65 protein-coding genes and 1 pseudogene (1 of these 66 only partly in view) are annotated in these 56334 nt (G+C 43.0%); 50 read left to right on the top strand and 16 right to left on the bottom strand.

Annotated elements, in window-relative coordinates; all coding sequences use genetic code 11:
• Together FTV52_RS03395 and FTV52_RS03400 are read left to right on the top strand one after the other, a co-directional pair.
• A pseudogene (locus tag FTV52_RS03395) lies at positions 1-127 on the top strand (IS982 family transposase); the annotation flags it as partial.
• Between the two features lie 67 nt (positions 128-194).
• Positions 195-713: a DinB family protein gene (locus tag FTV52_RS03400; RefSeq protein WP_179989894.1), complete on the top strand. Its 519-nt coding sequence runs from the start codon at positions 195-197 to the stop codon at positions 711-713.
• A 194-nt stretch (positions 714-907) separates the two neighbouring features.
• Here the strand turns inward: FTV52_RS03400 and FTV52_RS03405 are convergent, their stop codons facing one another.
• Entirely contained in the window at positions 908-2731 is a 1824-nt protein-coding gene (locus tag FTV52_RS03405; protein WP_154320290.1) for an acyl-CoA dehydrogenase C-terminal domain-containing protein, read from the bottom strand.
• Positions 2732-2956: 225 nt separating this feature from the next.
• On the opposite strand from FTV52_RS03405, the gene FTV52_RS03410 reads away from it, so the two are divergent.
• A complete protein-coding gene (locus FTV52_RS03410) occupies positions 2957-5350 on the top strand; it encodes a hypothetical protein (protein WP_179989896.1) in 2394 nt (797 codons plus the stop codon).
• 102 nt (positions 5351-5452) lie between these two features.
• On the opposite strand, the gene aroE is transcribed toward FTV52_RS03410, so the two are convergent.
• The 3 genes from aroE to hemF form a co-directional block, all read right to left on the bottom strand.
• Complete coding sequence (gene aroE / locus FTV52_RS03415; protein ID WP_104852603.1) at positions 5453-6241, bottom strand: shikimate dehydrogenase; 789 nt, start codon at positions 6239-6241, stop codon at positions 5453-5455.
• Positions 6242-6337: 96 nt separating this feature from the next.
• On the bottom strand, positions 6338-6544 hold the full coding sequence (locus FTV52_RS03420; RefSeq protein ID WP_004974627.1) for a hypothetical protein: 207 nt from the start codon (positions 6542-6544) through the stop codon (positions 6338-6340).
• A 317-nt stretch (positions 6545-6861) separates the two neighbouring features.
• A complete protein-coding gene (gene hemF, locus FTV52_RS03425) occupies positions 6862-7806 on the bottom strand; it encodes an oxygen-dependent coproporphyrinogen oxidase (RefSeq protein ID WP_179989898.1) in 945 nt (314 codons plus the stop codon).
• Positions 7807-8037: 231 nt separating this feature from the next.
• Here hemF and hemN point away from each other — a divergent pair, with 231 nt between their 5' ends.
• Positions 8038-9411 (top strand): oxygen-independent coproporphyrinogen III oxidase, encoded by a 1374-nt coding sequence (gene hemN, locus FTV52_RS03430; RefSeq protein WP_179989900.1) that lies wholly within the window; start codon positions 8038-8040, stop codon positions 9409-9411.
• A gap of 44 nt (positions 9412-9455) precedes the next feature.
• Here the strand turns inward: hemN and ribA are convergent, their stop codons facing one another.
• Positions 9456-10058, bottom strand: coding sequence for a GTP cyclohydrolase II (ribA, locus tag FTV52_RS03435; RefSeq protein ID WP_004974633.1), 603 nt, complete (start codon positions 10056-10058; stop codon positions 9456-9458).
• 308 nt (positions 10059-10366) lie between these two features.
• On the opposite strand from ribA, the gene dxs reads away from it, so the two are divergent.
• The 8 genes from dxs (at position 10367) to FTV52_RS03475 (ending at position 19157) form a co-directional block, all read left to right on the top strand.
• Complete coding sequence (dxs, locus tag FTV52_RS03440; protein ID WP_179989902.1) at positions 10367-12277, top strand: 1-deoxy-D-xylulose-5-phosphate synthase; 1911 nt, start codon at positions 10367-10369, stop codon at positions 12275-12277.
• A 103-nt stretch (positions 12278-12380) separates the two neighbouring features.
• The gene (locus tag FTV52_RS03445; protein WP_179989904.1) at positions 12381-13211 is read left to right on the top strand and encodes an inositol monophosphatase family protein; all 831 of its coding nucleotides are present in this window, start codon (positions 12381-12383) and stop codon (positions 13209-13211) included.
• A 483-nt stretch (positions 13212-13694) separates the two neighbouring features.
• On the top strand, positions 13695-15545 hold the full coding sequence (locus FTV52_RS03450; RefSeq protein ID WP_179989905.1) for a DEAD/DEAH box helicase: 1851 nt from the start codon (positions 13695-13697) through the stop codon (positions 15543-15545).
• A 389-nt stretch (positions 15546-15934) separates the two neighbouring features.
• A complete protein-coding gene (locus FTV52_RS03455; RefSeq protein ID WP_004974642.1) occupies positions 15935-16753 on the top strand; it encodes an ABC transporter ATP-binding protein in 819 nt (272 codons plus the stop codon).
• Entirely contained in the window at positions 16750-17529 is a 780-nt protein-coding gene (gene mlaE, locus FTV52_RS03460; protein ID WP_004974646.1) for a lipid asymmetry maintenance ABC transporter permease subunit MlaE, read from the top strand. The genes FTV52_RS03455 and mlaE overlap by 4 nt, the downstream gene beginning before the upstream one ends.
• A complete protein-coding gene (locus FTV52_RS03465) occupies positions 17529-18206 on the top strand; it encodes an outer membrane lipid asymmetry maintenance protein MlaD (protein WP_131260598.1) in 678 nt (225 codons plus the stop codon). The genes mlaE and FTV52_RS03465 overlap by 1 nt, the downstream gene beginning before the upstream one ends.
• Before the next feature lie 15 nt (positions 18207-18221).
• On the top strand, positions 18222-18857 hold the full coding sequence (locus FTV52_RS03470; protein WP_004974651.1) for a phospholipid-binding protein MlaC: 636 nt from the start codon (positions 18222-18224) through the stop codon (positions 18855-18857).
• A 12-nt stretch (positions 18858-18869) separates the two neighbouring features.
• Positions 18870-19157, top strand: coding sequence for a lipid asymmetry maintenance protein MlaB (locus FTV52_RS03475; protein ID WP_004974653.1), 288 nt, complete (start codon positions 18870-18872; stop codon positions 19155-19157).
• A gap of 134 nt (positions 19158-19291) precedes the next feature.
• Here the strand turns inward: FTV52_RS03475 and FTV52_RS03480 are convergent, their stop codons facing one another.
• On the bottom strand, positions 19292-20305 hold the full coding sequence (locus FTV52_RS03480) for a magnesium and cobalt transport protein CorA (RefSeq protein ID WP_004974662.1): 1014 nt from the start codon (positions 20303-20305) through the stop codon (positions 19292-19294).
• 154 nt (positions 20306-20459) lie between these two features.
• Between FTV52_RS03480 and FTV52_RS03485 the strand changes: the two genes are divergently transcribed.
• Together FTV52_RS03485 and FTV52_RS03490 are read left to right on the top strand one after the other, a co-directional pair.
• Complete coding sequence (locus FTV52_RS03485; RefSeq protein ID WP_096901050.1) at positions 20460-21062, top strand: TIGR00730 family Rossman fold protein; 603 nt, start codon at positions 20460-20462, stop codon at positions 21060-21062.
• Position 21063: 1 nt separating this feature from the next.
• A complete protein-coding gene (locus FTV52_RS03490; RefSeq protein WP_004974664.1) occupies positions 21064-21474 on the top strand; it encodes an NUDIX domain-containing protein in 411 nt (136 codons plus the stop codon).
• A gap of 74 nt (positions 21475-21548) precedes the next feature.
• Here the strand turns inward: FTV52_RS03490 and FTV52_RS03495 are convergent, their stop codons facing one another.
• Positions 21549-22184, bottom strand: a complete 636-nt coding sequence (locus FTV52_RS03495; protein ID WP_179989907.1) for a ComF family protein — start codon at positions 22182-22184, stop codon at positions 21549-21551.
• A gap of 18 nt (positions 22185-22202) precedes the next feature.
• The gene (recG, locus tag FTV52_RS03500; RefSeq protein ID WP_179989909.1) at positions 22203-24248 is read right to left on the bottom strand and encodes an ATP-dependent DNA helicase RecG; all 2046 of its coding nucleotides are present in this window, start codon (positions 24246-24248) and stop codon (positions 22203-22205) included.
• A gap of 36 nt (positions 24249-24284) precedes the next feature.
• Between recG and FTV52_RS03505 the strand changes: the two genes are divergently transcribed.
• Positions 24285-25118 carry an NAD(P)H-binding protein gene (locus FTV52_RS03505; RefSeq protein WP_179989911.1) on the top strand — a complete coding sequence of 278 codons (834 nt, stop codon included), beginning with the start codon at positions 24285-24287 and terminating at the stop codon, positions 25116-25118.
• Positions 25119-25245: 127 nt separating this feature from the next.
• On the opposite strand, the gene plsB is transcribed toward FTV52_RS03505, so the two are convergent.
• Positions 25246-27810, bottom strand: coding sequence for a glycerol-3-phosphate 1-O-acyltransferase PlsB (gene plsB, locus FTV52_RS03510; RefSeq protein WP_004974675.1), 2565 nt, complete (start codon positions 27808-27810; stop codon positions 25246-25248).
• A gap of 304 nt (positions 27811-28114) precedes the next feature.
• On the opposite strand from plsB, the gene FTV52_RS03515 reads away from it, so the two are divergent.
• Together FTV52_RS03515 and FTV52_RS03520 are read left to right on the top strand one after the other, a co-directional pair.
• Positions 28115-28987 carry an acyl-CoA thioesterase II gene (locus tag FTV52_RS03515; RefSeq protein WP_004974677.1) on the top strand — a complete coding sequence of 291 codons (873 nt, stop codon included), beginning with the start codon at positions 28115-28117 and terminating at the stop codon, positions 28985-28987.
• 165 nt (positions 28988-29152) lie between these two features.
• A complete protein-coding gene (locus tag FTV52_RS03520; RefSeq protein WP_179989913.1) occupies positions 29153-30394 on the top strand; it encodes a dicarboxylate/amino acid:cation symporter in 1242 nt (413 codons plus the stop codon).
• Positions 30395-30472: 78 nt separating this feature from the next.
• Here the strand turns inward: FTV52_RS03520 and FTV52_RS03525 are convergent, their stop codons facing one another.
• The 6 genes from FTV52_RS03525 to FTV52_RS03550 form a co-directional block, all read right to left on the bottom strand.
• Positions 30473-30886: a VOC family protein gene (locus FTV52_RS03525; RefSeq protein ID WP_019836869.1), complete on the bottom strand. Its 414-nt coding sequence runs from the start codon at positions 30884-30886 to the stop codon at positions 30473-30475.
• 216 nt (positions 30887-31102) lie between these two features.
• Positions 31103-31957 carry a ribosome biogenesis GTP-binding protein YihA/YsxC gene (gene yihA / locus FTV52_RS03530; protein ID WP_179989915.1) on the bottom strand — a complete coding sequence of 285 codons (855 nt, stop codon included), beginning with the start codon at positions 31955-31957 and terminating at the stop codon, positions 31103-31105.
• A 130-nt stretch (positions 31958-32087) separates the two neighbouring features.
• Positions 32088-32531: an Rrf2 family transcriptional regulator gene (locus tag FTV52_RS03535; RefSeq protein ID WP_004974689.1), complete on the bottom strand. Its 444-nt coding sequence runs from the start codon at positions 32529-32531 to the stop codon at positions 32088-32090.
• Positions 32532-32623: 92 nt separating this feature from the next.
• Positions 32624-33835, bottom strand: coding sequence for an NO-inducible flavohemoprotein (gene hmpA, locus FTV52_RS03540; RefSeq protein WP_004974691.1), 1212 nt, complete (start codon positions 33833-33835; stop codon positions 32624-32626).
• Between the two features lie 239 nt (positions 33836-34074).
• Complete coding sequence (locus FTV52_RS03545; protein WP_179989917.1) at positions 34075-35658, bottom strand: helicase HerA-like domain-containing protein; 1584 nt, start codon at positions 35656-35658, stop codon at positions 34075-34077.
• 51 nt (positions 35659-35709) lie between these two features.
• Complete coding sequence (locus tag FTV52_RS03550; RefSeq protein ID WP_179989919.1) at positions 35710-36900, bottom strand: PLP-dependent transferase; 1191 nt, start codon at positions 36898-36900, stop codon at positions 35710-35712.
• A gap of 148 nt (positions 36901-37048) precedes the next feature.
• On the opposite strand from FTV52_RS03550, the gene FTV52_RS03555 reads away from it, so the two are divergent.
• From FTV52_RS03555 to FTV52_RS03700, 30 genes are all read left to right on the top strand, one after another.
• Positions 37049-37792 (top strand): type 1 glutamine amidotransferase, encoded by a 744-nt coding sequence (locus FTV52_RS03555; protein ID WP_179989922.1) that lies wholly within the window; start codon positions 37049-37051, stop codon positions 37790-37792.
• 426 nt (positions 37793-38218) lie between these two features.
• Positions 38219-38530, top strand: a complete 312-nt coding sequence (gene rpsJ / locus FTV52_RS03560; RefSeq protein WP_000070912.1) for a 30S ribosomal protein S10 — start codon at positions 38219-38221, stop codon at positions 38528-38530.
• A 59-nt stretch (positions 38531-38589) separates the two neighbouring features.
• A complete protein-coding gene (gene rplC / locus FTV52_RS03565; RefSeq protein WP_026438075.1) occupies positions 38590-39228 on the top strand; it encodes a 50S ribosomal protein L3 in 639 nt (212 codons plus the stop codon).
• An 11-nt stretch (positions 39229-39239) separates the two neighbouring features.
• On the top strand, positions 39240-39842 hold the full coding sequence (gene rplD / locus FTV52_RS03570; RefSeq protein ID WP_004974702.1) for a 50S ribosomal protein L4: 603 nt from the start codon (positions 39240-39242) through the stop codon (positions 39840-39842).
• Entirely contained in the window at positions 39839-40159 is a 321-nt protein-coding gene (gene rplW / locus FTV52_RS03575; RefSeq protein ID WP_004974703.1) for a 50S ribosomal protein L23, read from the top strand. Before rplD ends, rplW begins: the two co-directional genes overlap by 4 nt.
• Before the next feature lie 11 nt (positions 40160-40170).
• The gene (rplB, locus tag FTV52_RS03580; protein ID WP_004974706.1) at positions 40171-40995 is read left to right on the top strand and encodes a 50S ribosomal protein L2; all 825 of its coding nucleotides are present in this window, start codon (positions 40171-40173) and stop codon (positions 40993-40995) included.
• A 19-nt stretch (positions 40996-41014) separates the two neighbouring features.
• The gene (rpsS, locus tag FTV52_RS03585; RefSeq protein ID WP_004673001.1) at positions 41015-41290 is read left to right on the top strand and encodes a 30S ribosomal protein S19; all 276 of its coding nucleotides are present in this window, start codon (positions 41015-41017) and stop codon (positions 41288-41290) included.
• Positions 41291-41301: 11 nt separating this feature from the next.
• Positions 41302-41631: a 50S ribosomal protein L22 gene (gene rplV, locus FTV52_RS03590; protein ID WP_001982638.1), complete on the top strand. Its 330-nt coding sequence runs from the start codon at positions 41302-41304 to the stop codon at positions 41629-41631.
• Position 41632: 1 nt separating this feature from the next.
• Entirely contained in the window at positions 41633-42385 is a 753-nt protein-coding gene (gene rpsC / locus FTV52_RS03595; protein WP_004974711.1) for a 30S ribosomal protein S3, read from the top strand.
• 3 nt (positions 42386-42388) lie between these two features.
• The gene (rplP, locus tag FTV52_RS03600; protein WP_004691317.1) at positions 42389-42802 is read left to right on the top strand and encodes a 50S ribosomal protein L16; all 414 of its coding nucleotides are present in this window, start codon (positions 42389-42391) and stop codon (positions 42800-42802) included.
• The gene (rpmC, locus tag FTV52_RS03605; protein ID WP_004650482.1) at positions 42802-42999 is read left to right on the top strand and encodes a 50S ribosomal protein L29; all 198 of its coding nucleotides are present in this window, start codon (positions 42802-42804) and stop codon (positions 42997-42999) included. The genes rplP and rpmC overlap by 1 nt, the downstream gene beginning before the upstream one ends.
• The gene (gene rpsQ / locus FTV52_RS03610) at positions 42996-43253 is read left to right on the top strand and encodes a 30S ribosomal protein S17 (protein ID WP_004974714.1); all 258 of its coding nucleotides are present in this window, start codon (positions 42996-42998) and stop codon (positions 43251-43253) included. Before rpmC ends, rpsQ begins: the two co-directional genes overlap by 4 nt.
• Positions 43254-43344: 91 nt before the next feature.
• Positions 43345-43713, top strand: coding sequence for a 50S ribosomal protein L14 (rplN, locus tag FTV52_RS03615; protein WP_001982634.1), 369 nt, complete (start codon positions 43345-43347; stop codon positions 43711-43713).
• Between the two features lie 9 nt (positions 43714-43722).
• A complete protein-coding gene (rplX, locus tag FTV52_RS03620) occupies positions 43723-44040 on the top strand; it encodes a 50S ribosomal protein L24 (RefSeq protein WP_004974717.1) in 318 nt (105 codons plus the stop codon).
• 16 nt (positions 44041-44056) lie between these two features.
• Entirely contained in the window at positions 44057-44593 is a 537-nt protein-coding gene (gene rplE, locus FTV52_RS03625) for a 50S ribosomal protein L5 (RefSeq protein ID WP_004974719.1), read from the top strand.
• Between the two features lie 9 nt (positions 44594-44602).
• Positions 44603-44908 carry a 30S ribosomal protein S14 gene (gene rpsN / locus FTV52_RS03630; protein ID WP_004825185.1) on the top strand — a complete coding sequence of 102 codons (306 nt, stop codon included), beginning with the start codon at positions 44603-44605 and terminating at the stop codon, positions 44906-44908.
• Positions 44909-44920: 12 nt separating this feature from the next.
• The gene (gene rpsH, locus FTV52_RS03635; protein WP_004974720.1) at positions 44921-45316 is read left to right on the top strand and encodes a 30S ribosomal protein S8; all 396 of its coding nucleotides are present in this window, start codon (positions 44921-44923) and stop codon (positions 45314-45316) included.
• A 16-nt stretch (positions 45317-45332) separates the two neighbouring features.
• The gene (gene rplF, locus FTV52_RS03640; protein ID WP_004974722.1) at positions 45333-45866 is read left to right on the top strand and encodes a 50S ribosomal protein L6; all 534 of its coding nucleotides are present in this window, start codon (positions 45333-45335) and stop codon (positions 45864-45866) included.
• Positions 45867-45880: 14 nt separating this feature from the next.
• Entirely contained in the window at positions 45881-46231 is a 351-nt protein-coding gene (gene rplR / locus FTV52_RS03645) for a 50S ribosomal protein L18 (protein WP_004281497.1), read from the top strand.
• Between the two features lie 2 nt (positions 46232-46233).
• Positions 46234-46731 (top strand): 30S ribosomal protein S5, encoded by a 498-nt coding sequence (gene rpsE, locus FTV52_RS03650; protein ID WP_004974725.1) that lies wholly within the window; start codon positions 46234-46236, stop codon positions 46729-46731.
• 6 nt (positions 46732-46737) lie between these two features.
• A complete protein-coding gene (rpmD, locus tag FTV52_RS03655; RefSeq protein WP_004786899.1) occupies positions 46738-46914 on the top strand; it encodes a 50S ribosomal protein L30 in 177 nt (58 codons plus the stop codon).
• A gap of 3 nt (positions 46915-46917) precedes the next feature.
• Complete coding sequence (rplO, locus tag FTV52_RS03660) at positions 46918-47358, top strand: 50S ribosomal protein L15 (protein ID WP_004974728.1); 441 nt, start codon at positions 46918-46920, stop codon at positions 47356-47358.
• A gap of 45 nt (positions 47359-47403) precedes the next feature.
• Positions 47404-48723 (top strand): preprotein translocase subunit SecY, encoded by a 1320-nt coding sequence (gene secY / locus FTV52_RS03665; RefSeq protein WP_171062591.1) that lies wholly within the window; start codon positions 47404-47406, stop codon positions 48721-48723.
• Between the two features lie 20 nt (positions 48724-48743).
• The gene (gene rpmJ, locus FTV52_RS03670; RefSeq protein ID WP_000867907.1) at positions 48744-48860 is read left to right on the top strand and encodes a 50S ribosomal protein L36; all 117 of its coding nucleotides are present in this window, start codon (positions 48744-48746) and stop codon (positions 48858-48860) included.
• A gap of 107 nt (positions 48861-48967) precedes the next feature.
• A complete protein-coding gene (rpsM, locus tag FTV52_RS03675) occupies positions 48968-49324 on the top strand; it encodes a 30S ribosomal protein S13 (protein ID WP_004974734.1) in 357 nt (118 codons plus the stop codon).
• Between the two features lie 19 nt (positions 49325-49343).
• Positions 49344-49730: a 30S ribosomal protein S11 gene (gene rpsK, locus FTV52_RS03680; protein ID WP_179989923.1), complete on the top strand. Its 387-nt coding sequence runs from the start codon at positions 49344-49346 to the stop codon at positions 49728-49730.
• A gap of 12 nt (positions 49731-49742) precedes the next feature.
• Entirely contained in the window at positions 49743-50369 is a 627-nt protein-coding gene (gene rpsD / locus FTV52_RS03685; RefSeq protein ID WP_004974744.1) for a 30S ribosomal protein S4, read from the top strand.
• Positions 50370-50386: 17 nt separating this feature from the next.
• A complete protein-coding gene (locus FTV52_RS03690; protein ID WP_004974745.1) occupies positions 50387-51394 on the top strand; it encodes a DNA-directed RNA polymerase subunit alpha in 1008 nt (335 codons plus the stop codon).
• Positions 51395-51412: 18 nt separating this feature from the next.
• Positions 51413-51778 carry a 50S ribosomal protein L17 gene (gene rplQ, locus FTV52_RS03695; protein WP_004974746.1) on the top strand — a complete coding sequence of 122 codons (366 nt, stop codon included), beginning with the start codon at positions 51413-51415 and terminating at the stop codon, positions 51776-51778.
• Positions 51779-51979: 201 nt separating this feature from the next.
• Entirely contained in the window at positions 51980-53470 is a 1491-nt protein-coding gene (locus FTV52_RS03700) for an NAD(P)/FAD-dependent oxidoreductase (protein WP_179989925.1), read from the top strand.
• 75 nt (positions 53471-53545) lie between these two features.
• Here FTV52_RS03700 and FTV52_RS03705 read toward each other — a convergent pair whose 3' ends face one another.
• Entirely contained in the window at positions 53546-54718 is a 1173-nt protein-coding gene (locus tag FTV52_RS03705) for an acyl-CoA dehydrogenase family protein (protein WP_179989927.1), read from the bottom strand.
• A gap of 185 nt (positions 54719-54903) precedes the next feature.
• Here FTV52_RS03705 and FTV52_RS03710 point away from each other — a divergent pair, with 185 nt between their 5' ends.
• The 3 genes from FTV52_RS03710 to FTV52_RS03720 form a co-directional block, all read left to right on the top strand.
• Complete coding sequence (locus FTV52_RS03710) at positions 54904-55161, top strand: succinate dehydrogenase assembly factor 2 (protein WP_004974752.1); 258 nt, start codon at positions 54904-54906, stop codon at positions 55159-55161.
• Positions 55154-55576, top strand: coding sequence for a protein YgfX (locus tag FTV52_RS03715; protein WP_096901367.1), 423 nt, complete (start codon positions 55154-55156; stop codon positions 55574-55576). Before FTV52_RS03710 ends, FTV52_RS03715 begins: the two co-directional genes overlap by 8 nt.
• A gap of 445 nt (positions 55577-56021) precedes the next feature.
• A protein-coding gene (locus FTV52_RS03720; protein ID WP_179989878.1) for a hypothetical protein crosses the window boundary here: on the top strand, positions 56022-56334 show its beginning. It continues 734 nt past the right edge of the window; the window shows 313 of its 1047 coding nt (coding positions 1-313); it begins with the start codon at positions 56022-56024; its stop codon lies beyond the right edge, outside the window.

Below are 56334 nucleotides of genomic sequence, written 5' to 3' on the forward strand. Positions count from 1 at the left end.
AGTTACGAGTAAACATCGTTCGATTGCTGGTTTTTTAGCAGGCGTATTTTCTTCACTATGTGCGTATCAACTTTGCCAAAAGAATAAGCCTAAAATTCATGTGATTAAATCTTTGGCTTATCCGTAATTGGGGTTAATATAGTTTGAACTTTTGATTCAATTTTCATAATAAAACTCAAATAGGATAATTTTAAATGGATTTAAAAACGTTTGAGTTACTTGCCCGCTATAATCTTTGGGCAACTCAAAAACTAAATCAGACTTTGCTATTGGTTTCAGATGATGATTTTTTCTTGGATCAGGGCTTATATTTTAAAAGTATTTTTGGCACTCTGAATCACTTGTTGGTCGGTGAGCATCATTTGTGGTTTCCACGTTTTGCTTTGCACCACTCACCAATTTTGCCATTAGATAGTATTGTGGAAACCAACAGAACACAGCTTGTTGAGCAACTTGAAAAGAAGGCTGAAAACTGGATTTATTTTTTAAATCAGGTGGATGAGAAAGTTTTTCATCAAGAGCTGCACTATAAAACATCAACTGGCGTGGAGATGCACTTACCCTATGCTGCAACCCTAATGCATGTGTTCAATCATGCAACTCATCATCGTGGGCAAATTACCGCGGCTTTAACCGCAATGGGATATGTCTGTCTTGAGCTTGATTTAATTTATATGTTGCTAGAAGACAAGGCTAAGAAGCGAATTGAATGAAACGACTAGAAATTTTATGTCTAGTGATTTTAATTTTTCTGATTTTATATCTGATTCAGTGGGTATTTCATGGTTTTCCAACAGCACATTAAAAGTAATTTTAATTGATGTGTAGATTCGAGTACTGACTTTCTGAAGTAAACACCAAAAGAGCGCATTACGCGCTCTTTTGATTTACATCTGCTTAGAATATTTTAGTAGTCAAAACTAAAATGTTCTGGTGCTAATGCAGTCATGGTTTTAGATGGATTGACCATTGCTTCTGCATGACCTTGGGTACGTGGCAATAAACGCTCAAAGTAGAAATCTGCAACTTTGATTTTGGCTTTATAGAACTCAGGTGTTTCCTGACCATTGCCTTCAGCCAATTTGGTCGAAGCCACAGCCGCTTGTTGCGCCCAGAAATAAGCCATCATGACATAACCAGAGAACATCAAGAAGTCTACTGAAGCACTGGATACGATGTCACGGTCTTTACGTGCTGCCAACATAATGCGCACGGTTAATGCGTTCCATTGAGCACATAGCTTGGTTAAGTCCCATGCAAAACGACGCATGTATTTGTTACGTGCATGCTGACCACAGAATTTCAAAATTTCAGCGGTGTAGTCACGAATCACTTTACCTTTAGAGCTTAACAACACTTTACGACCAATCAAGTCGAGCGCCTGAACGCCAGTTGTACCTTCATATAAGGTAGAAATACGTGAATCACGTACAATTTGCTCCATGCCCCATTCTTTAATATAGCCGTGACCGCCGTACACTTGCATGCCGTGGTTGGCAGCTTCATAACCCATTTCAGTTAAGAAACCTTTTAAGATTGGCGTATAGAAACCTAAATGGTCATCATGCGCTTCAAAAGCAGCAGTATCACCACGCATTAAAGCGTCGTTCATTTTATCTGCCAATTGTGCAGCATGATAAATCATGGCACGACCACCTTCTGCTACGGCTTTTTGCGTTAAGAGCATACGACGTACATCGGCATGGTGAATGATTGCATCAGCTACTTTTTCAGGGTCTTTTTTACCTGAAAGGGCACGCATCGACATACGTTCTTTAGCATACGGCAATGCACCTTGGAATGCCAATTCTGCATGGCAAATCCCCTGAATTGCTGTACCAATACGCGCAGTATTCATAAAGGTAAACATGGCATGTAAGCCTTTGTGTGGTTCACCAATCAAATAACCCACGGCATTGTCAAAGTTTAGGACTGCAGTTGCAGACGCGCGAATCCCCATTTTGTGTTCAATTGAGCCACAAGTTACAGGATTGCGTTCACCCACCGTACCTTCTGCTGTTGGCAAGAATTTCGGTACGATAAATAATGAAATACCTTTCGTGCCTGCAGGTGCATCTGGGAGGCGCGCTAACACAATATGAATGATGTTTTCAGTCAGGTCATGTTCGCCTGCAGAAATAAAGATTTTGGTGCCTGAAATTGCATAAGTACCATCAGCTTGTGGTTCTGCTTTGGTTTTTACCTGACCTAAGTCGGTACCACATTGTGGTTCAGTCAAACACATGGTGCCTGACCAAGTACCTGCAACCAAGTGCGGTAAATAGGTATCTTTTTGCGCGTCTGTACCAAATTGCATAATGGTGTTGATACAACCCACGCTTAAACCTGGATACATTTGGAATGACCAGTTTGCTGTACCCATCATTTCAGATTTGATGAGGTTTAGCGACATTGGCAGGTTTTGACCGCCGTATTGTTCAGGGTAAGACAGACCTTGCCAGCCACCTTGCACAAATTGGTCATAGGCTTCTTTAAAGCCTTTCGGTGTGGTCACATTGCCATTTTCAAAATGACAGCCTTCTTCATCGCCTGATTGATTAAGAGGAGAAAGTACATTTTCACAGAAATCTGCTGCACCTTCCAAAATCATATCGACTGTATCTGCGTCCGCAAGTTCACCGTTAGAAAGATTTTTGTAGTGGGTCGGGTAATCAAGCACTTCGTTCATTAAGAAACGAATATCGTGTAATGGGGCTTTATATGCTGGCATAGTCTTAATCCTAATTTAGAAATAGTTTTGGATTATCTGTATCGATATGTTGATTATTCACACTCATGATCAAAAAACATTGATAAGAATAGCGAATAAAAATGTCAGAAATGCGAATAGTGAAAATTATTCACCTTACAAAAACGAATGAAGTGTTATGTTACAATGTATCATAATCTATATGTTTGAACAGACCAATCTATAATGAATATAAGGTGTTTAGCAATGAAGATACAATTAAAATATTTATCTTTATGTCTTTTTAGTTTAGCTGCTACAGGTTGTTCGCAGCATGTCATTAAGACCAATTCCAATCAGACGGCAAGTATAGAACAAAAGGCAATTACAGGGTTAAATGCCATCTTTGAAACGCCAAGTTATGACTTTCAGGGCAAATTACGGGTACAGAGCAATTTAGTTGAAGCAATACCAAAAGTAGCGGATGCTGCTCCTGCTACACTCGATCCTGTACTTAAAAAGCAATTAGATCAGTATTTAAAACAGCAAAAAGTCCGTTTAAGTACACAAGAAAAACAAAACTTATATACGGCAATGGCTAAGGAACAAAACTCTGCTTCCTATGCTGCAGGGGCAATCGAAAAATCGAGTCCTTTTAATTTTGTGTTGAATGTATTGAATGACACTCAGTTTAGCTACGATGGCTCGGTGCATTATCGGCAAAAAATTGCTGCTTTGAATGTGGCAGCACGCTATGAAAAACCGACACTTTTGGTGCAAATGAAAGTACCGATGGTGGTCGATTTTAATGAATATAAGTTCTATACCAACTATTTTTCTTTGTTGCCTTATTTGGTGAATAAAGACAGTCAAAATGACTTTGCCTATATCGACTTTTCTAAATACAAAGCCGATTTTGAGCGGATTAAAGTGGCACAATTTGCCGAATACTTAAAAGCCATGAATGCGGTGCCGTATGTATTGGCAGATTCTAAACATATTCAAAAGTTATCTTTAACTGCACAAGACCGTCAGCAAAAAATTAGTGAAAAAATTCGTTTGAACAGTAGTTTGGAAGATATGTTGCTGCAGCTTGCCATGTTTGATCAGGTCAATGCACCGTATTTGCAACAGACTGTATTGGGGCAGGCGACCACAACCGAAGATGCTGCTGAACAAGCTGAAATTACGCAAGATACATCGGCCAAAGAAAGTGTTGAAGACTACTTGAAACACAATGAAACTGCTGAAGATTATGGCATGAGCCAAGAGGCTTTTGTGGCGTATCAAGCCACCCTTGCTTTACGTGATTTGGTCAGTCAGAAATTTTATGCAACTGAAACGACAGTGAGTAATGTGGCAGATTATTCAGCAGATGCCAGTGAAGATGCCATGATCGCAGCTGAACAAGCCGTTCAGGCAGCGGCTGCTGAGCAGGCAGAAGATTCAGCAAGCACCGCAAGTATGCTAAGCGAACAAGACTGTCAGCGTTTGATCGAAACAGCAAAAACAGCCAAAGTTGGAGATTTAACCTACTGTGCTTATGCCTATGAATTAGAAGCATTTAGCCCAAGTCGTGCTGAGCAGGCACAATCGGTTTTAGATGAGCACTTTGCTTCACCGCAAGAAAAGCTAGCTAAAGTTTTTGAACCATACCGTTCGGAACAATTGGTCGATGCCGCTGCTTTCGCAGCTTTGTGGCAAAAACATCAGGCTGAAATTCAACAGATTATGAATGCTACACCTAAAGATAAAAAAACACCGATGCAAATTGATGTGGCTTTAGATGATCAGGGGCGTGCTGCAAAAATTGATTATGCACTGCAATTTAAACGCGAAAATTACGGCACAATTCATGTGTATAACGATGTCAGCATTGCGAATTATGGGCAAGCCAGCAAAATTGACCGTAGTGCGCTGCGTCAAGCCAAATCCATTCAAGAAGTCAGTAAAGACTCAATTTTAGAAAAATGGGTGACAAATTTAGGGCGTACCTTGGAGCAGGAAACTGCAGAAAATAAAGATAAGACCACTGCAAAACCCGCCTTAAGTTATGATGAAGAATTAGCGCAGTTGGCACAAAAAACCTATCAACAAACAGAATCTTTTAGTCAGACTTATCAGACTTTATTTTTAGTGCACATGGCAGCAGAGCAAAGTACGTGGGTAAAAAATCTTAGTCCACAAACCTTGCAGGAAATGGCAGAAGTGTATGCCTATTGGTTCAGTGATGAGCGCTACTATGACCCGAAAGGTGCCGCGCTAAAACGGATTGAAGCTTTACAAGCCAAGCATCATTTAGAAGAAGATGAGCAATTTAATAATGCAATTGGTCGTCGTATCAATAATTTGACTGAAGATGCAGTCGATGAAAATAAAGTCGCACTTGAATGGCGTAAGCTGAAACAGCAATACAAGCAACCACAACAGATATTTGCTCAGCAATATTTAAAAGCCTATGAAGCAGCTTATGATTGGGATGTGCCTGACTTGGAGAATTTAAAGAAAACGGCACACATTTTGGGGCAGACGTATGTTGATCGTCAGCAGGGCAAATTGAGCCAAAATTCAATTCGCACTTTAACTGAAGATCAGGCTGAACAGATTGATTATGAGTTATATATGGATGTGTATGAAGATATGCAGAAATTTGTAAAATAAACCGTGGGTGAAAAATGGGCAATCAGCGTTCAACAAGATTGCCCAGTTTAAATAAAAAAATAGCCCTTTGCTGCTCAAGGGCTATTTTTATTTGGTGATGATTTAGAGGAAATCTTTTAATTCAGGTTTCACGCCATTCCAAATATAAAAAGATTCAATCGCCTGTCCGACCAGCATGCCAAAACCTTCCGATGTCGGTACGCCACGCGCTTTGGCTTGTTCTAAAAAGCTCGAAGGTTTGCCATAAGCCATTTCATAAGCAAAATTAAACTGCAAACACTCAGGCAAGGTGAGGGCATCTCCCGTTAAGCTGGCAGACGTCGCATTAATGGCTAAATCAAATTGACCTGTTAAATCGGTAAGTGCCATGGCTTGTAATTCTGCTTGCGGTACGGCAGCTTGTAGGTCAGCAACCAGTTGTTCAGCACGGGCAAGGGTGCGGTTGGCAATCACAATTTTTTTTGCGCCTGCTTGTACCAACGGATAAATTACCCCGCGGGTTGCACCACCAGCGCCAATAATCAAAATATCACTGTGCTCTAAATTCCAGCCCAAAGCACGAATGGCATCAACCAAACCCTGACCATCGGTATTGTCGCCATGCAAAACACCATCTTGCATCCACAAGGTATTGACTGCTTTGGCAATTTTGGCACGTTCGGTTAATACGCCACATTGGGCAAATGCTTGCTCTTTAAAAGGCACGGTTACATTCATGCCTACACCGCCCTGATTAAAAAAGTCTGCAACACTGTCTCTAAAACCATCAAGAGGGGCAAGGCGTTTGCTGTATTGCAGGTCAATGCCTGTTTTTTCTGCAAAGGCATGATGCAGTTCAGGAGAACGTGATTGTTCAATTGGGTTGCCAATCACGGCAAATTGTTTGCGCATTTGCCAAAATCCATGTGCTGAAATGTGCATCAATATACGTCAAATTCAGCGCGGACTAAAGCCTATGGCGGTATAAAACGGTGGGAGTCTTTGGACTTAAGGATTACAAATCTCTAAAACGGTTTCTAATACCAAAATAGTGGCAATCACGAACATGGCAATGCCCGCTAAAATGCTGCTACTAATGGCTAAGCCATCTGAAAGATGACTTTCAAAAATAAAGGTCATGCAAATTGAGCCAAGTAACATGGCAAAGGTTGCCCAAAATAAAAAGATTTTGTGTTTGAACAGCGGGCTAAACATGCGGATCTCCTGACAGATGTGGCGCAGTGTGACATAAGGCTTTGACAGTTTGATGAATTCGCCTTTGACTCATGGTTTGATGTATGGATAGTTAAATCCTATTTGTGCATGGTCGAATAGGGTGCGCGGTCACATCATCTATTAAAATCCATCCGCACTATCATGACAGTTAATTCATGCTGTGCATATTTATTGATTTGAAAATAAGCAATAAAGTTTGTAAGTAAAAAAGCGATTCGTGGAAGAATCGCTTTTTTGAACCTTGAATGTGATCTTTTTTACACTGCGATGTAGCAAGGTTTCACCAGTCGCGAGCTTTAACTCGTCTTGAGATTTAACCAATCGCGTGGTTTTAAATAATAGTCAGTGAGTTTTTTCTCTGCGGAATCTTCTGCCCATTCAGGACGGTACGACCATCCCGCCAAGTTCGGTAAGCTGACTAAAATGGACTCAATCCGTCCACCTGTCTGCAAGCCAAATAAAGTGCCACGGTCATAGACCAGATTGTATTCCACATAACGTCCACGACGGTAAAGCTGGAACTCACGTTGTGCTTCGGTATAGGCTTTGTCACGATTACGCTCAAAAATAGGCAGAATTGCAGCCAAATAACCGTTACCCACCGCCTGAATATAGTTGAAACAGGTGTCAAAGTCCCATTGATTCAGATCATCAAAAAATAAACCACCCACGCCACGCTGTTCATCGCGGTGCTTTAAATAAAAATAGTCATCACACCATTGTTTATGTTCTGCATAGACTTGATTGCCAAAAGGGGCACATAAGTCATGTGCTGTTTGGTGCCATGCCACTACATCTTCATCATTTGGATAAAATGGTGTCAGGTCAAAACCACCACCAAACCACCAAATTGGCGGCTGTCCTTCAGGTTCAGCGACAAATAAACGCACATTGGCATGTGAGGTGGGTACATTTGGGTTTTTCGGGTGAATCACCAATGACACGCCCATCGCCTGCGCAGGTGCGCCTGCAATATTTGGATGACGTTCAGTTGCAGAAGCAGGCAGTTTGGAAATATTGATGTGCGAAAACATCACTCCGCCTTTTTCAATGACCGTACCGTTTTGTAAGACGCGGGAACGACCACCGCCACCTTCATGACGTTGCCAGTCATCAATTTCAAACTGTGCGCTTCCACCACCTGCCTGTTCTTGTTGTTCTAAAGCCGCACAAATTCGCGCCTGCAAATCGAGAAGAAATTCACGTACACGTTGAATATCCGCGTGAGTAGGATGCGACATGGCCACCTCAGCATAAAAATAAAATGGCTTACATCAAAACATAAAACTGTCTAAAAATTAAGGGGTTTATCCAGTTTGCTGCAAATCGCTCATGCAATTGCGCAAGGTGCTTTGTATTTCAGCATGTATTCCGAGCAAAAGACTAGGTTGATTTCCATGCACAAGCTCAGCACAATAGTTTTTACAATCTAAATTTTAGTCAGCAGCAATTAACTGAATGGGGCAGAGTGGATGACACAGCAGGCAAATTCTTTAATTCAAAAATACAATGTGCCTGGACCACGTTATACCAGTTATCCAACCGTACCTTATTGGGATGATGCTACCTTTTCTGCCGAGGCGTGGCAGCAAACGCTGAAGCGTTCGTTTGATGAATCTAATGCCAGCGAAGGCATCAGTCTGTATATTCATTTGCCATTTTGCGAAAGCCTATGCACTTTTTGTGGCTGTCATAAACGCGTCACCAAACGCCATGAAGTCGAGCAACCGTACATTCAGGCGTTATTAAAAGAATGGGACTTATATTGTCAGTTGCTCGAAAGCACTCCCATCATTAAAGAAATTCATTTGGGCGGTGGCACACCAACTTTCTTTTCTGTCGAACATTTGACGCAGCTTATTCAAGGCATTTTGGCAAAAGCCAAAGTGGCAGAACAGCACGAATTTAGTTTTGAAGGTCATCCCAATAACACCACCCGTGAACATTTACAGGCTTTATATGACTTGGGTTTTCGTCGGGTTAGTTATGGCGTGCAGGATTATAATGAAAAAGTGCAGCGCGCCATTCATCGGATTCAGCCTTTTGAACATGTGCAACGTGTGACCGAGTGGGCGCGTGAAATTGGCTATGATTCTATTTCACATGATCTGGTTTTTGGTTTGCCCTTTCAAAATCTGGAAGATGTACTGAATACCATTGAGCAGACCCAGCGTTTAATGCCAGACCGTTTGGCGTTTTACAGTTATGCGCATGTGCCATGGATTAAAGGCAATGGGCAGCGTGGCTTTAAAGATGAAGATGTGCCTAAAGATGAATTAAAACGTCAGTGCTATGAAGAAGGCAAACAGCGTCTTTTGGCCTATGGTTATCATGAAATTGGGATGGATCACTTTGCCTTAGAACGCGATGGTATGTATCAGTCGTTTAAAAATGGTACCTTGCACCGTAATTTTATGGGCTATACCGCATCTAAAACGCAGCTTATGATTGGCTTGGGTGTTTCATCTATTAGCGACAGTTGGTATAGCTTTGCGCAAAATGAAAAAAGCATTGAAGATTATTATGCCCGTTTAGCCTGCAATGAAATTCCTGTGTTTAAAGGGCATGTGCTGGATCGGGAAGATTTGGTAATACGTCAGCATATTTTAAATTTAATGTGCAGCTTTGAAACGTCGTGGGCCAGTCCAGAATTGGCATTTCCTGAAATTGAGCAAGTGCTGCAACAGTTACAGGAAATGCAGGAAGATGAATTACTGCTCATTCAAGATCAGCACATTCAGATTTTGGAAAAAGGTAAACCTTTTGTGCGCAATATTTGTATGGCCTTTGATTTGCGTTTAAAACGCCGTATGCCGAATAATCGTATTTTTTCGATGACGATTTAAGTAAGTTGAGTAGAAATTATTTAATTCAAAAATTAAAAGGTGACTCAGAAGTCACCTTTATCATACATGTGCGCCATGCGTTCGTGTTTGGTTTGCAAATATTCTTCATTGAATGGATTTAGACCCACAGTTAAAGGCACACGGTCTACCACCGTAATCCCTTGTTCCTGTAATGCTTGAATTTTCAAAGGGTTGTTGGTGATTAAGCGCACAGCTTTAACCTGCAAATGATCTAGCATAATGCTGCACATATCATAGCGACGTGCATCGGCAGGTAAATTCAGCATTAAATTGGCATCCACCGTGTCATGTCCTTGATCTTGCAGGGCATAAGCACGAATTTTATTGGTCAAGCCAATCCCGCGACCTTCTTGGCGTAAATATAAAATCACACCTTGTCCTGCGTCATTAATCAGACGTTGAGTGGCTTGAAGCTGTGGGCCACAGTCGCATTTTAAAGACGCGAAAGCATCGCCAGTTAAACATTCTGAGTGAATCCGTACCAGAACGGGCTGGGTTGGCGCAGTGTCCAAACCTTTGGATAATGCCACGTGTTCTTCGCCAGTTTCAGGATCTTGAAATACCGTAATGTTGAATTCACCAAATGCGGTCGGTAATCGTGAGGTTGCGACAAACTTAATCGGCACTGTTTAACTCGTGAAATAGTCGATAAATTGTTTAAAGTATAGCGTAATGCTCAGACATTAGTAGAATAGCGAACACGAATTTATACAGAAGATTTTCTTTTTTGTATAAAGCGCACGATAATGGTTGATAAATAGTTAGATTATTCAGGATAATCTACCCACCCAACGTGTGCCCAACTGAAATCACTGCTCAAAACTACATCGCTAGAAATGTGGCTGATTGAAGGTAATACCATTCGGTTATATGATCGAGTAATTCCCATTGACCTCGCTTAGGATTTGCCAGGCTTTAGAAGGCTTTGCCACATATGCTGTATACAGAAATTCCAACTCAACGCCCTGTAACACCATTGCTCGATGAGATTGACCATCCGCAGCAATTACGTTTACTCGCGCAAAGCCAGCTTCCACAGGTGGCAGATGAGTTACGTCAATTCATTTTGTATGCCGCAGGTCAAAGTGGAGGACACTTTGGCGCAAACTTAGGCGTGATCGAACTGACCGTTGCGCTGCATTATTGCTTTAATACCCCACACGATCGCTTAATTTGGGATGTCGGTCATCAGGCTTATCCGCATAAAGCCCTAACAGGACGCCGCGAGCAACTCACCACCATTCGCGCCAAAGATGGTTTGGCTGCATTCCCTGCGCGTGAAGAATCTATTTTTGATACCTTTGGCGTTGGTCACTCCTCAACAGCAATTTCTGCAGGATTGGGGATGGCGTTGGCACGACGTTATCAACAAAACCCGTGTGAAGTTGTTGCCATTATTGGCGATGGTGCTATGACGGCAGGTATGGCTTTTGAAGCCATGAATGATGCAGTGGCCCACCAAGCCGATATGATGGTGGTGCTGAATGACAACGATATGTCAATTTCATGTAGCACAGGCGGCTTTGCCAAACATCTTGCTGCCATTTGGGAGCGTGGTGAATCGGTTTATGTCAGTGAAACAGGTGAGGCTTACGTGCAGCCGCATCCAAAATGGACATACAACTCACGTTTGCACTGTGCTGCCACTGAAGCTGCAGACAACTTATTTAAAGCGATTGGGTTTGATTATTTCGGCCCTTTCGATGGACATGATGTTGAACAACTCACACACGTGTTTAATGCGCTGAAAAAACGTAAAGGCCCACGTTTAATTCACGTTTACACTAAAAAAGGCAAAGGCTTTGCGCCTGCCGAAGCTGATCAAATTAAATATCATGCCATTGGTAAAATTCATGCCAAAGCTGCACCAGTTAGCGCACCTAAATATTCTGATGTATTTGGGCAGTGGTTATGTGATCAGGCAGAACAAGATTCACGATTATTGGCAATTACGCCAGCCATGTGCGAAGGTTCGGGCATGGTGCAATTTGCCAAACAATTCCCAGAACGCTATTTTGATGTCGCGATTGCCGAACAGCATGCGGTGACTTTGGCTGCGGGTATGGCCTGTGAAGGTTTGAAGCCTGTGGTGGCGATTTACTCTACCTTCTTGCAGCGTGGTTATGACCAACTGATTCATGATGTCGCTTTGCAAAATCTGGATGTGACCTTTGGTATTGACCGTGCAGGTTTGGTCGGTGAAGACGGTCCAACCCATGCGGGGGCATACGATTATGCCTATATGCGTACCGTACCGAACATCGTCATTATGGCGCCAAAAGACGAAAATGAATGTCGTCAGATGCTGCATACAGCCTATTTGTACAACGGTCCTGCAGCGGTGCGTTACCCACGTGGTAATGGCTTAGGTGTTGAAATTCAACAACAAATGACCGCAATTCCATTAGGGCAGGCGGAAATTGTTTCACAGTTCAATACACAGTATGAAGACTATGTTTCTGTTTTAGCCTTTGGTAGTCGTGTACAAGCGGCTGTAGAAGCAGCTGAAGCCTTTGCCAAGCAGAATGAGGTGGCAGTACGTGTGGTGAACATGCGTTTTGTTAAGCCGCTAGATGAAAAACTACTGTCTGATATTGCTGAAAGTACTGCTTTATTCGTGACCGTAGAAGAACATGCGATTATGGGTGGCGCAGGCAGCGCAGTAAGTGAATACTTGGCGAAAGCACAGATTGTCAAGCCGATTATTCATTTAGGTTTAGAAGACAGCTTTATGCAACAAGCGACGCATGCTCAAATGTTGCAGCAAGCAGGTCTAGACGCCCAAGGCATTGAAAAATCGATGCAAAAAACTTGGCAGCACGTGCAGCAGTCTGTACTGAATTAAATTTAGCAACACTTCTTCCCCAAAAGCCTCAATATTTGTTAAAATGTTGGGGCTTTCATGCATTATTCTTTATCAATCTCTTCAAATTTGTAGTGGGTGTTCAATGGAACCTATGGTGGTGATGGCTGCGCGTGCGGCTCAAACAGTTGGTCAAGAGCTTTTAAAAGCGCATCAGAATCGTCATAAACTCGATCTACAAGTCGAAGAAAAAGGGATTGATGGTCCTGTAACGCGTGTAGACCGTTACCTTGAGCAATTGACCATTGATACTTTGCGTAAAAGTTATAAAAATCACAGCTTTCTGGGCGAAGAATTTGGCATGCAGGAAGGCAAAGGCCATGATGCCGACTGGTGCTGGGTAATTGATCCTTTAGATGGCACTTTAAACTTCGTTCACGGTTTCCCTCATTTCTGTATTTCTATTGCGGTACAACACAAAGGCGTAACGCAGCACGGTGTAATTTACGATCCAGTTAAAGATGAATTGTTCTCTGCGAGCCGTGGCCGTGGTGCGATGATGAATCAGCGTCGTATTCGTGTAAATGTAAAAGACAGCCTAGAAAACACCTTCTTAGCCGTTGGGCATGCTTATCGTGCCAAGCGTGATGGTGAAATCATCTCTTATGCCAAAAACCATTTTGAAAGTTTATTGAATGTAACCGAAGCTGGCGCACAATACCGCCGCGCAGGTTCTGCTGCTTTAGACTTGGCTTATGTGGCTGCAGGCCGTTTAGATGGTTATTTTGAACTTGGCTTAAAACCGTGGGATATTGCTGCTGGTGAGCTGATTGTGAAAGAAGCGGGCGGTACAGTGGTCGATGCACGTGGCGGTAGCGACTCTATGGAAAATGGTCAAGTTTTGGCATGTTCAATGAAAATGTTAAAACCACTTATGAAAGCCGTTGTTCCTGCTTGGGGTGACGCAGCTAAATAATTAGATCACACGATCTACGCCGTCGTAAAAATGAGTAAAGCTCTCTATCTTGAGGGCTTTTCTTTTATCAACTGGTCTAAAATAGCTAATTTAAGATCTATTTTGATTGTGGGTATACTCGCTAAAAAGCAGGATATATCAAGGTTTACACAAAAAAACGCAAAAGTAGATTAAATAAGGTGACTTTTAAAATAATCCTGCTATAATCCGCCCACGCACTTAATTTCTGTTCATTACCTGAACATTTCTCTTCTAATCATTGTGTATGCGCGTGCGGTCCAAAGAGAGGACGATATCTCGCGCCCCAATCGCTAAAGCGATTCCTTCAGGTTAAGCCGTAATCATGCGTGCGTTATATCACATCGTCGTTACTCGGATCGCCGCTGAATCTTACATTGTCAGCGATAATTGCTGTACCGCTTTTTGCCGATGTCCATCTGACTTTATTTTAATGGAGCACCCATTTTCAGGGTGAAAATCTCTATGAGCAAAACTTTTGCTGATTTTTCTTTACACGAATCTTTACAACTAGCTTTAGAAGGCTTGAACTTTACTACGCCGACTCCTGTTCAAGAACAATCGATCCCAGCGGCACTTGAAGGTAAAGACTTATTGGTGTCTAGCCAAACAGGTTCTGGTAAAACTGCTGCGTTCTTACTCCCAACTTTAAACGCGCTTGCTAACCAAGATACTTTCGTTCCTTTTAAAGAACGCATGAAAGCCATTACTCAGCCATCTATTTTGGTACTTTGCCCAACACGTGAGTTGGCGCAACAAGTGAGCCAAGATGCGATTGCATTTGTACGTCACATGAAAGGTGTACGTATTGCAGCAATTATGGGTGGTATGCCTTTTGGTAAGCAAATCCAACAATTAAAAGGTGCACAAGTGGTTGTAGCGACTCCAGGTCGTTTACTTGACTTGGTGAACCGTCGTCAAATCAAACTTGATAAAGTTGATGCCTTAATTGTAGACGAAGCTGACCGTATGCTCGATTTAGGCTTCTCTGAAGACCTAGAAGCGATTAGCGATTTAGCTGCTAACCGTAAGCAAACCTTGATGTTCTCTGCAACTTTTGCAAGCCGTATTATCACACTTGCAGAACGCATGATGAATGAGCCTGTACGTATTGCGATTGAAACAGGTCACTCAACGAACATGGACATCACCCAGACTTTACACTGGACTGATGGTTTCGAGCACAAGAAAAAATTATTGTCACACTGGTTATCTGATGAAGGTGTAGATCAAGCGGTTGTATTCGCATCTACTCAAGAAGATACCGATATGTTGGCTGAAGAATTGGCTGAAGCGGGTCACTCGGTTGTTGCACTACACGGTGCAATGCCACAGACTGTACGTAACCGTCGTTTACGTAGCATTCGTGAAGGTCGTGCAAAAATTTTGGTTGCAACTGACGTAGCAGCACGTGGTTTAGACGTACCAACGATTTCTCACGTGATTAACTTCGGTTTACCAATGAAAAATGAAGACTATGTACACCGTATTGGTCGTACAGGTCGTGCGGGTCGTACTGGTAACGCGATTACTTTGGCAACTTACCGTGAGCGCGGCAAAATCCGTGCGTTGGAAGATTTCTTAGATGCACGTTTAAGCGTTTCTGAAATTGAAGGCTTAGAGCCATCTCCACCTCCAGCACGTTCTGGTCGTGACGGTGGTCGTGGTCGTCGTGATGGCGGTCGCGGTGGTCGTGGCGGTTTTGGTGGCGGTCGTCGTTTTGAAGGCGAAAGCAACTTTAAACGTCGTGAAGGTGGTGATGATCGTCCACGTCGCAGCTTTGATGACAAACCACGTGGTGAACGTCCTGCATTTGGTGAAGATCGTCCGCGTCGCGAGTTCAACTCAGACCGTCCACGTCGTGAAGGTGGTTTCGGTGATCGTCCACAGCGTTCATTTGAAGACCGTCCACGTCGTGAATTTAATTCAGATCGTCCACGCCGCGAAGGTGGTTTTGGTGATCGTCCACAGCGTTCATTTGATGATCGTCCACGTCGTGAATTTAATTCAGATCGTCCGCGTCGCGAAGGTGGCTTCAACGATAAGCCGCGTTTTGATGCGAATGATGACAACCGTGGCAACCGCGTAGATTACAAACCACGTCGTGAAGGTAGCTTCGGTGATCGTCCAAAACGTGATTTTGGTGATCGTCCTGCACGTCGTGAAGGTGGTTTTGGTGACCGTCAACCACGTTCGTTTGATGATCGTCCTAAGCGTTCTTTTGGTGGCGAAGATCGTCCACGTCGCGAGTTCAATTCAGATCGTCCACGCCGTGAAGGTGGTTTTGATCGCCCACGTCGTAAATTTAACGACTAAAACCGCGATAGTCATTTGTATAAAGAAAAACCAGTGCTCAGCACTGGTTTTTTTATGTTAAATATTTTTGCTTTAGATAAATAAAATGTATAATAAGTCACGTTTTTAACTCTATTTGCTAATTATGAACATCAATAGCTTACGATTGCTCATGCAGACGAGAGAGGGAATGATGCCGTATATTGGTTTAGCACTCATCTTATGCAATTTAATGTATTATATTATTTCTTCTTACTTTTAAATTGTTGCTGTCCTAAAAGTGATTTAAATAACAATAATAAGACTGCTTGAACAATACGTGCACAGTTTTTAAAAATTTGCTAGATAACATTTTGCGCTTCAATCCTTTATAGTATGCGTGCTGAAAAAATGCAGGAAGACCCTCAGCTATGAATAATCCAATGCCTCAACATGAGCCGTCATTGATTGAAGTCAATGAACTGAGCTTTAAACGAGGGAAACGTGTCATTTTCGAAAATGTCAGTTTAAAGATTCGCCGTGGTCAAATTACTGCCATTATGGGACCTTCAGGTACTGGTAAAACCACGTTATTACGTTTGATTGGTGGTCAGTTGACTCCCGATCATGGTGATATTTTTCTGGATGGAAAAAATCTTGCGCAAATGTCGCGTCAGGAGTTATTTGCTGCGCGCGCACGTATGGGCATGTTATTCCAAAGCGGTGCGTTATTTACCGATATGAGCGTATATGAAAACGTCGCGTTTCCATTGCGTGCACATACCCAGTTGCCTGAACATTTAATTGCAGAATTGGTGGCTTTAAAACTTGAAGCAGTCGGTTTGCGTGGTACAGAACAACTTATGCCTGCAGAACTCTCAGGCGGGATGAACCGTCGTGTGGCATTGGCACGTGCGATTGCGTTAGACCCTGAATTGATCATGTACGATGAGCCGTTTGCAGGGCAAGACCCGATTGTAAAAGGTGTGTTGACCCGTTTAATCCGTTCCTTGCGTGAAGCGTTGGATTTAACCACCATCATCGTCTCGCATGATGTTGGCGAAACTTTATCAATTGCCGACTACATTTATATTATCGCGGAAGGCGTGATTCAGGGCGAAGGTACACCTGCAGAATTAAAACAGCATGAATCGGCATTTGTACGTCAGTTCTTAACAGGCGCTGCCGAAGGGCCAGTCGATTATCAATTTAGCCATCGGGCTTATTTAAGTGATGAGGTGCGTTCATGAATGCTATTGCCGCATTAGGTCAACGCGTCATTGAGCGTGTTCGTGGCATTGGTGTCGCCACCCAAATGTTGTTGCAAATTCTATTTTCCATGCCAACCCTGCTTGGGGTGAAGCTGTTCCTGTACCAAATGTACCGTGTTGGCGTGATGTCGTTATTGATTATTGCGGTGTCGGGTTTATTTATTGGTTTGGTCTTGGGCTTACAAGGCTACTCCATTTTGGTCAATATCGGTTCAGAAGCCATGTTAGGCACCATGGTGTCTTTGACTTTATTGCGTGAGTTGGCGCCTGTCGTGGCTGCACTGTTATTTGCAGGACGTGCAGGCTCTGCCTTAACAGCAGAAATTGGTCTGATGAAAGCCACAGAACAATTGGCCAGTATGGAAATGATTGGGGTAGACCCACTCAAGCGTATTGTGTCACCACGTTTATGGGCAGGAATTGTCAGCCTGCCAATGCTCTCCATTATTTTTGCTGCGATTGGCATTATGGGCGGCAAAATGGTTGGGGTCGATTTTCTAGGTGTCGATGAAGGCTCTTTCTGGGGCGGTATGCAAAGCAGCGTGCAGTTCTATAAAGATATTTTTAACGGCACAATTATTAAAAGTTTTGTTTTTGCATTAATTTGTACTTGGATTGCAGTATATCAAGGCTATGCCTGTGTTCCAACATCGGAAGGCATTGCGACGTCGACCACACGAACCGTGGTGTATTCTTCATTATGTGTTTTAGGTTTTGATTTTGTGTTGACTGCGGTCATGTTCGGAGGTGTTTAATGAAATCACGTACAAGTGAGCTGGCCGTAGGTGTATTTGTCATTTTGACAGGCATTGCATTATTTTTCTTGGCTATGAAAGTCAGTGGATTGGTGGGTACCAATTTGCGCGACAGTTACAATATGACCGCAACTTTTGACAACGTGAATGGTTTAAAACCACGCGCCAAAGTCACTATGAGCGGTGTCACCATTGGTCGCGTCAATGATATTACCCTAGACCCTGTATCGCGTTTGGCTACAGTTGAATTTGAACTAGATGGCAAGTTGACCAGTTTTAATCCTGAACAACTAAAAACAGTGCAAAATTATGCGCTTGAAGAATTGCGTTACAGTGCAGAATACCAAGAAGCAAGCCCTCAGCAACAAAAAGAAATGGAACAACAACTGTTGGGTAACATGAAATCCATCACCAGTATTGATGAGGATGCTTACATAATGGTAGCAACCAATGGTCTATTGGGTGAGAAATATCTCAAAGTGGTTCCAGGTGGTGGTTTGAACTTTGTGAAGCGTGGCGAAAGTATTGCCAACACGCAAGGCACCATGGATTTAGAAGATTTAATCAGTAAGTTTATTACTGGCGGTGCAGCGAAAACATCCAACGCAGCGTCAGACGCAGATAAAGACACAGCGACAGCTGAAACAACAGATGCAGAAGTGTCATTTGTTGAGTAATGAAGGAGATTGTCCGTGAAAACACTTTTAAAGCAAACTCTGGCGGTAAGTGTACTTTCAACCATGTTGGCAGGAACTGCATTTGCTGCACCTGCAGAAGCGCCACCAGCTTTTGTGAAAAAAGTTGCCGATAGCTTGATTGCACGTTTAAAAGCAGATCATGCTAAATTGCAGAACAATCCAGCATTGGTCAAAACGATTGTGCGTCAAAACCTTGATCCGTATGTAGATGCGCAAGCATTTACCCGTATTGTGATGGGTACTTATGCGACGAACCAATACAGTTCAGCAGCACAGCGCGCGCAGTTTGAGAAAAACTTCCGTGAAACCTTAATTGAGAACTATGGCACAGCGTTTGCGAAATTTAGCAACCAAAGCTACACCATGCGTCCTTATAAGGCGACCAACAGCAAGAACCCAGTGGTGACTATTGATTTCTTGCATAATGGTGAAAAAATTCCTGTGTCATTCCAGTTGGCAGACAAAGGCAGCCAATGGAAAATCCGTAACATTAACGTCTCGGGTATTGATTTAGGTTTGCAATTCCGTAACCAGTTTGCAGCGAACGTGAAGCGTAATGGCGGCAATATTGATAAAGCCATTGCAACCTTTAAGCCAGATGCAGAAGCTGCGGTTGAAAAGAAAAAATAGGTTAGGTGTGGCGTGATTGAATTATCAAATCAGGAATTATGTGTTTCTGGAAAAATAGATTTCAGTAATGCAGAGCAATATTACCAAAAAGGTCTGCAGTTGATTCGTCAGCAGCAGTTGCCTTTGGTGGTTAATTTGGCGCAGCTAGAACACGGGAGTACTTTAGCTTTGGCCGTTTTGGTGCAATGGTTGCGTCAGACGCCTGAAGCCAAGGGCTTACAGTTTAAAGCGGTTCCTGAAAAAATGATGAAGATCATTCAAGCCTGTCATTTGCAAGATGATTTGCAGCTAATCGTCTAAAACTGAAAAAACCATCAAAAAAGCACCTTCTTGTAAGGTGCTTTTTTATTGCGTTTAGTTTCCCGCTTTATTCAAGTGAGGTGAGATTGCAAACCTCTCTAATCCGCTGCTAAAAGGAGAGGGAATAAAAGGCATCAAATCCATTTTTTCCATCTAAAGTAAATTAATGGGCCAATAAAGAAGCCAATTAAAATAATACTGACCACTATAAAACTGGTGGTACCTTTGGCAAAAGGTAACACGTCGGTGTTCATACCATAAACACTGGCAACCAACATCGGTGGTGCTAACATACTCGGTAAAATCGAGAATCGACGAATCGTATCGTTCTGTTCGGTGTTAATGAAGCCTGAAGTGGTATCGAGCAAGAAGCGCACTTTCTGGAATAAGAAGGCATCGTGTTCGACTAGTGAGCGTACATCTTCACTGAGTTCTCGAATGTCGGCATCGTAAATATGACTGCCCAACGCGCGAGGACGTGCTAAAAAAGTTAGGACACGACGTAAATCAATCAAACACAGTTGTGCTTTTCCAAGCATGTCTTCTAATTGTGCTAGTCGGGTAATCATGTCATCGAGGTCTAAAATTTGCTCACGATGGCGGTTATTCAGAACTTCTGTGGAATACTTTTCCAAGTCCTTGTGGATATCTTCCAAGATATCCGCAAGTTCGTCTAGTTTGGCTTCAAGCAAACCCAAAAGCACCCAAGTCGGGTCTTTATAATCAATTTCGTAGTCGTTACGTCGTGCACGCGCCCGAAATGCCCGAAACGCCACTAATTTTTCACCACGCAGGGTAAACAGGCGTTCTTTATGTAAAATAAAGGCAACGGTTTGCACTGTGGCTAAAATACTGGAATTGTCTTCAGTTTCACCATCGACTTGATAGTTTTTATTTTTAGTTAAAAAATAGGTACTAATGTGTAAAATACCGTCATCATCACGGTAGAATCGCGCTGAAGATGAAATATCTTCCAAAGATTTTAAGGTTGGTAAATTTTGTGAGTATGCGTCTAGTACCCATTGCTGTTCTTCTTGTGAAGGGGCAATCAGGTCAATCCAGACCAGATCTGGATGCAAATCAAAACCACCGTTAATGGTGGCATCTTCCAGACTACCGCGCTCTGTGGCATAAAAGGCTTCAAGCATTCGTCTTTTCTCCTTGCGCAGTATGGGTTTTGTGGATGGGTGTATTTTAGACAAGGATCTTACTAAATACACTGCTCAGAATGCTATTTTATTTAAAAATCTCCCTGAAGTTTAATTTTATGGCATGACAGCCAGATAACATGGTGAAAAAATGATGTCGTCAATTGCTATTTTCTGTGGTTCTGCCCCAGGAAAAGATTCAGTTTTTGTTGAAAATGCACGAAAAGTGGGTGAAACACTGGCTGCACAAGGCAAAACTTTAATTTATGGCGGTGGGCGCTCAGGCTTAATGGGTGTGGTGGCAGACAGTACTTTGGCAGCAGGCGGGCGTGCAATTGGCGTCATGCCTGAAAGTTTGGCAGAGCATGAATTGGCGCATCCGCATTTGACCGAATTACACATTGTTGAAAACATGCATGCCCGCAAAATAAAAATGTCAGAATTGGCTGAGGGTTTTATTGCTTTGCCGGGTGGTTCGGGAACTTTAGAAGAAATTTTTGAGCAATGGACGTGGGCACAATTAGGAATTCACTCTAAACCCTGTGCTTTTTTAAATGTAGATGGCTTTTATGATGATTTGCTGAAGTTTTTAAGACAGACCTCTGAAAAAGGTTTTACTCAGCCACGTTTTTGTGAGGCATTGATTGTATCGAATTGTATTGACAATATTTTGCAGCAATTTGAACAATACCGTGTTCCTGAAATGAAATGGGAAGTGCCTGAGCTAGAGTGGGTGCAGCAGGAACTGGCGAAATAAAATGGCTGAGATCAACAACATCATTACCGTTGCAGCTGCAATTATTTTAAATGTCAAACAGCAGTTATTGGTGGTGCGTAAACAGCATACCGCGTGTTTTATGCAGGTCGGTGGCAAATTAGAACCCAATGAAGCGCCTGAAACGACCATGTTGCGAGAAATTGCCGAAGAAATTGGCTGTCAGGCGCAAATTCAACAATTTATTGGACGCTATGAAACAGCAACGGCCAATGAGCCCGACTGCCGTTTGGTCAGTTATGTGTATTGGGTTCAGCTTGATCAGGCACCAAAAATTGCTGCTGAAATTGCCGAAATGAAGTGGGTAGATTTGGATGATCAAGATACTTTGTTGGCACCGCTGACCCGTGAAGTGGTGATGCCGTGGTTAAAACAATATTTACAACAAAATTAAGAGCAGTTGATCATTCTTCTATATTTTAAGTTCAACTTTTTAATGCGTTGAGCATATTCAACCGAATAGTTTTTTTATTCAGCACTGGCCAGACAAACCGCCTCGACTTTTTGACAGCCGAGCTTGAGCAACTGCTGTTTGAGTGCATGAATTGAACTGCCCGTCGTGACCACATCATCCACAATTAAAACCCGACGAAAACGGATTTTAGGCGCATTCTGAATTTGAAATTGCTGTTGGATGTCTTCCAATCGTTCTAAGCGACTTAAGCTTTTTTGCGCGTGCTGTTGTAAGCGGGTCACAGGTTGCCAAATCGGGACATTTAAATGCCGCGCTAGTCCTTTTGCTAACAATAAAGATTGATTGTAGCCGCGTTCAGTCAAGCGGGCAGTGGAAATTGGCATCGGTACAATGGCTTGGATTTTAGGATAAGACAGTTGTTTTAGCGCGCCTACTAAAAGCAGTTGGTAATGTAACTGCTGTTCATATTTAAATTGTTGAATGATGCGATTAATTGGATAGTGATAATCAAAAGTGACTTGAATCTGCATTTCTTGTCGTTGTACCGCTTGGCTACGCCACGGCAATTGTTGCCAACAGGTTTGACAGACCGAATGTTGCCATTGCGTGTCGCTATGGCAGAGCTGACACGGTTGCAGTTGGCGCAGCCATTGTATGCCGCATTGTAGTAGATTGATCGGCTGAGTCATCTTAGGACTGCAATCCGTTTAAACATAGGCATAACGTGGTGCCTCAGGCAGCCAGCGTTTTAGCAAAGCTTCGGCATGTGTAGGATAATCGTTTAAAATTTGCTGTGCCACATGATGCGCCTGTGCCAGCAAATGATCATCCCGTTCTAATTTAGCCACCCGAAAGCCCATATCTCCCGTTTGTTTGGTTCCTAAAAGTTCCCCAGGGCCACGCAGTTCTAAATCTTTTTCTGCAATCACAAAACCATCGTTGGTTTCGCGCATAATCCGCAAGCGTTCTTGTCCATTTTGCGAAAGTGGATTTTTATACAACAAGGCACAAAAACTGGCTTTGGCACCCCGTCCGACTCGTCCACGTAGCTGATGTAGCTGTGAAAGTCCTAAACGCTCGGCATTTTCGATCACCATAATTGAAGCATTGGGTACATCGACCCCGACCTCAATTACTGTGGTGGCAATCAGTAATTGTAGTTGATTGTCTTTAAATTGCTGCATGACGGCTTGTTTTTCATCGGCTTTCATTTTGCCGTGTACCAGCCCAATATTCAGTTCAGGAAAGCGTTCTTTAATTTCAGCAAAAGTCGCCTCGGCAGCTTGCGCATCTAAGGTTTCCGACTGTTCCACCAAGGTACAGACCCAATAGGCTTGTTTGCCTTCGGCACAATTGCTGGCAATACGTTGTAAGACTTCTTCACGACGATCTAGCGGAATAGTCACCGTTTGAATAGGCGTACGTCCTGGCGGTAGTTCATCAATCACCGAAGTATCCAAATCGCCATAGGCGGACATGGCTAAAGTTCGCGGAATAGGCGTTGCAGTCATCACCAATTGATGCGGTGTAGTATGATTGGCACCCTTATTGCGCAAAGCCAGACGTTGATCGACCCCAAAACGGTGTTGTTCGTCAATAATCACCAAACCCAATTTGGCAAATTGCACATTGTCCTGAAATAACGCATGTGTCCCAACCACCAAATTGGCGCTACCATCTTGAATGCTCAGTTCAGCCGCTGCCCGTGCTTTGCCTTTTTGCTTGCCAGACAACCACGCCACTGTTAAGCCCAATGGCTCAAACCATTTTTGAAAGTTCAGATAATGTTGTTCTGCCAAAATTTCAGTGGGTGCCATCAGCGCGACTTGCCAGCCTTCTTCTAGGGCATGACAGGCTGCGACTGCAGCGACCAAGGTTTTACCTGCACCTACATCACCTTGTACCAAGCGCAGCATGGGTTTATTACGCTGCAAATCCTGCATGATTTCTTGCGAAACCCGTTGCTGTGCGCCTGTCATTTGAAATGGCATGTTACCGAGTAACGCAGGTGCTAGTTTTTGACTTGGGGAAAATGCAGGTGAGGCAATTTGCTGAATATAAGCCCGTCGGGTCAGTAAACTGACTTGATGCACCACCAATTCTTCAAAAATCAGGCGTTGCTGTGCAGGGTGAGAGCCTTGTGCCAATTGCAGCATATTGGCATTTAAAGGTGGATGATGAATATAATCCAACGCCTGTTTGAGTGCATAGCCATTGGTCATTTTTTCAGGCAGGAGTTCAGGCAAATCATCACTATGCTGTGTCAAGGCCTGTTTGACGTATTCACGTAATTTGGCTTGGGTCAGCCCATCGGTGCTTGGGTAAATGGCAGTCAGTTGGGTTTTAGGCAGTGGGGTATGTTCAGTAATCAGTTGTAATTCGGGGTGATACATTTCCAGACCACGCGCCCCAACCCGTACTTCGCCAAATACTCTTAAACGATTGCCGAGTTTGGCACGATCTGTAATACCTTTATAAATATGATAAAAACGTAAGGTGATTTTTCCAAATTCATCTTCTAAATTGACCGCCATCGACTTGCGTTTACCCGGTGGAAAATCGACCCCTTTAACCACACCTTCGAGTAAATAGCTGCGCCCCACGTTTAATTGGTTCATGGGAATGATCGTGCTACGATCTTCATAGTCACGCGGTAGATGAAACAGCAAGTCATCTGTGGTGAAAATATTTAGTTTTTCAAGTAATGCAGCAGAGGCAGAGCCTACCCCTTGCAACTGATGGACTGCAGCCATGTCCCCTCAACTTCAAATGCTATGATTAGGTGCTGAATGCATATTCTATTTATTGGTTATGGTAAAACATCGCAGCGTGTTGCAAAACAACTATTTACGCTCGGTCATCAATTTACCACAATTAGCCGCAGTCCGAAAACAGATCCTGATATGACGCATCTGCTTCAAGATATTCAACAGCTCGATTTATCACAGACTCAACCTGTTGATGCCGTTTATGTATTACTTGCACCATCTCGGAATACGGTTTTGAGTTCTGTAGAAGCGTATCAACAGACTTATGTAGATTCTGTGCAGCCGATTGTCGCTGCATTAAAAGATCATCCTGTAAAGCGAATTATTGTGGTGTCATCTACACGGGTTTATGGCGAAAACGCAGGTGAATGTATTGATGATGATACTGTGCCTAAGCCGAATGATGTACAAGGGCAGTTGTTGTTGCAGATGGAACACTTGTGGCAACAGGCTTATCCTGAACAATGTGTGATCGTACGTCCTTCGGGTATTTATGGCACTTCGACTGCACGCATGCTCAAACTTGCGGAAAGCACACAAAGTTACCCAAATATACATTGGTCAAACCGAATTCATATTGATGATTTGGCAAGTTTTTTGGCACATTTGCTTCACGTGGAACATCCTGAACCAGTTTATATTTGCAGCAATAACCAAGCTCAGCCTTTGCATGAAATGATTTTAAAGATTCAGCGTGAATTCAATTTACCTGAGTTGGTGTTGGAAAGTGAGAGAGAAACAGGGAAGCGGATTTTTGCTACGCGCATGGAGAAAACAGGATTTCAGCGCAAACATGAGGATTATTTTGATCATCTAAGAATTACGCAAAGTGATTCACCTGAAATCGGAGAATAAAAGTTCTCTTGCTAGGAAAGGGCTAGCGAGAGGTGATTTTTAAAATCTCAAATATTGAGCTTTTATTCACCCTCATCCCCAACTTTCTGCCTGAGCCATTTATGGCGTAAGAGAAGAAGCTTAAAAATTACTTCTTCTTACGTTTCAAGCGTTTTTTTGCTTGTTGTGCAGCAAGTGCTTCTAACGCCTCACGCAATTCTTCATCGCTAAAGGTGGTGATGTGTTGCAGCATCTGTAAAGTCACATCATCCAACACCAAATTGGCGTATTGTGCGACGTTTTTAAAGTTATCATCAAACACAATCGCATTGTCACTGTTGGTGCTGATATAACCTTGCTGAGTTAAGACTTTAATAAAGCTTTGGAACAAGGCTTTGTCAAAGAATTCAGGTGAGTTGAATTCATACAGCACCGACAAACGCTGACCGACCAAATGGCTGAGTTCTTCGACCTGACGTGCCGAAATATTGCCTGAGCCGCGTTGTGTAATCAGCGCCAGTGTCATGTAATAACGCTCTAAACTCTGCATTACAGGTGCAGCCAATACTACCAACTGGTTATGGTCTTCACTATTTGGTGCAGGTGAAATTAAGTTGCCTTCCGCATCTTCAGAAATCAATTTGGCCTGAATTAACGCTTCTACATAGGCACAAATCCGTTCTTTGAGTTCCTGATCTTGCCATTTCAAGAACAACTCAGCTTTCAGGAACGGATATAAAGTACGAATGACGTTGATTAAATCACCACGACGAATCGAACCATTATGTTTCACCAATGCTGCAATTAAAGATGGTAAGACAAAGGCATGCAAAATATTGTTGCGGAAGTAGGTGAGTAACACCGCCTGATGGTCTTCAATCGCGATAATATCGCCCAAAACGTGCTGCACTCGTTTAATCAGTTTGAGTTTTAAGCCGTAGGCAATAATTTCTTTACCTGATAATGGTGTGACTTGAGTGCGCTCATCATAAGGCAGGGCAGTGAGCAGATTACGGTAAGTGTCTAACTGCTTCACACAAATTTCTTCATCCAAGGTATGTTTTGGTGTTGCCAGTAAAATCAGCGATAACAAAGATACCGGGTTAATTACCGCAGCACGGTTAATGTTTTCCAAAATCGCATGTGCCGAAGTATTCACTGCATCTGACACTTGTGGTGGAATAGGATCATCATTTTTTTCAATGCTGATGTGTTCGGCATCGTGTTGTTTTAGAACATCATCTAAAAACACAGGTTCGCCAAAATTGACATGCACCTTGCCAAAAATCCGTTCAATCTTGCGCATGGTTTTTAAAATGCCCATTAGCGATTCAGATTCTTTTGGCTTGCCTTGCATTTCACCGACATAGGTTGAACCTTCCATCAGGCGTTCATAACCAATATAAGTTGGCACAAAAGCAATCGGTTTAGCACGACCACGCAAATGACTGTGAATGGTCATGGCGAGCATGCCTGTTTTTGGTGGCAACAAGCGGCCTGTACGTGAACGTCCACCTTCAATAAAGTATTCAAGCGGCGTGTTACGCGACAAAATACTGAATAAATATTCTTTAAAGACGGTTGTGTATAAGCCGTTGCCACGGAAAGTACGACGGATAAAAAACGCACCGCCACCACGAAGCAATTGACCTACAAATGGCATATTCAGGTTATCGCCCGCAGCAATGTACGGCACCATCATGCCGCGTTTGTAAATCACATAAGACAGCAATAAATAGTCGATATGACTGCGGTGACATGGGGTATAGATAATTTCATAGTCTTTGGCCAGTTCGCGCACGGTACTAAAATTATGCACTTCCACGCCATCGTACAATTGTGTCCATAAGCGGGTCAGTGCCATATCGGCAAAGCGTACCGCTGCATGAGAGTAGTCCGACACGATTTCATTTAAATAACCAATCGCACGACGCTCGGCTTCAATCACGCTAATTTTACTGCGTAAACTTTCACGACGGATGGCATCTTGCACATCGGGAGATTTAATCAGACTGAGCATGACATTGCGGCGGTCAGACAAGTCTGGGCCAAGTACGACTTCACGTTGTCCATCTAAGTAATTATTTAGAGTGTTAACAATAAAGGTCGCAGGCGACAGGTTCGGATGCTCAGTTTTGGCATGTTCAATTAAAGCGCGTAATGATTGTGGCTCGTGAAATTCCAAATAAGACTGACGACCATGCACCCCAATATTCATTAACTGCTTGACTGTGCCAGGCGTTGCCCACGTATCGGTAAACAGTAGTTTAAACCACGAATCCTCTTTGTCTGGAGAACGTCCCCACAACACGGTCACAGGTACCAATTCAATATCAAGTTCTGGGTGTTGTTCTAATTGTTCAATTAAACGTAACAAGCGTGGCGGAAAAGCATAAGGTGGTGGATTGAGTAGGTTGTTCTCATCGTGATGCTGTAAAAACAGAATCGAGGCTTTTTCTTTATGTGAACCCATCACCAATGGATCAAGCGCAGGCGTGAGTTTTAAGCGACGTGTTTCGCCATCGACCACCAAGGCATTGCTGCGTGAGTGATTTTGCAATACGTAGCAAGTTATCTTGGTGCGAGTGGCATTTGAGTCTACACTTTGCGCATCCTTGACAGGGACTTCACCCAAAACATGCGGTGTCACCACAAGGTCAAGCAGCTTACCAGAAAGCTGACGATACATTTGACCAAAACCACGCTTGGACATATTCACTCCTACTTCATCACCTAAGTCCCTAGCCAGTAGGGAATTTATTTTGCGTCATTGTATCTAATAATCGCGCTGCATTTTTAGATAATTTGCATGAATATTGTTAGATTTTATCGTTAAAAATCGTATTTTTAGCAAAATTGATCGGCTAAGTTGTGACACAGCGGTCAGTCTTTGATGGGTAAAAGATGCAGAATCTATGGCAAAATAGCAGGATTAAAAAAGTCAGTTTATTTTGACGATTTATTTTTTCATCGACTTCGATCCCGCATCCCCAATTTCCGCCATACATAGGTTAGTTATGAACGCACTCACACAAGAGCTGGTTGAACTTCTTTGTTTAGAAAAGTTAGAAGAAAATATCTACCGAGGTATCAGTCGTAACTTGGTGGGTAAACGTGTTTTTGGCGGACAGGTTTTGGGACAGGCTTTACGTGCTGCATCTTATACCACTGATCGTCCTGCGCACTCATTGCATGCCTATTTCTTGTTTGGTGGCGATGTCAACGCACCTATTATTTATGAAGTTGACCGTTTGCGTGATGGTAAAAGTTTTTCTAGCCGTCAAGTACGTGCCATTCAGCATGGGCGTACCATTTTTACTGCGATGGTGTCCTTTGCGCCGTTGGAAGACGGTCTGAATTATCAAATTTCAGAGCCAAACTATCCTGCAGCAGAAGCTTTAAAAAACGAAGCGGAACTCAAACAGCATATTGTCGAGTTTGTACCTGAAAATGTGCGTGCCAGTTTTATGCGTGATCGCTTGGTGGAGATTCGCCCGATTAATCCGAGCAATCCATTTTTACCGCAGCCTGAAGCACCTGCTTATGCACACTACATTCGTACCCATGACAGCATTTCACCAGAGGTGGATGAAGTGTCTTTGCATCAGGCAATTGCGGCATTTTATTCAGACTTCACGTTAATGACCACAGCACTGCGTCCGCATGGTTTGAGCTATTTATCACCAAGTTTGCAGTGTGCCAGTATTGACCATGCCATGTATTTCCATAAACCGTTCCGTGTGGATGACTGGATGCTGTACGACATGGAAGCCACCATTAGCACTAGTTCGCGTGGTTTGAACTTTGGGCGCATGTGGCAAAATGGTGAATTGGTGTGTAGCACCAGTCAGGAAGGCTTGATTCGTTTACGTGAAATCGAAACGCAATAAAATATAGCCTTTAAAATCTACATTCATCAGCCGACATTCATGTCGGCTTTTTTACATCCTGAAGCACGATCTGAACCTAATCAAAGTGCGCTAGAAAAATAATACTCGATTCAATTTCAGCCACATGGCATAGTCCACACATCACATTAAAAAACTCAATTGCGTATGAGCCTCAATACACAAATTCTAATTGCCGCAATTTTGGGTGTGGTGTTTGGTTTTATTCTGAATCTATTTCCAGACAGCACATTTTTTAGCGCCAGTTTGTATGGCATTGGTTTAATGAGCAGTATTTTTATTGGTTTACTGAAAATGCTGCTGATCCCACTAATTTTTAGCTCAATTGTGGTCGGTGTGTCGAACTTACAGGCTGTAGGGCAATTGAGTCGAGTCTGGAAAATTACGTTGGCGTGTTGTGTCACCACCACGACTTTGGCTTTAATTTTAGGTTTGGCGTGTGCGCATTTATTTGCAGTGGGTAAAGGCGTAGATATTGTGATGTTTCAAGATGCTATGGCGCAGCATCAAAGCCCAGACACGCTTACGCCGTCTTCGTTTTTTACCAATTTCATTCAAAACACCTTAATCAATCCGTTTAAAGCTTTTGCCGAGGGTAATGTTTTGGCAGTGGTGATATTTGCCTTATTGGTGGGTGTGGCGCTGGTCAAAGGCGGGGAGCACTTTAAAACGGTACGTAAACTCAGTCAGCAATTTTTTGAAATTATGATGTTGATGATTGGCTGGGTAATGAAACTGGCATCTTTGGGGATTTTTGCTTTATTGGCTAAGTTGGTTGCAACCGAAGATATTTCAGTCCTGAGTCGTTTGGCAGAGTTTGCTGCAGTGGTCACGGGCACCACGATTTTTCATGGTGTGGTGGTCTTGCCTTTGCTGTTGTGGATATTTGGCAAAATGGATCCGATCACCTTTTTTAAAGGCACACGTGCTGCCTTAATTACGGCTTTTGCCACCAGTTCCAGTTCTGCCACTATGCCACTTTCGATGAAATGTGCGCAGGAAAATTTAGGTGTGCGTCCGCAAACTGCAGGCTTTGTGATCCCGTTAGGTACACAACTGAATATGGATGGAACGGCATTGTATGAAGCTGCAGCGGCTTTGTTTGTTGCCAATTTAATGGGGCTGGATTTAAGTTTAGGACAGCAATTAATTGTCTGTGCCACAGCCATGATCGCTTCTTTGGGCGCGCCTGGTATTCCAAGCGCAGGTATGGTGACGATGATTATGGTATTACAATCGGTGGGCTTGCCTGCAGAAGCGATTGCGATTTTATTGCCGATCGACCGTTTGTTGGATACTGTGCGTACTGTGGTCAATGTGCAGGGCGATATGATGATTAGTGTGGTGGTCGATCGGCATACTCGTGATGACCCTGCACTGCATTCCTGATAATGGGTTTAAAATCGAATCAAGTTTTCAGCATCATCCTGTTTTATTGTGCTATGTAAAGACATGAGCCAAAGCAGATTAATCCCAACATGGGCTGTAGGCCACTTCCCAAATATGACCATCTAAGTCCTGAAAATAACCTGCATAACCGCCGTAAAAGGTGCTCTGTGCAGGTTTTAAAATTTTCGCACCTGCATTTTTTGCTTGTTTCAATACCTGATCGACCTCGAGTGGGCTATGTACATTATGTCCTAAAGTGATTTGTGCAGCACTGCTGGCTGTACCTGTTAAGCCTGTATCTTGTTGTAAACTTTGTTTAGACCATAAAGCCAGTTTTAAGCCTGCTTGCAGTTCAAAAAAGACCACCGCACCTTGTTCAAATTCCTGTCCAATAATGCCTTCAGTTACAAGTCCTAAGCCGTCGCGGTAAAAATCGAGTGCACGTTGTAAATCTTCTACCGCTAAGGTAATCACTGAAATGTGTGCCTGCATGTTTGATCTCCTTATCTTATGTAATTGTTTAAGCGTTTAATTGTTATGATCTTGACAGTAGGGCATTTCTGGCTGCGTTGTAAAGTGCAACTTTGGTGGAGAGGGAGATTGTGATTACGGCGTAAAACTGAAAGTGGACATACAAATAAAAAGTCCTATTCGAGATTGAGCGAATAGGACTTTATGTTATAGACCAATAGTCAGTAATTTAACGGACTATTTGGTTTCGGTATCAGATGCGGTTAAATCGTCAGTTTCTAAAAATTCAGGCTGATCAACATCAACATCAACATCAACATCAACATCATCGCCAGTCGCTTCTGGAATGCTGTCTAAATCAAATTGATGTGCTTGTTCTAAGGTGAAGTTCAAACGTCCGCCCATCACACTCGCAAGCTCTTCCAAACCTTGTTTGTTGAGTGATGAAAACAATTGAATCGAGAAATCTAGTTTCATCTTTTTCAACTGCTGTTTGACTTCAAGCAATACTTTATTGGCAGGGCCACGGTTGAGTTTGTCCGATTTGGTGAGCAATACATGCACGAACAATTTACGCGAATACGCCCATTCCAGCATCATCACATCAAAGTGCTGTAAGGGATGGCGAATATCCATCAGTAACACCAAGCCTTGTAAACTTTTACGATGAATCAAATAATTTTCGAGTTCTTTTTGCCACACAATTTTCATGGCTTCAGGTACGGCTGCATAACCATAACCGGGTAAATCGACCAAACGCTGTTCGGGGTTGCCCAAACTAAAGAAGTTGATCATTTGAGTACGACCCGGTTTTTTAGAAGCACGTGCCAATTGTTTTTGATTGGTTAAAGCATTAATTGCACTGGACTTACCTGCGTTGGAGCGTCCTGCAAAAGCCACTTCGTAGCCAGTATCTTCTACACATAAATTCAGTTTAGGCGCACTCATTAAAAACTCGGCTTTACGCAGCCAGTTTAAGGCGCGAACAGAGTATTCAGTAATGGCAGGGTCTACTTTTTTCTCGTAGCTAATTTTCTGCCGTGGCTGTGCTGCTGCCTTACTGTTTTTCGATTTTCCTCTGCTATGGTGCATAACTTAACTTCAATTCATGGTCTACAAACAGGCATTATAAAGCAAGTCATACAGGCAAGCGACCTTTGCGCCCTGAATGCCCGAAAAAAGCAACATCTAGGATGATATTGCTTTGACCGTTTAAGTTACTTTAAAGATGAATCAGCGGGATTGGAGATTGTGTACTGAACTGTAAATTGGGTACAGGCTGTAGCACTTCACCCAAGCTGTATTGATCTAAGCTTTGATAAAACTGTTCCATTGCCTGATTGAGAATGCCTTTTAGTCCACATTGCGCACGCAGCACGCAGGGCGGGGTATTACACTCTACAATTTGATTTTCACCTTGCAGGATTCTCACCACATGACCTAAACGCAAAGGCAATGCTTCAGGATGCAAGCGAATCCCGCCACCTTTACCACGAGTGGTAATTAGCCATCCTTGCTTACCCATAAAGTGAACGATTTTTACCAGATGGTTCTGGGAAACATGCAAATCCTGTGCAATTTCCGCAATGGTATAGGGTACATCTCGAGGACGCGAGATATACATTAAAATACGCAGCGCATAGTCGGTGAATTTATTTAATTGCATGATCGCACAGATGTTTTTTTTAAATACAAATAAATTAAGGCTAGTCTAGCATAACTAGACTAGCCTTACCTATTAGCTTTTAACGCTTTAGATTAGTGGCGAACACCACCTGTACCAAACGCTTCGCTATGGATTTGCTCATCTTTGATGCCACGCGCAAGTAAAGCTTTACGCTGTTCTGCCATGAATGGCATTGGACCACATAAGTAGTAATCTGCATCGGCTGGTAACAGCGCTGCATCTACAGTGCTGAGGTCTAAACGACCTGCAACATCGTAATCTTGACCCAGTACATCACCTTCGTTCGGGAACTCATACGCAGTCAACGTATGAATACGTGGACATTTTGCAGTTAAGTCTTGGAGATGCTGTTTCATGGCATGTACTTGTTTGCTACGACATGCGTGAATAAATGTCACAGGTTGTGGCACATCTAAAGTCACCAATTGATTCAACATTGCAATCATTGGTGTTAAGCCAACGCCGCCACTAATGAAGACATTGCGTTTGTTGCTGTCGATGAGGAAGAAGTTACCTGTTGGTGCAGATACTTCAACTTCAGAACCTTCTGGTAATTGGTGCAATACGTTCGATACCCAACCTGCAACTTTATCTGCACCATTGCCTGGCTCACGTTTTACAGAAATACGTAAGTAATCTTGTTGTGGGCTAGTCGATAGCGTGTATTGACGTGGTTGCTTCAAGCCAAGTTCAGGTACAAATACGCGTACTGAAATATATTGACCTGCTTCGTATTTTGGTAAATCGCCACCATCTACTGGCTCGAAGTAGATTGAAGTGATTTCGTCACTTTCTACAACTTTCTTGGCAATTTTGAAATTACGCCAGCCTAACCAGCTGCCTTTAGTTTGTTCGTGTTGTTCGTAGATTGCACGTTCAGCATTAATAAACACTTCTGCTAACTGACCATAAGCAGCTGCCCATGCATCAATTAGAGGATCTTCCATTGAAATATTTAATACTTCGCTAATAGAGTGAAGTAGGTTTTCGCCCACAATATTATAGTCAGGTGCTTGAATGTTTAAGCTCACGTGTTTGTGGGCAATCAATTCAATCACAGGCGCAAGCACAGAAGGATCTTCAATGTTTTCAGCATAAGCCAATACAGCACCTGCAAGCGCTTGAGCCTGCGCACCACTACGTTGGTGACCCATGTTAAAGGTTTCTTTTAGATCAGGATTATTCCCCAACATGCGGTTATAGAAATAACCAGTCAGTGCGACACCATTTTCACGGAGTACAGGAACAGTTGCTTTTACAAGGTCAATTTGCTGTGGAGTCATGTTCGATCTCTCATGGCTGTTATTTATAAGATGTATTCAAAATACATCTTATAAATAAGGATTGCAAACATTTTTTTGTGAAACCTTAAAAAAAATATGGATTATAAAAATATCCCATTATTTTTAAAGTTTTTATGGGGTTTGTAGATGTGATAACTAGAGTTTTGTAAGTATTCATTCAGGTTTTGGGTGGCACATCCATGAATGAAATCTATGCAAACCTCATCGTTTATAACATGCTATTTCTTACCAAATAATGACCCTAACAAACCTCGTACAATTTTCTGTCCTGTAGACCCCCCTAAGCTGCGTGCTGCGCTTTTGGCAAAGGTACCCACAATATCCTGAGTCAGTTTTTCACGCTGTTTGGCAGCGCGTTCTGCTTCTTTTTGCTGTTCGCGGGCTAGACGTTCTTGCTCGCGCGCTTGTTGTTTGGCCAGTGCTTCGGCTTCTTTAGCCTCTTGCTTGGCGCGTGCTTCAGCTTCTTTGGCTTCAATTTTAGCTTGTTCTGCTGCTGCCGTTTGTTGCTGACGTTGTTCAACTTTTTGTTGCAGCATTTCATAAGCACTTTCACGATCTAGCTGCTGTTCATACACGCCTGCAATAACACTTTGGCTGATACATGCTTGTCGTTCTTCTGTGCTAATTGGGCTAAACGATGAGTAGGGCGGCATTACCCAAGCACGTTCTACAATTTGCGGTGTGCCTTGTTCATCTAAGCAACTAATTAAGGCTTCACCTACCGCAAGTTCGGTAATGGCTTGTTCAACTTTAAAGTCTGGGTTGGCACGGAATGTATCTGCGGCAGTTTTTACTGCTTTTTGGTCTTTGGGTGTAAAAGCACGTAAGGCATGCTGAACACGGTTACCCAATTGTCCCAATACGCTTTCAGGCAAGTCCAGCGGGTTTTGGGTCACAAAATAAATCCCCACGCCTTTAGAGCGAATTAAGCGTACCACTTGTTCAATTTTTTCTTGTAGCGCGCTGCTGGCATTGTCAAATAACAAGTGTGCTTCATCAAAAAAGAACACCAGTTTTGGCTTGTCCATATCGCCCACTTCAGGCAATTGTTCAAACAGTTCTGATAACATCCATAATAAAAAGGTGGCGTACAGTTTTGGCGTGTTCATGAGTTTGTCTGCAGCCAAAACATTAATATTGCCGCGTCCCTGACTGTCAGTTTGAATAAAATCCAAAATATCCAAACTCGGCTCACCAAAGAATTTATCACCGCCCTGATCAGCTAAAGCCAGTAAATTGCGCTGAATCGCACCCAAACTGGCTGGAGAAAGATTGCCATACTCAGCTTTAAATTCACTGGCGTGTTCGCTGACATAGGTCAGCATGGCTTTTAAATCTTTAAAATCAATCAGTAATAAACCCTGATCATCGGCAATACGGAATACCGCAGACAACACGCCCTCTTGGGTGTCATTCAGGTTCAGCATTTGCGCCAATAATAACGGGCCAATTTCAGAAATGGTGGTACGAATCGGATGACCTTGTTCGGCAAATAAATCCCAAAACACCACAGGAGATGCTGCAAACGGAATGCTTTCGATACCTAAGCTCTTAATACGTGCATCAAACTTTGGGCTGCTGCTGCCTGCTTTGGCTAGACTGGAAACATCGCCTTTGGCATCGGCTAAAAATACGGGTACACCAATTCGTGAAAAGCTTTCTGCCAAGACTTTTAAGGTGACGGTTTTACCTGTACCTGTTGCACCTGCAATTAAACCGTGGCGGTTGGCAAACTGTGAATGTAAAACCACGTCTTGTTGAACGTCGGCAGTTTTTTTACCAATAACGATTGCTGTACTCATATTTTTATCCTGATTTATATAGCTATTGTTAAAATGATGATCTGTGCTGCATTAGTCGCTGAAGCGTTGTAAGGCATTTTGAATATCGTGAATTAAATCTGTAGGATGTTCTAGTCCAATACAAAAACGCACCAATAATCCTTCAGCCAAGTGAGAATGATCTAAGGTACGCATGGTCTTGAGATCGTAAAGCATCACTAAACTTACAGGGCCGCCCCAGCTAAAGCCGAGTTTAAATAAAGATAGTGCATCGCAGAATTGACGTACAGCGGCTAAATCATATTCAGGCTTAAAAATCACACTGACCAAACCTGCGCTGTGTCCATCGCGGCAAATTTCTTTCCAATACGCATGCCCCGCAGATGTGGCATCAGCAGGATGCAACACCTGAGCAAATTGTGGTTGTAGTTTCAGCCAGTTCAGTAACTGCAAACAGCTTTGCGCTTGGTGTTCATAGCGCAATTGCATTGAGGCTAAGCTACGTTGTACTTGCGCAACATCATCGCCCGATACACAAATGCCTTGGATGGCATGCATACGAAATAATTGATGATGTAAATGTTGATCACGGGTCACCACAGAACCCATTAATATATCGCCACCACCACTTGGGTACTTGGTTAGGGCATGGACACTTATATCGACACTTAAGTGTTCATTGCCAAAATCAAAAGCATTAAAGGCAAGACCTGCACCCCAGGTATTGTCCAGTGCAGTCAGAATGTTATGGGCTTGGGCTTTTTTTACCAGACCAATTAAGTCCGGAAACTCCAGTGTCACCGAACCAGCCGCTTCGAGCCATAACAGTTTGGCTTTATCGCTTGGGCTAAAGCTTTCTACCTCCAACGGGTTATAGACCTTGACGGCAATGCCATAACGCTGCTGCAGATTACGCAGATGCTCCATATTCGGACCATAAATATTGTCCGGAACCCAGACCTCATCACCCTGGCTTAACAAGCAGGAATTGACCAGATTAATCGCAGAGAGGCCGCTCGGCGCCAGCAGGTGATACAGACCGCCTTCGATCTGCGCGATGTGATCACCTAACGTAAAGGTCGTCGGTGTGCCATGTGTGCCATAGCTATAATCATAAGCATCAGTCCAGTGTCGATTAAACAGTGCATCTGTGTTTTCAAAGATAATGGTCGATGCACGAAATAGGGGAGGCTGTACCGTTTGAATATATTGTGGGGCACGTCTTGGTGCATGAATTAAAGCAGTTTGAGCATTTTTATTCACAGGTTCACTCAGAAAATAAGCAAATATTGAGTTTAGCTTAAGAGAAATACTGGCTTTAGGCTATAAAAAGCTGCACTACAAGACATGCCTTGAACTTGGCGCTATTTTTGCAGAAGCTGAAGTATAGAAAATACAAAGGATGATCCAGATGAAAGCACCACTAAGCGTGCATTATTTTCAGCATAGTGCAGATGAAGGTTTTGGAAGTTGCTATGACTATTTAAAGCAGATGGGGGCGCATATCACTGCAACCGAATTTTTTGCTTTACCGCCTGAGCAAAATATTGAAATTGAAGCCTTACCCAAAGTTGAAGATATTGACCTGTTAATTGTGATGGGCGGTGCCATGAGTGTAAATGATGAAGTACATTATCCATGGTTAAAAACAGAAAAACGCTGGATTAGGCGTTATTTGGCGATGGGTAAACCTGCAATCGGTTTGTGTTTAGGTGGGCAGATGATTGCCAATGCGTTGGGTGCAGCAGTGAGTCCTAATCCTGAACAGGAGCGCGGTTGGCATCCTGTCTATAAAGTCGAAAATATACCAGAAAGCTGTTTCCAAATGCCTGATCAAATCACAGTGATGCAGTGGCATGGTGAAACTTTTGAATTACCAAAGGGCGCGGTAAGACTTGCCAGTAATGCCGCCTGCGCTAATCAACTCTATCAAATTGGGAAAAATGTACTAGGATTCCAATTCCATCCAGAAATCACCCCACAAGCTTTGCAGCTGTTTTTAGACAATGCCGAAATGAAACCAGCATTTTCGGGCATGTATGTACAACCCGCGCATGAATTAAAACAGATGTCTGCGGCACAATTTCAGGCAGGCAACCAATTAATGAATCGTGCAATAGATTATGTTTTAGCACAAAGCAAACTTCGAGAATAAAGTTATGGATTGTGGCGCAAACACAGAAAAGAAAGTTAGGTCAGGGCGATGACGATTTCTGCTGTCAGGGATGGTTGGAATGGTCAAAATGCAGATTGTCTAAATTTACACTCAATAAATGGATAGGAATGCTGCCTAACTCATATATAAAGTGCTAATCGTATATTTTAAAAAGAGAAATCGGCAGAGCGTGAAAAATAAAGCAATAAAGCCAAAAAGAGATTTGCTTATGCATTAAACAATCGTTATAATGGGCGACCCTTTATACAAGGGGGTTAACTGCGAAGAAAGTAGTTAACATCGTGACAGTCGTGGCATCGATCATGACCTTAGTGATAATTCACTGCCTTTGACACTTGCCTTAAATTAGTGGGGTGAGATGCGTCAAGGGTGATTCTTTATATATTTGGCTTGGAGTTAACTGGTATGTCTAACCAGAGAATTCGTATCCGTTTGAAGTCTTTTGATCATCGTCTGATCGATCAATCTGCTCAAGAAATCGTAGAAACCGCTAAGCGTACTGGCGCACAAGTTTGTGGTCCAATCCCGATGCCAACTCGCATCGAACGCTTCAACGTTTTAACATCACCACACGTAAACAAAGATGCGCGCGACCAGTATGAAATCCGTACTTACAAGCGTTTGATCGACATCGTTCAACCTACAGATAAAACTGTTGATGCGTTGATGAAATTAGATCTAGCAGCTGGTGTTGATGTTCAGATTGCATTGGGTTAAGGCTTTCGGTTAATTAACACTCTAAGTTAATTAGGCCGCTTTTTTAGAGGTTTATGCACATGGCTATTGGTTTAGTCGGTCGCAAGTGCGGTATGACCCGTATCTTTACAGATGCTGGTGTTTCTGTACCTGTTACAGTGATTGAGGTTGATCCTAACCGCATCACTCAAATCAAAACGCTTGAAACAGATGGTTATCAAGCAATTCAGGTTACTACTGGTGAACGTCGCGAATCTCGCGTAACTAACGCTCAGAAAGGTCACTTCGCTAAAGCGGGTGTTGCTGCTGGTCGTTTAGTTCAAGAATTCCGTGCTACAGAAGCTGACCTTGAAGGTCGTGAAGTTGGCGGAACTATCGGTGTAGATTTGTTCACAGTAGGTCAGATCGTTGACGTAACTGGTCAGTCTAAAGGTAAGGGTTTCCAGGGTGGTGTTAAGCGTTGGAACTTCCGTACTCAAGACGCTACTCACGGTAACTCTGTTTCTCACCGTGTTCTAGGTTCTACAGGTCAAAACCAGACTCCTGGTCGCGTATTCAAAGGCAAAAAAATGGCTGGCCATTTAGGTGCTGAACGCGTAACTGTACAGGGTCTTGAAATTGTATCTATCGACACAGAGCGTTCAGTTCTTGTTGTTAAAGGTGCGATTCCTGGTGCGACTGGTGGTGACGTAACTGTACGTCCTACGATCAAGGCTTGAGGGGAAATAACGTGAATTTAAATACTGTTTCCGGCTCTGCTGTTGAGTTATCTGAAGTTGCGTTCGGTCGTGAATTCAATGAAGCACTTGTACACCAAGTTGTTACGGCTTACTTAGCTGGTGGTCGTCAAGGCTCTAAAGCTCAGAAATCACGTGCAGACGTTGCTGGCGGTGGTAAAAAACCATTCCGTCAAAAAGGTACTGGCCGCGCTCGTGCTGGTTCTATTCGTAGCCCAATCTGGGTTGGTGGTGGTAAAACTTTTGCTGCTCGTCCACAAGATTGGTCTCAAAAAGTTAACCGCAAAATGTACCGCGGTGCAATGCAATGTATCTTAGCTGAACTTGTTCGCCAAGATCGTCTTGTATTGGTTGAAGAGTTTGCTGTTGAAGCTCCTAAAACTAAAGAGTTGCTTGCAAAACTTAACGACTTGAATGCAACTCGCGCATTGATCGTAACTGAAGCTGTAGATGAGAATCTATATCTTGCAGCGCGTAACCTTCCACACGTTGATGTGGTTGATGCTACTGCAATCGATCCTGTTAGCTTGATCGCGTTCGACAAAGTTGTAATGTCTGTTGCTGCTGCTAAGAAAATTGAGGTAGAACTCGGATGAACAACGAACGTTTATATCAAGTCCTACAAGGACCTGTATTTTCAGAAAAAGCACAAGTTTTAGGTGAAACTGCTGGTGTTCAAGTATTCAAAGTTGCATTAAATGCAAACAAACTTGAAATCAAAAAAGCAGTTGAGCAATTATTTGGTGTGGAAGTTGTTAAAGTTAACACGACTATCACTAAAGGTAAGACTAAGCGCTTTGGTCGTACATTAGGACGCCGTTCTGATGTTAAAAAAGCATACGTCACCCTGAAAGCTGGCCAAGATGTTGAAATGGCTGACTTGGGCGATACCGCTGAAAGCGCAGCGGAATAAGGACGAAATTTATGCCGATTCAAAAATGTAAGCCAACGTCTCCAGGACGTCGCTTTGTAGAGAAAGTCGTTCACGACCATCTTCACAAAGGTGCGCCTTATGCGCCGTTGGTGGAAGCTAAAAAACGTACTGGTGGTCGTAACAACAACGGTCACATTACTACACGTCACGTTGGTGGTGGTCATAAGCAACACTACCGTATCGTAGACTTCAAACGTAACAAAGATGGCATTCCTGCTGTTGTAGAGCGTATTGAATACGATCCAAACCGTACTGCACACATCGCATTGTTGAAGTATGCTGACGGTGAACGTCGTTATATTATTGCGCCTAAAGGTTTACGTGCTGGTGATCAAGTTCAATCTGGTAACGATGCTCCAATTCGTCCAGGTAACTGCTTGCCACTTCGTAACATGCCAATTGGTGCTACTCTTCACAACATCGAACTTAAAATCGGTAAAGGTGCTCAATTAGCGCGTTCTGCTGGTACATCAGTTCAATTGTTGGGTCGTGACGGTTCATACGCTATCGTTCGTCTACGTTCAGGCGAAATGCGTAAAGTGCACGTTGAATGTCGTGCTGTGTTAGGTGAAGTATCTAACTCAGAAAGCAACCTTCGTTCACTTGGTAAAGCAGGTGCTTCGCGCTGGCGTGGTGTTCGTCCTACCGTTCGTGGTATGGCAATGAACCCGGTTGATCACCCGCACGGTGGTGGTGAAGGGCGTACTAAAGGTATCCAACCTGTAAGCCCATGGGGTCAAAAAGCTAAAGGGTACAAGACACGTACCAACAAGCGTACGACTAAGATGATTATTCGCGACCGTCGCGTTAAGTAACAAGTAAAGGAATCTGACAATGCCTCGTTCTCTGAAAAAAGGCCCATTCGTCGATGCGCACTTGTTCGCTAAGGTTGAAGCGGCAATCGCGGCTAATAACCGTAAGCCGATCAAAACTTGGTCGCGTCGTTCGATGATCCTCCCAGATTTTGTTGGTTTAACAATTTCTGTTCACAATGGTCGTAACCATGTTCCAGTGATTATCTCTGAACACATGGTTGGTCATAAACTCGGTGAATTCGCGCCAACTCGTACCTATCGTGGTCACGGTGTTGACAAGAAGTCTAAACGTTAATAGGTGCTATGATGGAAGTAACTGCTAAATTACGCGGTGCCGCTATCTCGGCACAAAAAGCACGTTTGGTTGCAGATCTTATCCGCGGCAAATCTGTTGCGCATGCACTTAACATTTTAAACTTCAGCAACAAAAAAGCTGCTGTTTTAGTTAAGAAAGCATTGGAATCTGCAATTGCAAATGCTGAACACAATAACAGTTTAGATGTAGACGACCTTAAAGTATCTACGATTTACGTTGATGAAGGCATGAGCCTTAAACGTATTATGCCACGTGCTAAAGGCCGTGCAGATCGTATTACTAAGCGTACTTGTCACATCACCGTTAAGGTAGGGGTTTGATATGGGTCAGAAGGTTCATCCAATCGGTATCCGCCTAGGTGTTGTGAAACGTCATAACGCTAACTGGTATGCGAATCCGAAACAATACGCTGAATACTTGCTTAAAGACCTTCAAGTTCGTGAGTTTTTAACTAAAAAACTTAAGAACGCAATGGTAAGCAATATTCTTATCGAACGTCCAACGGGTGCTGCTAAAGTAACAATTAGCACTGCGCGTCCTGGTATCGTAATCGGTAAAAAAGGCGAAGACATTGAGAAATTACAACGCGAATTAACATCTATTATGGGTGTTCCTGCGCAAGTAAGCATCAACGAAATTGACCGTCCAGACTTAGATGCACGTTTAGTTGCTGAAGCAATCGCTTCTCAATTAGAAAAGCGTGTAATGTTCCGTCGTGCTATGAAGCGTGCGGTACAGAACTCTATGCGTGCTGGTGCTAAAGGTATCAAAGTTGAAGTTTCTGGTCGTTTAGGTGGTGCAGAGATTGCACGTACTGAATGGTATCGTGAAGGTCGTGTACCTTTGCATACACTTCGTGCGGACATCGACTATGCAACTATGCGTGCTGAAACTACTTACGGTACGATTGGCGTTAAAGTTTGGGTATTCCGTGGTGAAATCTTGGGTGGCATGAAACAAGTCATGAACCCAGCACCTGCTGAAGAACGTCCAGCTAAACGCGGTCGCGGTCGTGGTGAAGGTCAAGAGCGTCGTGGTCGTCGCAATGATCGTTCTGCTGAAAAAGGAGAATAATCCATGTTGCAACCTAAACGTACTAAATTCCGTAAGGTGCAAAAAGGCCGTAACACTGGCTTAGCGCACCGTGGTAGCTCAGTATCTTTCGGTACTATCGCTCTTAAATCAGTTGAACGTGGTCAAATGACTGCGCGTCAAATTGAAGCGGCACGTCGTACAATCAGCCGTCGTATTAAGCGTGGTGGTAAGATCTTTATCCGTGTATTCCCAGACAAACCAATTACTTCTAAGCCTCTTGAAGTGCGTATGGGTAAAGGTAAAGGTTCTGTGGAATATTGGGTTTGTCAAATCAAACCAGGTAAAGTCTTGTACGAAATTGATGGTGTGAACGAAGAATTGGCACGTGAAGCATTTACGCTTGCTGCTGCTAAACTTCCGTTTAAAACCACTATCGTGACTCGGACGGTAATGTAATGAAAACTAAAGATCTACGTGAAAAGTCGGTAGAAGAGTTGACAGCTTTGCTTGATGAGCAACAGCTTAACCAATTCCGTCTTCGTATGGCGAAAGCAACTGGTCAATTGGGTAAATCGCATGAAGTTGCGCTTACTCGTAAAACTATTGCACGCATCAAGACCCTCCTTACCGAAAAACAGGGGAACGGGCAATGAGTCAAAATACAGTCCGCACGTTAACTGGCAAAGTTGTAAGCGACAAAATGGAAAAATCTATTGTTGTCCTTATTGAACGCCAAGTTCAACACCCGTTGTATGGCAAATTGATTCGCCGTTCAACCAAATTACACGCTCATGATGAGAACAATACCGCCAAGATTGGTGATGTTGTAACCATCAAAGAAAGCCGCCCAATGTCTAAAACTAAGTCATGGACTTTAGTTGAAGTTGTTGAAGCTGCTGCTGAGTAATTAACGTTCTTGTTGCATCATCGGTCAATTTCGAGTACTCTTTGAGCCTTTCGAAATTGTGACCGGTGATGCTCGGTTTTGGAGTAGGGCAATGATTCAAACCGAAACGATGCTTGACGTAGCTGACAACAGTGGTGCTCGCCGCGTACAATGTATTAAAGTACTAGGTGGTTCACATCGTCGTTATGCTTCTGTTGGCGACATTATTAAAGTTACTGTAAAAGAAGCTATTCCACGCGCACGTGTTAAAAAAGGTGACGTGATGAATGCTGTTGTTGTACGTACAAAGTTCGGTATTCGTCGTCCAGACGGTTCTGTGATCCGTTTTGATGATAACGCTGCTGTTATTTTGAATAACAACAAAGCACCGATTGCAACTCGTATTTTCGGACCAGTGACTCGTGAACTTCGTACTGAACAGTTCATGAAAATCATTTCATTGGCTCCTGAAGTTCTATAAGAGGCAATCATGGCTAAGATTAAAAAAGGCGATCAAGTAATTGTGATCGCAGGTAAAGAAAAAGGCAAACAGGGTACTGTTCTGTCAGTTTCTAATGACCGTGTTAAGGTCGAAGGTCTTAACTTGGTTAAGAAGCACCAGAAGCCAAACCGTGCTACGGGCGCTGAAGGCGGTATCGTAACGCAGGAAGCTTCGCTTCATATCTCAAACGTGGCAATTTTTAATGCTACAACCCAAAAGGCTGACCGTGTTGGTTACCAAACGATTGATGGCGTGAAAACTCGCGTTTATAAATCGAATGGTGAATCAGTGGCGGTGGCGAAGTAATAGGTTGAAATAGGCAATGGCCAGACTTAAAACACGTTACAACGACGAACTTAAGGCTCAATTACAAGAACAATTGGGCGTTAAGAATGTGATGGAGATCCCTCGCATCACTAAAATTACCATCAACATGGGTGTTGGTGCTGCAGCTGCTGACAAGAAATTGTTAGATGGCGCTCTTTCTGATATGCAAGCTATTGCTGGTCAAAAACCAGTTTTAACATTAGCTCGTAAATCAATCGCTGGTTTTAAAATCCGTGATGGTTGGCCGATTGGTTGTAAAGTTACTTTACGCGGCGAACGTATGTACGAATTCTTAGACCGTTTGATCTCTATCGCGATCCCTCGTATCCGTGACTTCCGTGGTTTCTCTTCGAAATCATTCGATGGTCGTGGTAACTACTCTATGGGTCTCAAGGAACAAATCATGTTCCCTGAAATCGATTTCGATAAGATTGATCAAATTCGTGGTATGGACATCACCATCACTACGACTGCTCGCACCGATGACGAAGGCCGTGCGCTTATGCGTGCATTCGGCTTCCCGTTCAAATAAGAGGTCGATATGGCTAAGAAAGGTATGATTAATCGCGAATTGAAACGCGAAGCTACTGTTGCGAAATACGCTGCAAAACGTGCTGAATTAAAAGCAACGATTGCAAACGTAAATGCAAGCGACGAAGAGCGTTTCGAAGCGATGATGAAGTTACAAGCATTACCACGTAATGCGTCTCCAGTACGTCTTCGTAACCGTTGTGGTTTAACTGGTCGTCCTCATGGTTACTTCCGTAAGTTCGGTTTAAGCCGTAACAAATTACGTGACACAGTAATGCAAGGTGATGTACCGGGCGTTGTTAAGGCAAGCTGGTAAGGAGCACTATAAATGAGTATGCAAGATACCGTTGCCGACATGCTAACGCGTGTTCGTAACGCTCAAATGGCAAAGAAACAAACTGTTTCTATGCCTAATTCTAAGTTGAAGGTTGCTATTGCAAACGTACTTCAACAAGAAGGTTATATCGCAAATGTAGAAGTGGCTGACAACGAAGGCAAACCTACATTAACGATTACTTTAAAATACTATGAAGGCAAACCAGTTATCGAAACTGTGAAACGCGTAAGCCGTCCAGGTCTACGTCAGTATCGCGGTAAAGATGCACTTCCAAGCGTTAAGCAAGGTTTAGGTATTGCAATCGTTTCTACAAGCAAAGGCATCATGACTGATCGCGCTGCACGTGCTGCAGGTATCGGTGGTGAAGTTATTGCTTTTGTTTCTTAATAATAGGTGATTCCTCATGTCTCGTGTGGCTAAAGCCCCAGTAACTGTACCTAACGGTGTTACAGTTACTCAGAACGGCCGGCAGGTCGAAGTGAAAGGCAGCAAAGGTACATTGTCTTTCAACCTGCATGCGCTGGTCGAGCTAAAACAGGAAGACGGTATTTTAGCTATTGCTCCTAAAGCTGAGTCGAAAGACGCTTGGATGCAAGCTGGTACTGCTCGCGCTGTGCTTAACAACCTTGTAAAAGGTGTGAGCGAAGGCTTCGAACGTAAGTTGCAATTGATTGGTGTTGGTTATAAAGCTGCGGTAAAAGGTAACGTTGTTAACCTTAACCTTGGTTTTTCACACCCAATCGATTACACCCTTCCTGAAGGTGTGACTGCAGAAACTCCAACTGCAACTGAAATTATCCTTAAATCTGCTGATAAAGCAGCTTTAGGTCAAGTTGCTGCGGATATCCGTGGATACCGTCCACCAGAGCCATATAAAGGTAAAGGTGTTCGTTATTCGGATGAAGTTGTTCTTCGTAAAGAAGCTAAGAAGAAATAAGGCGCGAGGTTCTTATGAACGAAAAGAAACAATCCCGTTTGCGTCGTGCGAAAAGCACACGCTTGCACATCCGTGCATTGGGTGCGACTCGTTTGTGTGTAAACCGCACGCCGCGTCACATCTATGCTCAAGTTATTTCAGCAGATGGTGGCAAAGTTTTAGCGCAAGCTTCAACTTTAGATGCTACTTTACGTGCTGGTACAACTGGTAACGTTGAAGCAGCTCAAAAAGTAGGTGCTTTAATTGCAGAACGCGCGAAAGCAGCTGGCGTAACTAAAGTTGCGTTTGACCGTTCTGGTTTTAAATATCATGGTCGTATCAAAGCCTTGGCTGATGCTGCTCGTGAAAACGGCTTGGAGTTCTAATCATGGCTAAAGTTGAACAAAACGAAGGTCTTGTTGAAAAGCTGGTTGCCGTTGATCGCGTAGCCAAAGTTGTTAAAGGTGGTCGTATCTTCTCTTTCACAGCATTAACTGTTGTGGGTGATGGTAATGGTCGCGTGGGTTTTGGTCGTGGTAAAGCACGTGAAGTTCCAGCTGCTATTTCTAAAGCACTTGAAGCTGCACGTCGTAACATGATCACTATCGAATTGGCAGATGGTACTTTACAACACCCGATTCATGCGCGTCATGGTGCAAGCCGTGTTTACATGCAACCAGCATCTGAAGGTACTGGTGTAATTGCGGGTGGTTCTATGCGTGCAGTTTTAGAAGCTGCAGGTGTACGTAACGTATTGACTAAATGCCGTGGTTCTACTAACGCTGCAAACGTAGTGAACGCAACTTTTAACGGTTTGCGTGACATGACAACTCCTGAAAAGGTTGCTGCGAAACGTGGTCTTTCAGTAGAACAAATTCAAGGGTAATCAATCATGAAAACGATTAAAGTTACCCAGACTAAATCTGCATCGCACCGCTTGAAAAATCACAAGCTTAGCCTTAAAGGTTTAGGTCTGCGTCGTATTGGTCATACTGTAGAAGTGCAAGATACGCCTTCTAACCGTGGTATGATCAACCAAGTCTACTATATGGTTAGTGTAGAGGAATAAGCCATGACTCTGCGTTTAAATGAACTTGCACCTGCAGAAGGTGCTAAGCGTGAAGCCCGTCGTCTAGGCCGTGGTATCGGTTCTGGCGTTGGTAAGACTGGTGGTCGTGGTATCAAAGGTCAAAACTCACGTAAGAGCGGTGGTACACGTCCTGGATTCGAAGGTGGTCAAACTGCGTTATATCGTCGTTTACCTAAATTCGGTTTCACTAGCCAAATCGCTTTGAAAACTGCTGAAGTACGTTTATCTGAGCTTGCTAAAGTGGAAGGCGACATCGTTAGCCTTGAAACTTTAAAAGCAGCGAACGTTGTACGTAAAGATATGGCTCGTGCTCGTATCGTACTTTCTGGTGAAATTACTCGCGCATTCACTATTCAAGGTGTTGCTGTGACTAAAGGCGCTAAAGCTGCTGTTGAAGCGGCTGGCGGTAAAGTCGAGGAGTAATCCCCAGTGTCTATGTCTCCTAGTTCTTCAGGTCATGTTCACATGATGAAAGGCCAACCATTTCACGTGAAATACCGTGAAATTATACGCCGAATGATGTTTCTCATTGGTGCGTTGTTGGTATTTCGACTAGGAGCGCATATTCCAGTACCAGGCATTAATAATGCCGCACTTGAACAATTGTTTAATGCAAACCAAGGTACAATCCTTGGTTTGTTTAACATGTTTTCGGGTGGTGCATTAGAGCGGATGTCGATTCTTGCTTTAGGGATCATGCCATACATTTCTGCTTCGATTATCGTACAGTTGATGTCTACCGTGGTTCCTTCGCTTGAAGCTTTGAAAAAAGAAGGCGAGCAAGGCAAACGCAAAATTAATCAATATACGCGCCAAGGCACATTGTTTCTTGCACTTGTGCAAGCGATTGGGATGTGTGCAGGTCTGATTGGTCAAGGTATTACCTTAACGTCAGGTCTGGCTTTTTACGTTCCAGCTGTGACCTCTTTGGTTGCAGGCACAATGTTCTTAATGTGGTTGGGTGAACAAATTACCGAACGCGGAGTGGGCAATGGTATTTCCATGATCATTTTCGCAGGTATTGTTGCAGGCTTGCCTAATTTAATTATGCAATCCTTCACATCTATTGACAGTGGCCAGTCAAGCCTGATTGGTTTGGCAATTTTTGGTTTATTGTCTTTGGGTGTACTTGCAGCAATTGTGTTTATTGAGAAGGCGCAGCGTCGTATTCCAGTAAACTATGCTCAAAAACAACAAGGTCGTCGTGTATTTACTGCTCAGCAAACGCATTTGCCATTAAAAATTAATATGGCAGGTGTGATTCCAGCAATTTTTGCCAGTTCATTGCTTTTGTTCCCAGCGAGCTTAGGTCAATGGGTCGGCAGTGCGGATCCTAGTGCTGGATTAATCAAGCGTAGTCTACAAGACTTGGCATTGGTATTGTCGCCTGGACAACCGTTGTATTTGGTGCTCTTTGGTGCGTTAATTATCTTTTTCTGTTACTTCTACACTGCGCTGGTTTTCAGCCCTAAAGAAGTTTCGGAAAACTTGAAACGCAGCGGAGCTTATGTGCCTGGTATTCGCCCAGGTGAGCAAACTGCTCGTTACTTAGATCATATTCTCAGTCGTTTGACCTTTATTGGCGCGATTTACATCACTGTAGTCTGCTTAATGCCGATGATTCTACAAAGCTCATTTGGAATTCCATTTAGCTTAGGTGGTACATCATTATTAATCGTTGTAGTGGTTGTGATGGACTTTATGGCTCAGCTTCAAGCACATCTCACCTCGCACCAGTACGATAATCAAACGTTAATGAGAAAAACGACTGCTCATCCTAAGGGATAAGCGCACTTAGAGGTTTCATCATGAAAGTACAAGCTTCTGTAAAGAAAATTTGTGGTAGCTGCAAAGTTATCCGTCGTAATGGGGTTATTCGCGTAATTTGCAGCGCAGAACCTCGTCATAAGCAGCGTCAAGGTTAATTTGATTAAGACCTGTTGATTTCAGTAGGCTAATTAGGTTATTATCCGCCCCTCAAGATTTTTGTGGGGCGGTTGATTATCTTAACTGCCTTTTTGGAGAAAATTGAATGGCTCGTATTGCCGGTGTAAACATTCCGGATAACAAGCACGCTGTTATCTCTCTCACTTATATCTTTGGTATTGGTCGCCACACTGCTAAGACTATCTTAGCTGCTGCTGGTATCGCACCAACAACAAAGATCCGTGAATTAGATGACGCTCAGCTTGATGCGATTCGTGCAGAAGTTGCTAAGGTTCCGACCGAAGGTGACTTACGTCGCGAAATTTCCATGAACATTAAACGTTTAATGGATTTAGGCTGCTACCGCGGTCTTCGTCATCGTCGCAGCTTGCCTGTCCGTGGTCAACGCACCAAAACTAACGCACGTACCCGTAAAGGTCCGCGCAAACCGATTAAGAAATAAGATTTCTGGAAGCTAAAAGATGGCTAAAGATACTCGCACACGCAAGAAGGTCACTCGTACCGTCTCTGAAGGTGTTGCACACATTCACGCTTCTTTTAATAACACCATTGTGACCATTACCGATCGTCAAGGTAATGCACTGGCTTGGGCTACCTCAGGTGGACAAGGCTTCCGTGGATCACGTAAATCAACTCCGTTCGCTGCTCAGGTAGCTGCTGAAGTTGCTGGTAAAGCTGCTTTAGATTACGGTTTGAAAAACTTGGAAGTCCTTGTTAAAGGTCCTGGTCCAGGTCGTGAGTCTGCGGTTCGTGCATTAGGTGCAGTGGGTTATAAAATTAACAGCATTACCGATGTGACTCCAATCCCTCACAACGGTTGCCGTCCACCTAAAAAACGTCGCGTGTAAGGAGAAACATTCATGGCTCGTTATATTGGTCCAAAATGCAAACTCTCTCGCCGCGAAGGGACAGACCTGCAACTAAAATCTGGCGTTAAACCATTTGACGTCAAAACTAAAAAACACGCTAAAGCTCCTGGCCAACATGGCGGGGCTCGTGGTGGTAAGCAATCTGAGTACTCACTACAATTACGTGAAAAACAAAAAGTACGTCGTATGTACGGTGTTTTAGAGCGTCAATTTAGTAACTACTATAAAGAAGCTGCTCGTGTGAAAGGCGCAACAGGTGAGAACTTGTTGAAATTGCTCGAAAGCCGTCTTGATAACGTTGTTTATCGCATGGGTTTTGGTTCTACACGTGCAGAAGCTCGTCAGCTTGTATCTCACCGTAGCATTACTTTAAATGGTCGTCGTGTTAACATTGCGTCTATTCAAGTTAAAGCTGGTGATGTAATTGCAGTTCACGAAGGTGCAAAACAACAATTACGTATTAAAAACGCAATTGAATTGGCTGCTCAACGTGGTATCCCTTCATGGATGGAAGTTGACCATTCTAAATTTGAAGGTACGTTTAAAGCTGCACCAGATCGTTCTGATTTACCTGCTGAAATCAACGAAAGCTTGATTGTAGAATTGTATTCTAAATAATCCTTGAGGTAGCAATAATGACGCGTACTGCAAATGAGTTTCTTACTCCGCAAGCGATCAAGGTCGAAGCGGCAAGCGGGACCTCGGCAAAAGTTATTCTAGAACCATTAGAGCGTGGCTTTGGTCATACTCTTGGTAATGCTTTACGTCGCATCCTTCTTTCTTCTTTACCTGGCGCAGCTGTGGTAGAAGTTGAAATTGAAGGTGTCGAGCACGAGTACAGTACTTTGGAAGGCTTGCAGCAGGACATCGTCGAGCTCTTGCTGAACCTGAAAGGATTGTCTATTAAGCTGTTCGATCAAAATGAAGCTTATTTGACATTGGAAAAACAAGGTCCAGGCGATGTAACTGCTGCAGACCTTCGTTTACCGCATAATGTTGAAGTGGTTAACCCTGAACACTTGATCGGCACTTTAAGTGCTACAGGCAATTTAAAAATGCGCCTGAAAGTTGCTCAAGGTCGTGGTTATGAAACATCTGACTCACGTTTCCCAGAAGGCGAAACTCGCCCTGTAGGTCGTTTGCAGTTAGATGCTTCTTATAGCCCAATTAAACGTGTGTCTTACATCGTAGAAAATGCGCGTGTAGAACAACGTACTGACCTTGACAAGTTGATCATTGATCTTGAAACCAATGGTACAGTTGATCCAGAAGAAGCAATCCGCAAAGCGGCAACAATCTTGCAACAACAAATTGCAATTTTTGTTGATCTTCAGAAAGATCAAGCTCCTGTTGCTCAAGAGCCTCGTGAAGAAGTTGACCCAATCTTGCTTCGTCCAGTAGATGATCTAGAGCTTACTGTTCGTTCTGCTAACTGTTTGAAAGCAGAAAATATTTACTACATTGGTGATCTTGTACAGCGTACTGAAGTTGAGCTACTTAAAACGCCTAACTTGGGTAAAAAATCGCTTACAGAGATCAAAGATGTTCTGGCTTCTAAAGGCTTACAGCTCGGCATGCGTTTAGAGAACTGGCCACCGGCTAGTCTCCGTATGGACGATCGTTTCGCCTATCGTAGCCGTTAATTAAGTAGGACTATCACCATGCGTCATCGTAATAGTGGTGTGAAATTAGGCCGTACAAGCAGCCATCGCAAAGCGATGTTCCAAAACTTGGCTAATTCTTTGTTCGAACACGAGTTAATCAAAACAACTGTTCCTAAAGCAAAAGAATTACGTCGTGTTGCTGAGCCTTTAATCACTTTAGCTAAAAACGATACAGTAGCAAACCGTCGTTTAGCGTTTGCTCGTACTCGTTCAGCAGCAACTGTTGGTAAATTATTTACCGTTCTTGGCCCTCGTTACAAAGAGCGTAACGGCGGTTATCTACGTGTTCTTAAAGCGGGCTTCCGTGCGGGTGATGCTGCACCGATGGCTTACGTTGAGCTTGTAGATCGCGAAGTTAAATAATTTCGCTAAGAATAACGCACGTTGTTCAGAAAAAGACCGGTTTTACCGGTCTTTTTTTATGAAAAAAATATATTGAATCTCAATAAATGATGAAATTGTCCCGAATTGATATAAATTTTAGTAACTTTTGCTAAACTTGACATTGTGTATTGTCAAATTTATGCTTTAATAAAAAACATCATTCAAGCTGGACAATAAAACATGGATAAGCAGGTTGATATATTAATTATTGGGGCAGGGATTTCGGGCATTGGTGTAGCAGCACATTTAAGTCAAAACTGCCCACAGCGTTCTTTTGAAATTATTGAGCGTCGTCAAAGTTTTGGTGGCACTTGGGATTTATTCCAATATCCGGGCATTCGTTCAGATTCGGATATGTCGACTTTTGGTTATAATTTTAAGCCTTGGAAAAAAACCAATGTACTTGCCGATGGCGCATCTATCAAAGACTATCTAGAAGAAGTCATTCAAGAAAAAGCCTTACACTCAAAAATTCATTTTCAGCATCGTGTGTTATCTGCCAATTATGACTCTCAAACACGTAAGTGGATGTTACGTATAGAAAATGCAGTGCAACAGATTGAAACTTGGGTGGCTAATTTTGTTTTAGGTTGCACAGGCTATTACAATTACGATCAAGGTTTTCAGCCTGACTTTCCGAATCAACATGCGTTTAAAGGTACATTTATTCACCCACAGCATTGGCCTGAGAATTTAGATTATCGTGGTAAAAAGGTCTTAATTATTGGTAGTGGTGCAACCGCCATTACCTTAGTACCTGCTATGTCAAAAGGTGGTGCAGCGCATGTCACCATGCTACAACGCTCGCCGACTTATATTGCTTCAGTGCCTGCAATGGATTTTGTTTATCAGCAAATGCGTAAAGTTTTGCCTGAAGATGTTGCTTACAAAATCACGCGCGCACGTAATATTGGCATGCAACGCGCCATTTATGCTTTAGCACAAAAACAGCCGAAATTACTGCGGACTTTGTTGCTGAAATCTATCCAAATGCAGCTCAAGGGCAAGGTAGATATGAAGCATTTCACGCCACATTATAATCCGTGGGATCAGCGTTTATGTGTTGTGCCTGATGGTGATTTATTTAAGATTTTACGCGAAGGGCATGCCTCGATTGAAACCAATCAAATTGCAAGTTTTACTGAAACAGGTGTGCAATTAAAATCGGGTAAACATTTGGATGCCGATATTATTGTGTCTGCGACAGGTTTGAATATTCAGATTCTAGGCGGTATTCAAGCCACAATTGATGGTGTGCCTTTAGACACCTCGAAGCACATGCTATATCAAGGTGTGATGATCAGCGATGTACCGAATATGGCGATGATTATTGGCTATATTAATGCCTCTTGGACGCTTAAAGTGGATGTGGCTGCGGATTATATTTGTCGTTTGCTCAATTATATGGATCGACAAGGTTATGACGAGGTAATTCCTCAAGGTGACCAAACAGAGTTATTGGAAGATACGGTGATGGGCAGTTTGAGTTCGGGCTATATCGCGCGTGCTGCTAATGTGATGCCAAAGCAAGGCAAACATGCGCCATGGCGAGTGACCAACAATTACTTAGAAGATCGCAAAACTTTAAAACAAGCAAGTTTTAAAGATGGTATTTTAAAATTCAAACAAGCTGTGCCTGCACAGCAGCGTAAACCTAAATTAGTGTCTTAAATCGTTGGGTGCAAAAATAATATGGCGCAAGAAATTTAAAATTGCTTGCGCCATTTTTATGTTGAGGTGGAAATTTTATAAAGAACGTGAAATCAGCTCTTTCATAATTTCATTGGTGCCTGCATAAATGCGATTGGCTCGATTGTCTAAGTAAGCACGTGCAATTGGATACTCAAGCATATAGCCATAGCCACCATGTAGTTGTAGACATTCATCCACCACTTTGGAGTACATCTCTGAAATTTTATATTTGGCGGCCGCTGCAGCTTCAACACTGAGGTGATCTTGAAGTTGTAACTGCATACATTGATCTAAAAAAGCACGACAGAAATCAATTTCGGTGCGTAATTCTGCCAGTTTAAAGCGCGTATTTTGAAAGCTATGAATACTTTTGCCAAAGGCTTGACGTTGCTGAGTATATTGCAGTGTATGTGCAAAAGCAGCTTCTGCACCTGCTTGGCAAATAATCGCGACAATTAAGCGTTCCCAAGCCAGTTCTTTCATCAGCATGATAAAGCCCATGCCTTCTGCACCCAATAAATTGCTGCGAGGCACGCGGACATTATCAAAAAATAATTCGCAAGTGTCCTGACCTTTCATACCAATTTTATTCAGTGGTTTGCCTTTGCTAAATCCCGCACGGTCTGCTTCTACCAATATTAAAGACAGATTGGCTGAACCTTTGTCTGTGTTCGCTGTTTTACATACCACAATCGCCATGTCGCACAAATAGCCGTTGGTAATAAAAATTTTAGAACCATTAATCACGTATTCATCGCCATCCAATACCGCAGAGGTACGCACAGCTTGTAAGTCTGAACCTGTACCGGGTTCGGTCATGGCAATCGCGGTTATCACTTCGCCTGTGGCCATGCGGGGTAACCAGTGTTGTTTTTGTTCAGTTGTGCCAAAGTTATTAATGTAATTGGCGACAATATCTGAATGCAGTGAAAAACCGGTAGCACTGTCACCTGCATAGGCTTGTTCTTCAATCAAAATCATGCTGTATAAGCGGTCTACCCCTGAACCTGCATATTCTTCAGGCATGGTGCTACACAGCAAACCCAAAGTACCTGCTTTACGCCATAGCTCACGGTCTACATGCTGCTGCGCTTCAAATTTTTCAGTATGGGGGATGACTTCCTGCAAATAGAATTTTCGTACCAAATCACGAAAACTGTCGTGTTCAGCACTGAATAAGGTGCGCGGTAACATATTGGCAATGGGGCGAATTGCGGCAGATTGCATGGTTTTATCTTCCTGATGTTGTTATTTTGAGTTCACCTTAGAAGAATTTATAGGGGGCAACAAGGTGCAAAAGTTTCAATTGCAAATGAAAGATGATGCTTTTGGTCAATGCTGCATAAAAGTCATCGAAACTTTAAAAGGGGTCGGTTAAACTAGCCTGAGTTTAATTTTAATGGGGAAACCGCATGAGTGATGACATCAGCTTAGAAGAACGCAAAGTGATTTACCGTGCCCGTCGTGGTTTAAAGGAAATTGATGTCTATTTTGACCCGTATGTGAAAAATCATTATTTGACTGCCAGTGCGGAAGAAAAACAAATGTTTGCCGATTTGGTTGAGCAGGAAGACCCAGATTTATTGGATTGGTTTATGGAAGTGTCTGAGCCACCACGTCCTGAGTTGAAAGATTTTATCCGTAAACTAAAGCATTATGTGCATGGCTAAGCAGCAGTTTCAGCTGAAACCTAGTGTCATCGCAATAGTGTTTCAGCTGATGATCGCTCTACTCATCGTTTGGCTTTTACTACAAGTGTTAAAGCCATGGCTTAGCGTTGTATGTATTGTCATTATGGGCTGGACATATTTTAAATTTGTTCGTGCAAACCGAATTGTTGGTTTAGATCAATTAGATGACCGTGAATGGTCAATTTCCTATCTCGCGCCTCGTGTAGTATCACAACAGATTAAAAGCACAGCTCGCCAAATTGAAATTCAGCGTGTGCAACTGCGTCAAGTGATAGATCATCAAATTTATATCGTCATGGAATTTCAGCAAGCCTTTAAACCTCTGGTGATTTGGTGTGATCAGGTTTCCAAGGCGGAATGGAAGGCTCTAAAAGTATTGGCGAAAATGCTCTAATTTACAGACAGCTGTATATTTTTATAATAATAAAAAACTATAAGTATCATAAAGATAAAATTATCATCTATTTTTCGTGTCCTGATCAGTCATTTTATATTGGCATAAAAGATTACACATATCCCTATTTTCAGTTATATTCATTCCAGACAAGTGTAGATCAATACAAATCAGATTCCTGAAATGTGCAGATTTAAATTTAGTCGAAAGATTTTTTAAGATAAGCCCGAATTGGGCATCAGTTAATAAGTAGCATGTGCTGAACCGTCGCAATGCTACTTTTTTTTGCCTAAATTTTGTCGGATGACAGATTTCAGTCAATTTTAGTCACTTTAAAACATGGCAAAGTTATCCATCTGAAGCAGCAAGTAGACGCTTTTATTCAGATATTGCTTCTGCTATGTTTGTTGCAATGGACATAAACACAATTATAGAGGACAGGAAAATGTCGCAAGTCCAAAAAATAGGCCAGGGTGTGGCCGTATTTGCAATCACAAGTTTATTATTATCAGGTTGTTCACAAGTGATCAAAACAGGTGCCAATGTCGCACTTGGATTTACTGAAAAACATATTGTGCCGCCAATTTTAGCGATGGAAGATGCTGAAATGGTGTGTAATTCTGGTAATTCCTTAACCCCTGCCATTATGGCGACTAAAGATATGGGCGCAGACCCAACCCGTGTTGCGGTACTGATGTACTCGGCAGCGGGCATTTGTGCCGAAGAAAAAGCTTTGGATGCTGAATTGCGTTATTTAC

This window comes from Acinetobacter sp. YH1901141, from assembly GCF_013416935.1.
Classification (GTDB): domain Bacteria; phylum Pseudomonadota; class Gammaproteobacteria; order Pseudomonadales; family Moraxellaceae; genus Acinetobacter; species Acinetobacter towneri.

Excerpts from the sequence above, each read along its gene's own strand:
- FTV52_RS03400 (WP_179989894.1), top strand. The coding sequence starts at position 195 with ATGGATTTAAAAACGTTTGAGTTACTTGCCCGCTATAATCTTTGGGCA.
- FTV52_RS03405 (WP_154320290.1), bottom strand. The coding sequence starts at position 2,731 with ATGCCAGCATATAAAGCCCCATTACACGATATTCGTTTCTTAATGAAC.
- FTV52_RS03410 (WP_179989896.1), top strand. The coding sequence starts at position 2,957 with ATGAAGATACAATTAAAATATTTATCTTTATGTCTTTTTAGTTTAGCT.
- aroE (WP_104852603.1), bottom strand. The coding sequence starts at position 6,241 with ATGCGCAAACAATTTGCCGTGATTGGCAACCCAATTGAACAATCACGT.
- FTV52_RS03420 (WP_004974627.1), bottom strand. The coding sequence starts at position 6,544 with ATGTTTAGCCCGCTGTTCAAACACAAAATCTTTTTATTTTGGGCAACC.
- hemF (WP_179989898.1), bottom strand. The coding sequence starts at position 7,806 with ATGTCGCATCCTACTCACGCGGATATTCAACGTGTACGTGAATTTCTT.
- hemN (WP_179989900.1), top strand. The coding sequence starts at position 8,038 with ATGACACAGCAGGCAAATTCTTTAATTCAAAAATACAATGTGCCTGGA.
- dxs (WP_179989902.1), top strand. The coding sequence starts at position 10,367 with ATGCTGTATACAGAAATTCCAACTCAACGCCCTGTAACACCATTGCTC.
- FTV52_RS03445 (WP_179989904.1), top strand. The coding sequence starts at position 12,381 with ATGGAACCTATGGTGGTGATGGCTGCGCGTGCGGCTCAAACAGTTGGT.
- FTV52_RS03450 (WP_179989905.1), top strand. The coding sequence starts at position 13,695 with ATGAGCAAAACTTTTGCTGATTTTTCTTTACACGAATCTTTACAACTA.
- FTV52_RS03455 (WP_004974642.1), top strand. The coding sequence starts at position 15,935 with ATGAATAATCCAATGCCTCAACATGAGCCGTCATTGATTGAAGTCAAT.
- mlaE (WP_004974646.1), top strand. The coding sequence starts at position 16,750 with ATGAATGCTATTGCCGCATTAGGTCAACGCGTCATTGAGCGTGTTCGT.
- FTV52_RS03465 (WP_131260598.1), top strand. The coding sequence starts at position 17,529 with ATGAAATCACGTACAAGTGAGCTGGCCGTAGGTGTATTTGTCATTTTG.
- FTV52_RS03480 (WP_004974662.1), bottom strand. The coding sequence starts at position 20,305 with ATGCTTGAAGCCTTTTATGCCACAGAGCGCGGTAGTCTGGAAGATGCC.
- FTV52_RS03485 (WP_096901050.1), top strand. The coding sequence starts at position 20,460 with ATGTCGTCAATTGCTATTTTCTGTGGTTCTGCCCCAGGAAAAGATTCA.
- FTV52_RS03490 (WP_004974664.1), top strand. The coding sequence starts at position 21,064 with ATGGCTGAGATCAACAACATCATTACCGTTGCAGCTGCAATTATTTTA.
- FTV52_RS03495 (WP_179989907.1), bottom strand. The coding sequence starts at position 22,184 with ATGACTCAGCCGATCAATCTACTACAATGCGGCATACAATGGCTGCGC.
- recG (WP_179989909.1), bottom strand. The coding sequence starts at position 24,248 with ATGGCTGCAGTCCATCAGTTGCAAGGGGTAGGCTCTGCCTCTGCTGCA.
- FTV52_RS03505 (WP_179989911.1), top strand. The coding sequence starts at position 24,285 with ATGCATATTCTATTTATTGGTTATGGTAAAACATCGCAGCGTGTTGCA.
- plsB (WP_004974675.1), bottom strand. The coding sequence starts at position 27,810 with ATGTCCAAGCGTGGTTTTGGTCAAATGTATCGTCAGCTTTCTGGTAAG.
- FTV52_RS03515 (WP_004974677.1), top strand. The coding sequence starts at position 28,115 with ATGAACGCACTCACACAAGAGCTGGTTGAACTTCTTTGTTTAGAAAAG.
- FTV52_RS03520 (WP_179989913.1), top strand. The coding sequence starts at position 29,153 with ATGAGCCTCAATACACAAATTCTAATTGCCGCAATTTTGGGTGTGGTG.
- FTV52_RS03525 (WP_019836869.1), bottom strand. The coding sequence starts at position 30,886 with ATGCAGGCACACATTTCAGTGATTACCTTAGCGGTAGAAGATTTACAA.
- yihA (WP_179989915.1), bottom strand. The coding sequence starts at position 31,957 with ATGCACCATAGCAGAGGAAAATCGAAAAACAGTAAGGCAGCAGCACAG.
- FTV52_RS03535 (WP_004974689.1), bottom strand. The coding sequence starts at position 32,531 with ATGCAATTAAATAAATTCACCGACTATGCGCTGCGTATTTTAATGTAT.
- hmpA (WP_004974691.1), bottom strand. The coding sequence starts at position 33,835 with ATGACTCCACAGCAAATTGACCTTGTAAAAGCAACTGTTCCTGTACTC.
- FTV52_RS03545 (WP_179989917.1), bottom strand. The coding sequence starts at position 35,658 with ATGAGTACAGCAATCGTTATTGGTAAAAAAACTGCCGACGTTCAACAA.
- FTV52_RS03555 (WP_179989922.1), top strand. The coding sequence starts at position 37,049 with ATGAAAGCACCACTAAGCGTGCATTATTTTCAGCATAGTGCAGATGAA.
- rpsJ (WP_000070912.1), top strand. The coding sequence starts at position 38,219 with ATGTCTAACCAGAGAATTCGTATCCGTTTGAAGTCTTTTGATCATCGT.
- rplC (WP_026438075.1), top strand. The coding sequence starts at position 38,590 with ATGGCTATTGGTTTAGTCGGTCGCAAGTGCGGTATGACCCGTATCTTT.
- rplW (WP_004974703.1), top strand. The coding sequence starts at position 39,839 with ATGAACAACGAACGTTTATATCAAGTCCTACAAGGACCTGTATTTTCA.
- rplB (WP_004974706.1), top strand. The coding sequence starts at position 40,171 with ATGCCGATTCAAAAATGTAAGCCAACGTCTCCAGGACGTCGCTTTGTA.
- rpsS (WP_004673001.1), top strand. The coding sequence starts at position 41,015 with ATGCCTCGTTCTCTGAAAAAAGGCCCATTCGTCGATGCGCACTTGTTC.
- rplV (WP_001982638.1), top strand. The coding sequence starts at position 41,302 with ATGGAAGTAACTGCTAAATTACGCGGTGCCGCTATCTCGGCACAAAAA.
- rpsC (WP_004974711.1), top strand. The coding sequence starts at position 41,633 with ATGGGTCAGAAGGTTCATCCAATCGGTATCCGCCTAGGTGTTGTGAAA.
- rplP (WP_004691317.1), top strand. The coding sequence starts at position 42,389 with ATGTTGCAACCTAAACGTACTAAATTCCGTAAGGTGCAAAAAGGCCGT.
- rpmC (WP_004650482.1), top strand. The coding sequence starts at position 42,802 with ATGAAAACTAAAGATCTACGTGAAAAGTCGGTAGAAGAGTTGACAGCT.
- rpsQ (WP_004974714.1), top strand. The coding sequence starts at position 42,996 with ATGAGTCAAAATACAGTCCGCACGTTAACTGGCAAAGTTGTAAGCGAC.
- rplN (WP_001982634.1), top strand. The coding sequence starts at position 43,345 with ATGATTCAAACCGAAACGATGCTTGACGTAGCTGACAACAGTGGTGCT.
- rplX (WP_004974717.1), top strand. The coding sequence starts at position 43,723 with ATGGCTAAGATTAAAAAAGGCGATCAAGTAATTGTGATCGCAGGTAAA.
- rplE (WP_004974719.1), top strand. The coding sequence starts at position 44,057 with ATGGCCAGACTTAAAACACGTTACAACGACGAACTTAAGGCTCAATTA.
- rpsN (WP_004825185.1), top strand. The coding sequence starts at position 44,603 with ATGGCTAAGAAAGGTATGATTAATCGCGAATTGAAACGCGAAGCTACT.
- rpsH (WP_004974720.1), top strand. The coding sequence starts at position 44,921 with ATGAGTATGCAAGATACCGTTGCCGACATGCTAACGCGTGTTCGTAAC.
- rplF (WP_004974722.1), top strand. The coding sequence starts at position 45,333 with ATGTCTCGTGTGGCTAAAGCCCCAGTAACTGTACCTAACGGTGTTACA.
- rplR (WP_004281497.1), top strand. The coding sequence starts at position 45,881 with ATGAACGAAAAGAAACAATCCCGTTTGCGTCGTGCGAAAAGCACACGC.
- rpsE (WP_004974725.1), top strand. The coding sequence starts at position 46,234 with ATGGCTAAAGTTGAACAAAACGAAGGTCTTGTTGAAAAGCTGGTTGCC.
- rpmD (WP_004786899.1), top strand. The coding sequence starts at position 46,738 with ATGAAAACGATTAAAGTTACCCAGACTAAATCTGCATCGCACCGCTTG.
- rplO (WP_004974728.1), top strand. The coding sequence starts at position 46,918 with ATGACTCTGCGTTTAAATGAACTTGCACCTGCAGAAGGTGCTAAGCGT.
- secY (WP_171062591.1), top strand. The coding sequence starts at position 47,404 with ATGAAAGGCCAACCATTTCACGTGAAATACCGTGAAATTATACGCCGA.
- rpmJ (WP_000867907.1), top strand. The coding sequence starts at position 48,744 with ATGAAAGTACAAGCTTCTGTAAAGAAAATTTGTGGTAGCTGCAAAGTT.
- rpsM (WP_004974734.1), top strand. The coding sequence starts at position 48,968 with ATGGCTCGTATTGCCGGTGTAAACATTCCGGATAACAAGCACGCTGTT.
- rpsK (WP_179989923.1), top strand. The coding sequence starts at position 49,344 with ATGGCTAAAGATACTCGCACACGCAAGAAGGTCACTCGTACCGTCTCT.
- rpsD (WP_004974744.1), top strand. The coding sequence starts at position 49,743 with ATGGCTCGTTATATTGGTCCAAAATGCAAACTCTCTCGCCGCGAAGGG.
- FTV52_RS03690 (WP_004974745.1), top strand. The coding sequence starts at position 50,387 with ATGACGCGTACTGCAAATGAGTTTCTTACTCCGCAAGCGATCAAGGTC.
- rplQ (WP_004974746.1), top strand. The coding sequence starts at position 51,413 with ATGCGTCATCGTAATAGTGGTGTGAAATTAGGCCGTACAAGCAGCCAT.
- FTV52_RS03700 (WP_179989925.1), top strand. The coding sequence starts at position 51,980 with ATGGATAAGCAGGTTGATATATTAATTATTGGGGCAGGGATTTCGGGC.
- FTV52_RS03705 (WP_179989927.1), bottom strand. The coding sequence starts at position 54,718 with ATGCAATCTGCCGCAATTCGCCCCATTGCCAATATGTTACCGCGCACC.
- FTV52_RS03710 (WP_004974752.1), top strand. The coding sequence starts at position 54,904 with ATGAGTGATGACATCAGCTTAGAAGAACGCAAAGTGATTTACCGTGCC.
- FTV52_RS03715 (WP_096901367.1), top strand. The coding sequence starts at position 55,154 with ATGGCTAAGCAGCAGTTTCAGCTGAAACCTAGTGTCATCGCAATAGTG.